This is a genomic window from Bacillota bacterium (assembly GCA_013177945.1).
Classification (GTDB): Bacteria; Bacillota; DSM-12270; order Thermacetogeniales; family Thermacetogeniaceae; genus Ch130.
On sequence record JABLXW010000032.1, the window covers coordinates 1 to 49,989 of the forward strand.

Here is a 49,989-nt window from a genome sequence, read left to right on the forward strand (position 1 = left end):
TGTTGTCCGTCGCACTGTTATCCGCGTGTTTTCTAAACATTTGCGCAAGGGAAAACAATAAAATCCCCCCAAGAAATGCCGGAATTGTCATAGAGATAAATCCCGGCCTTCCGAGGTTTACCGCAACAAGACCTGCTGCAATTGGAGCGATGCTAAACCCCGCATTACCCCCCAAAGCAAAGAGGGACATGCTTAAACCCGGCCGGGCGTTTCCAATGAGGTAAGTTTGCTTGGCGCCTTCCGAATGAGCGGCCGATAAACCAATGCCAGCTAAAATTACTCCCAAAAAGACTCCGCCAAGACTGCTGGAGATGCTCGTAAGGATGAGGCCAATTCCTGAAAGAAAACAACCAATCGGCAACAACAAGTTATTTGAAAGACGATCACTGATTGCACCAAGCACAACCGGAAAAACTGCCAACCCCAGGTCGTAAAGAAAAACAACAAGGCTTGCGGTAAAATAATCGAGATCCATCTCCTCCTTCAAGAGAGGAATGACGAGCCCCAACGATCCCTGGCAAAAATCACAGGCAAAATGACTGAAGGCAACTAAACTAACTAAAAGGAGCACCTTTTTGCTGAGCATTGCAGCCCTCCCTAATCCGATTACAAAGAAAGCCCTTGGAGCAATTGCACTTGCCAGCCAAGGGCTAGTTATATTATTTTTGATTCAATTGCCCTCCTGAAGTCTTATTGATTTGCTAAATTTATCCACCAACGCTCTTGTGCTCTTTGCACCGCCAATTCTAAATCCTGCTCCGATGACGGCAGATTTAGCAAACATTCCAACGCTTTAATGATCCTTTCTTCTGATAAGTGACAATAAGGGAGGAGAAACCCTTTTGCTTTTAACTTTAACAATTAGCGTATAGTTTTGACAAATTATCGTAGCGGGGGCTTCCAATCCGCAGGAGCCATACAGTCGGATAAATCAAAGTGTTCTAACCCCTCCTTATCTACTGCAAACTCGTCAGTAGTGTAAATTTTTTTAGGCACCTCTTCACCAATCGCGGCCTTAAATGCATATGTAACAGCCAATCGCGCCAGCTTAATCGGCTGGCAGGGTACTAAGCCTGTAATCCATCCTTCCCGCAGATACTTTAAGTTTTCCTCATGGATATCCACCGAGGCAATAACAACTTCACCCGGCTTAAATCCGGCCGCTTTCAGAGCATCCGCCGCTGCCATAGCAGCCACCGCGCCCCCGGCAAAAACACCGTTGATGTTTTTCCCGTGAGCCTGAATGAAATCTTCCATAACGCGTCTTGCCTCTACCATGTTCTGGGGATGCCACTGCTCGGCAATGATTTTTATGCCGGGGTACCGCGCGAACTCGTCATGAGCCCCCCGCGCCCTTTCCATAAAGAGGTCGGCGCCAGCAGGACCCTTTAACATTACTATGTTGCCTTTTCCATTTAATCTTCTCGCGATAAAATCTGCAACAGCCTGGCCAACATGATAGCTGTTTTCACTTATTTCAATTGTCGTCTTGGTTTTAACCAAAACATCATCATTCACAACAGGAATGCCTGCTTCCATTGCCCTGTCAATTACAGGCTTGAGCGCTTCCCGGTTGGTTGCCGTGATTACGATGGCATCAATTTTGCGCTCGATTGCATCTTCAATTTGGGAGATTTGCTTCTCAGAGTATTCGTAGCCTCCGGCGTCATACAGTTCAACATTGATCTCATAATCCGGATACCTGCTTTCCAGGATATTCTTGGCTTCGATATACCCGTACGACTTGTTTTGGAAATAAGGATCGCCGGCATTTGAAATAAATACACCAATGGTAACTTTTTTCTTAGACTTACCATCTGCTCCCGTTTCAGACGTTGACTGTCCACATCCAAATAAGGTAAACGTTAGCACCCCGCACAAAGCTAAATACGAGAGGCACCTGATTAAATGTTTTGCTCGACGTCCTAACATGTTTTCCCTCCTAAAAAATCTTTAGATAAATTGAGGTAGTAGAAAGCTACTTCTGCTCTCAAAAACTTGCGTTAACATCCCCCCTCCTTTTCTCTAAATATAATTACATCACGTTCCGCCGCGGTAAAATCACTCAATTTTTAATATTGGCGAGAACGAAGAATGCTAACCAGAACGGCAATGATGATCGTGATTCCGATAATGATCTGCTGAACAAAGCTCGAAATCCCCAATAGGTTGAGAGCATTATTAAGCACACCGATAAGGATAACACCGAACAAAGTTCCAATAATACTGCCTTGTCCACCAAAGAGAGATGTTCCACCAATACAGACAGCTGCAATAGCCTGGAGTTCAAGACCTGTACCGAGCAGTGGCTGGCCGGAGTTCACTCTTGCCGCTAATAGCACTCCTCCTAAGCCGGTTAAAAAGCCTCCGTAGGTATAAATCAAAACCTTATACTTGTCGACAGGAATCCCGGCCCAGTAAGCTGCCGTTTCATTCCCACCAATGGCATAAGTATAAACCCCAAATTTGGTGTACCTTAATATTACGTAAGTCACAACCAGACCGAGGAATGCAATAAGTATTATGACCGGAATACCAATTAGATTACCGCTTCCCAACCAGGCAAAAAATTTCGAATTAAGACCAAAAACCGGGACCCCTCCTGTATAGGTAAGTGCCGCACCACGCGCAATAGACATTGTTCCAAGTGTTACAACAAACGGTGGAAGTTTAACTTTAGCAATCAAGACGCCGTTGAGAAGTCCAAAAAGGGTCCCTATAACTAAGCCCGCCAAAATCCCAGCAGCAGCCCCGTTGCTTTTTATAACTGTAGCCGTGACTACGCTCACAAAAGCGACAACTGAACCTGCAGAAAGGTCGATGCCCGCGCTGATAATGATTAGAGTCATACCCCAAGCCACGAGAGCTAATGCTGCACTTTGCCGACCAACATTTGCAAGATTGTCGAAGGTCAAAAAATTAGGTGAAATGAAACTGAATATAATGCAGAGCAAAATTACAGCTATCGGTACGCCAAGCTCACCCCAGTCGATTCTTCGCAAAAAGGTAAAAGTGGGTGTATTTTGTACTTTTTGCAACGTGCTTTCCATAAAGAAACCAAACCTCCTAACTCGCTTTTGCTTGAATTCCAAAAGCAGCAGAAAGAATTTTTTGTTCATCAAAATCTTTGCGTTCAAATTCGCTCGTAATAGTCCCCTTATACATCACGATCACTCTGTCCGCCAAACCAACAATTTCCTTCATATCGGACGAAATTAGGATAATCGCGGCCCCCGCCTTGGCCAGTTCTCCGATAAAGCCGTAAATTTCGGCCTTGCTCCCAACGTCAATACCCTGGGTCGGCTCATCAAAGATAAATAGTTTGGATTGGGAACACAGCCAACGGGCAATCACGACTTTCTGCTGATTCCCCCCGCTCAGGTTAGCCAGTCTGGTAAAAATCGACGGCGTACGGATATTGAGCCTGCGCACGTACTCCCAAGCGGTATGGTCTAAATCCCGGTGTTTGAGAAACCAGGAGCGCAACGAAGGTGTCAAAATATTCTCCTTGACGGAGCGCTGTAAAATAACACTCAGGCTCCGGCGGTCCTCGGGAGCAAAAGCAATTCCCAAACCCTTGGCAACTATAGGGGAGGTGATCTCAACGGGATTGCCCATAAAAGAGATCTTCCCTGAGGTATAGCGTATCCCGCCGGCCAGTGTTTTTGCCAAAATAGATCTTCCGGCCCCTACCAGGCCCATCACAGCCAGAATTTCGCCCTCACGAACGCTGAAACTAATATCTTTTAAACGTTCACCCACACAAAGATTTTCGACCCTCAAAACCTCTTTACCAATCTGAATCTCTTCTTTGGGGAAGAGCACATCAAGCTCACGTCCGGTCATCATTTTGATCATTTCGTCCTGGGTAATCTCAGAAGCATTTCTAACTCCTACCTTTTTACCGTCGCGGAGTACTGTTACCCGATCCGCAATTAAAGGAATTTCCTCCAGCTTATGCGTAATGTAGATGATTCCCTTACCCTCGGCTTTCATGCGCTTCAGGAGATCGAATAAAAGCATTTCCTCTTCACTAAATAAGCGGTCAGTCGGCTCATCAAGGATAAGAATCGATGGCTCCTGAGAAAGGGCCTTAGCGATCTCAACAAACTGTTGTTGGGCGGCACTCAAGTTTGCAACCTTTTCCCTCGGATCAATCTTGGCACCAATGTATTCCAAATATCTGAGAGCCTCTTGATGCCTTTTTTTGTGGTCGAGAATTCCAAGATGCGAAAACTCGCTTCCTAAGAAAATGTTTTCTTCAACAGTCAAATCTCGAACCAAACTCAACTCCTGAAATACTGTTCCTATACCCATTTTTTTTGCAATTGAGGGACTAAACTGCTTAACTTCAGCGCCATTCACAAAAAGACTACCGGCGTCAGGTGTATATACCCCTGTAATGATCTTAATGAGAGTAGATTTTCCAGCTCCGTTTTCACCCACAAGGGCCATTACCTCGCCCGCTCTAAGTTCAAAATCAACATCCGTCAGTGCTTTTACACCGGGAAAAACTTTTGTGATACCACGGGCTTCAACCAAGTTACAAGCTTCGCCCACCATTAGAAACCTCCTAAAACTTAATCCAGAAGTTTTTCATCATAGCCAACCCGTGATAAGACAACAGGGCCTTCGGAGCTGATGTAAATCAAATCTTCGATTCTCACTCCGGCACCTCCGGGAATGTCAGGAATCCAGATGAGCGGTTCCATGGCAAGTACCATACCCTCTTCAAGCACCGTATCTTCGGCACCTGGCTGGGTTTCCCCGAGGAATGGCGGTTCGGCCGGAGCGCACCCTACACCATGGCCTATAAACAGGTCTATGAAGGAGTTCTCCAAGCCGTATTTGCCTGCAACCTTTTTAAAGATGTTTGCTACCTCCGAACACCTAGTTCCGGGGCGCATTACCTCAATTCCTTTCATTAAGGCCTCATAAACAGTCCGGTAAACCCGCTTTTGCTGGGGATGGGGCTTCCCGCAGATAACCGTCCTGCCGATATCGCTGAACATACCGTTCCAAAATGCCCCAATGTCAATGAAGACAATATCACCGTTTCGGATTAACTTGTCGGTGTTAAAACGGGTCGGTGGTGCCATGCGTTCGCCTGAGGCGACGAAAGGGACAGCGGTGTGGCCGAACTCTGCTCCAAGGCGGTACATTGTCCGCATCGCCTCACCTGCAACTTCACACTCTCTAACGCCGGGCCTAACGGCTTCAATAGCGGTCTGAGTAACGGCATCTGCAATGGCAGTGGCTTCGGCGATAATTGCCACTTCCTCCGGAAGTTTTTTCATTCTGGCGCGCTGGATAGGCATCTGTCCGTCCACCCATTCAACGTTGGGCAGAAATTTTTCAAAGGCCTTCCTCTGGGCAAATGTAAGGCAGTCAACCCCTACTCTTCCTTGTTCAATCCCATATTTTTTGAACAGGGGCACAACTTTGTCGACAACAACCCGTTCTACCAAGCCCTCTTCGTCCATAATGGGGATCGAGTAAAATTCCTCGATCCAGGGCATAACTTCTTTAGCCCTGACAACTTCGGCGCTGCTCATGAAAAGGATGGGACCCGCATCCTTTGTAATCAAAACGCCGTATGTTGTGGAAGAGCGAAACTGGAGCATCAGGACTCGTAAAGAGGTGAGATACCTGACGTTCTCGTCCCTCCAGAGGAAAAGGGCATCTATCCCTTCTTGCTCCATAACCTGGCGGACCTTTTCACAGCGTTTGGCGCGCATTTTGTTAAAATCGATGCGTTCCTCAAAATCGGCCTGCATGGGGCCTCTTGCCCAGATGTTCATCCCAATACCTCCCAATACCAACTGATAGCTTGAGCTGTTTCAACAAATCTGATTTTTTTGTGGTGAACTGCGCTTGACAGAAATAAGTTTCTTAAACAAGGCCGAGCCGTTCCGAGTTTCTGAATAAGATGGCCTCTTTCTCCTGTTCGGTTAACTCCGGGTTTTCTTTGACAAAACCCACAGGGTCGTCGAGGCCCATGTCAAAAGGATAATCGGAGCCGAGGGAGTACTTTGCCCACACCTAGCTTATTTTTAAGATAAACCAGTGCCTTTGGATCATGAGTGATGCAGTCACAATAAACATTGGTTCCGAGAAAGATGGAAGGACAGGCCTCAAGATCCGGGCCCGTTTCTTTTCGCACGCGGTACCCATGATCAATCCGCCCGATCCCGTAGGGTAAATACCCTCCCCCGTGTGCAGCTAGCACCTTGAGCTTCGGATACTTTTGAAAAACGCCCTCCAGAATCAACAAACCAATTGCAATGCTCGACTCAAGGGGGTTGCCGATCAGGTTTGTCAGGTAGTGACGCTCAAGGCCGGGACGGGGCCCCACAAAATACGGGTGAATGAAAATGACCGCGCCAAGGGCTTCTGCTGCCTCGAAAAAGGGCAAATATGACGGATCTGCAATTGGTGTGCCTTCGATGACTCCGCCGATTTCAACACCCACGAATCCCGGCCTTGACATCAGGTATTCCAACTCTGAAACTGCGCTCTTGCAGTCCTGCATGGGAACTGTCCCGAAGACTTTGAATTGGCCGGGTCTTGCCTGAACCCACTTCTCCAGGGCATCATTACAAAGCCGTGCTACTTCCCGGGCGGTCCCCAGATCGCTCCAGTAATAAAAGAGTGTTGGGGAAACGGATAATACCTCATGCGTCAGATTTCTTCTCTCCATCTCCAGGAGCCGGGCTTGCAGGTTATAAAACGGAGGTGTAACTTCATACACATACCCCTGATCGTGATGTAAAACAAAGCATCCTTCTTCTTTCTTTTCGGCGTTTATTTTAACTGTGAATTTGTTTGGGTTTTTGAGGGCGGTTTCAATAAAATCGATCGGTATAATATGAGTATGAAGATCTACTGCGTGCAGCATTTGATCACTCCTCGATAGCTTTAATGGCATGCACAGGGCAGGTATTGACACAGTATGTTTTTCCGTGACAGAGGTCGCACTTCACCGGGTAACCGTCCAGGCCAGTTTTAATTGCCTTAAAATTACATGCTCTTACGCAGTCGCCACAGCAGGTACATTTTGCTTTATCCAGACAAACGACACCCATCTCGTTCCTATATAAAGCCTCGCTTGGGCAGGCATCCACACACTTTGCATTCCTGCACTGGAGGCAAACAGCAATGCGCCACTTCGCCTGCCGCATATCTTTCCATTCGAACTGAACGGCGCTTTCCCCTTGCGAAATGAATCCAGCTTTAGCTAAACTGCATGTCACCTGACACGTCCTACATCCCACACAAGCCTTGCGGTCTATCCTCAGATATTTTCTCATCTGCTCCTCACTCTCCGGCATTTAGTTCTTTGTCAATTTTCAAACGAGCAAGTGTTTCAGCAGTAGGACGCCCTTCGTGATCCCAGCCGCGCAGCTCGTAATATTCCTGGATCATCATATTTAAGCCATCTTTTGTAATATACTTCCCCTTTGCGGCACCGGACTTCAGGCCCTCATTTAGAATGCGCTCAGGCAATGTATCGTCCACGCTGGTAAATCCTTCCCGGATGTTAAAAACACGGAACATGGCTTCAATGCGGTCTCCGAATTCGCTAAGCGTAAAATTCTCAATCTCACTGCCAACAACGTAGTAAAAATATTTCAGGTAATCTTCTACAGTCAGCGGAATAAATTTCGCAGGGAAATCGCAAACCAGCAACGAATGAAGGAAATTGTTTTCATCAAACATCTTTTTAACCAGTTCGGCCTTTCCCTCATAAGAAAACCTGTCAATTCCACCGATAATCTCAATTGCAGGCGGCCAGGCCCGGCGATGACAGGCGCCGCGCGGAGATACAGCATATGCAAGTCCGGCTCCAAATCCGGCACGTGGGTCGTAAGCAGGAAACTCCAAACCCTTGACATGCATTGCAAAATCAACCGACTTCGACCCGATGCATTCTGCCAGGTACCGAACACCTTCTGCTGCCTGGTTCCCGTAGCCGGTGCGATTTGCGATAGCGTTTAAAAATGGGATCAAATCCTTCTTTTTTCCGAAGCGAATTTCATACCCGACTTCATCTTCAGATAGATAACCCCGATCGATACACTCCATAATAAAACCTAAGACAGCACCGGCTGAGATAGTATCCATGCCCAAATCGTCACAAGCCAGGTTTAAATCGCCGACTGCAGATAAGTCTGAAATGCCCAAATTGCTGCCTATCATGCCAAGTGTTTCATACTCCGGGCCTTCCAGACACTTCTGTTCTGCGGCAGCCTGAAATTTGATAAATTTGCTGCAGGGGGTCATGCAGCAATAACATCCCCGGTCTTTAACAACCAGTTTTCGGACGGCCTCGGCATCTAAATTTCCGCGCGCTTCTTCCATAGTACCGTGCTGGAAATTCAATGTTGGGAGCATGCCCGAGGCGTTTGTTATGTCTAGTGTAAGGGGTGTTCCATACTTTTTTCTTGCCGTCGCTAGCCTGCTCTCAAACGCTCGCCGTACATCCTCAGAATATTTAGCAACTAGGTTTTTCCAATCCGCTACTTCGATGCGACCCGTTCCTCTTACAACGATTCCCTTCAGGTTTTTACTTCCAAAAACAGCACCACCTCCGCCACGTGCAGCCTGGCGGAAATAGTCGCTTCCAATCGAAGCATACTTGACCATGTTTTCCCCGGCAGGCCCAATCACTGCAACGCCAGCTTCAAAACCCACGTTCTGGCGCAGATAGGTCTCGCTCTCAAAACACCCTTTGCCTTTTAATTCCGGGACAGGGCGCACAGTGACACGATCATCTTCAATCCACAAAACGGAAAGTTCGGGGCACTTTCCCGTAATGACCAGAGCATCGTAACCAGCCAGCTTGAGCTGTACGGCAAGTTCCCCGCTTGAATAACTTTCCAAAACCCCACCCGTAAGAGGTGATTTTGAGAACACAACATACTTGCCTGTACAAGGCGCCAATGTGCCTGTTAAGGGTCCTGTTGCAAGTATCAAGACATTTTCTGGGGAAAGGGGATCGGTACCAGGTTTTAAATTATCTAAAAGCAACCTGATGCCCAATCCCCTGCCACCTATAAAAAGGGGTCCCCAGTCAGGAGGGACAGGTTCACTCCGGAAAGAACTGTCCGTTAAATTTACAAACAAGATTTTTCCTGCGTAACCCTTCATAAATTTCACCTTCACCTCAATTAAGGGCTAGATCGCCGTCCAGCCTCCATCTACAAGAAGAACGTGTCCGGTAATGTAATCAGCCAAGTCACTTGCCAGGAACATGATGGAGCCCACCACATCATCAACCTCGGCCAACCGCTTGATAGCAAGCTTTGAAAGCAGTCCCGCAACAAATTTATCATCGGAGAAAAGTTGTGCTCTTGCAGGGGTTCTGACCGCTGCAGGTGCTACCGCATTAACCGTAATCCCGTATTCCGCCCACTCCCAGGCAAGGGTCTTTGTGAGCAGAACCACTCCGCCCTTACTGGAACAATAGGCGCTGCGATACGGAAAGCCACCCACAGCAAACGTAGAAGCAATGTTAATGATTCGACCCTTCTTATTGTTTGCCATCGAGCGTGCTGCAGCCTGGCAACATAAAAAGGTTCCTTTGAGGTTCACGTCGTGAACAAAATCCCACTCTTCTGGAGTTATTTCTAAAGCTGGCTTGTGCAAATTTACACCTGCACAGTTAACTAAAATATTGACGCCTCCATACTTCTTATCAATATCGCTGAAAATTTCGGCAATCTGCTTCGCATCCGTAACATCTGCATGATATGTTACCAATTTGGAATCATAGGAGGCGGCAGTCTCTCGAAGTTGTGCAAGTAAGCCCCTGTCGCGATCCAAGGCAACTGCCCGGGCTTTCTGCTCAAGGAACGCCATAACTACTCCTTTACCTATCCCCTGGCCGGCGCCGGTCACAACAACGTTTTGATTTGAAAAATCAAATTTACTCACTATACCTGCCTGTTCTCTCACAGTCAAGTCCTCCTTAATCTACCTGCCGCCACACCAGCGCTCTTTGTGCGTAAAAGCAGCGAGATCTTTGCGGTTTTTTGTCCTGGCTTGAACATCTTGCCGTTTGCCAATGGGAAAAACTGCAATTACATCGTGTGTTTCCGGCACTCCTAACACTTCGGCAACCTTTTTAAGCTCCCCCCCGCATACCCAGCAAGTACCCAGGCCCATTTCCCAGGCAACAAGCACCATTTGCTGGAAGGCAATGCCCATATCTACAAGACTGTAGTCGATATTATCTTTTACAAAGCCAGCGCTTCGATCGCGGCACGCAACAAGAACTACCCCCGCTGAAAGAATCCCCTTTGCAGCTGGGTTGCCGGGAAAAGCACTTGCAATTTTTTGTTTCGTTTCTTGCTCCCGCACAACTACCACAGACCAGGGCTGACTATTCATTGCCGAAGGCGCAGCCTGAACGGCCTCCAGCAGCTGCTGAACCTGGGCTTCACTGATCTCGCACGGACTGTCAAAATCACGGACACTATACCTGCTTTTCACGGTTTCAAAAACGCTCATTAGTTTTTCCCCCTTTCTTTCTTTAAGATTCACTTTACGGAATCACAACTGCACGCCCGATAATTTTTTCTTCTTTCAAGATGCGCATGGCTTCATTTACCTCTTCGAGGGCAAAACGGCGCGTGACAAGAGGAGCAATCTTGCCCATTTCAATTAATTTCATAACAGCTTCCAGATCGTTTTTAGAGCAAGCCCGGGATCCGAGAATTTCAATCTCATCAAGTAAAGACATGAGGGGATCAACAGGAAAAGTGCTCCCGGGAAGATATCCAACGATACAGAGACGGCCGCCCGGACGGAGCAGCTTAATATTTCTTTCCATGGTGTCTGGGGTGCCGACCGTTTCAACAATCACAGCATAACCGTAACTTGATGCCGCTATTTCCCTCGCCTTATCAACATACGTATCTCTGTCATAAAGGATCGTATAATCGCATCCATGCTGCCGGGCAACCTCAAGCTTCTCTTCGTCAATATCGACACCGACAACCCGGCCGCCCAGTGCCTTTGCAACCTGAACAGTGTGCAACCCAACGCCGCCGACCCCCATAATCAGGACATAATCACCGGGTTCCATACGACCGCGGGTTTTAAGGGCATGATATGAAGTCCCAATGGCATCCCCCAACAATGAAGCTTCTTCAAAGTTTAAATTGTCGGGAAATTTCAGAAAGCTTGTTTCGGGCAGCCTCAGGTATTCCGCATAGCCTCCATCTACCTCAAAACCAACTCTCCCTATGAGGTCACGACAGATGCTTTCCCGGTTGCTTCTGCAATATTCGCATTTTCCGCAAGTAACATAAAAGTGAGCAATAACCTTATCTCCCTCTTTTAGTCTGGTAACACCGGGGCCGACCTCGCAAACAACTCCCGCAGGTTCATGACCCATCGTTACAGGCACTCTTGTCCCCGGAAGCTTTCCGGCTGCAATTTTTATGTCCGTACCGCACATGCCGCATGCTTCAACTTTAATGGTCACTTCGCCCCAACCCGGTTTTGGATAGGGCTTATCCCAAAGCACCAGAGGCTTTCCGTATTCCTCGAGCACCATGGCCCTCATTTTTTCTTCCCTCCTAATGCGGATTCTATAACTAACCTCCGATGGGTAAGACCGTTACAAGGATCTCGTCTCCATCACGGACAGTTTTTACTTCAAGCTGGGCATCAGTAACGGAATATCCAGACGCAAGGATGACAAACTGTCCTCCCTTAACCCCTTGAAGAATCTCAGAGTAACTTACACGATGACTCTCGCAAGCGCTCTTTAAGATAGTTGCGATGGAAACCTGTTCCTGTTTGCTCTTAAGCGGGTAAATATACTGAATCGGATTGCCAAAAACTCCAATTATATAGACCCTTATATTTCCTTCCAAATACCAACACTCGCTTTAAAATTTTTTAAAAATAAGGAGGGCACCAGTTGTGGACTCGAGGGGGGATATTCGGATGGACTTCACCAGTACCCTCCCATTTTTTATTAACTAAAGAATTCCTCCGGATGCGGGCAGCGTGTTAATAACTCTACGCCGTTATCTGTCACAACGAGATTTTCCTCGAGACGGACCGTCTGTTCAAGTCTCGGATGACCTGCGAATGTCTCAACCGCAAAGCACATATTCTGCTTAATTTCAGCAGGATATTCGAGGGAGTAAGCACGCGAAATCCACATACCCTCATACAGCGACAGACCAATACTATGGGCAAATTGCTGCAAGGTCACGGTCTTGTATTCATCATCGGCGTAATAAGGGAATTTCGCGGCAACTTCTGAAGTCGGCACTCCAGGCTTTATGGCTTCAATAGCAGCATACAGAGAGTCGTAACATTCTTTATAAAGATCCTTCTCAAGCTGGGTAGGCTTCCCCGCTACCTTGAAGCAGCGGACGAAGTCCACAAAGTATCCTTGAGGCCCAATTGCATTGATATCTATGATGACCAGGTCGCCCTGGCGAATTACTTTATCTGTATGCCATCTCCGGTACGGGCTGGTATGCCCCCCTGAAGCTACAATGGCATCATATACGAACTCAAATCCTTCTTCATAAAGGTATTCATTAATCTTGGCGCAGAGATAAGATTCTTTAACGCCTGGTTTGGCCCATTCGTACATAGCCCGCCACATTGCAGCATCTGCATATGCAGAAGAAATCTTCAAACACTCAATTTCATCCGGAGTTTTCACAACACGTGCTTCCGACATTGCCGGCCAGGCGTTGACCAGATTGAGGCCGAGGGCCCGCAGCGCTTCGATTGCAGTCATATCAGAGCTGTCAATTCCGATGCGCTCTTTCTCAACGCCAGCTTCTTTCAGCACGTCATAAATTCCTTGCGCCATCCTGCTTGCCATCCAAGCCTCGGCGCCTTCGGCCCATTTCCAGGTAATGGCGGGCCGGATACGACCTTCTAACCAGGGTGCATCGATTTTTGCATTTTCCAGGTCGGAACCGGCCGTCTCAAAAAGGATTGGCTCACCGCCGCGCGGCAGGACACAGTACCTGATGAAGATGTTGTTCTTCCAGTATCCCTGCCAGACCCCTGTGACATATCTGACGTTTTCGCCTACAAAAAGTACAAGTGCACCCAGGTCGTGTTTTTCCATCATCGCCTTGGCACGGGCCAGCCGGGCCTTTCTCATTCTTTCAAAATTGATTCGCTCCTGCCAATCGGTAGCGGTGATCGGATATACCCTTCGCACTAGGTATTCATGCGGCCTTCCGATGAAGCTCAGGTCCATCTTTCTATCAAGACTCGGAAACTCGCCACACACTGCTTTTTCAGTCCCCTTTCAGCCCAAGATGTCTTATGCTTGCAAAATGTTAAAGCTATGCAAAATTTCCACAAATTCTTCGAATGAAATAAGTTTCTTTGTTTGAATGCTGCGCTCCTTGACTTCCATTAAAATTTCTAAAATCTTATCGTCATCGAGCTTCTCTGCAAGATCAGCCCGCCCCATCTTTTGGAGATACACACGGATCGAATCGAGACCGCTCTTCTTTCCGAGTACGACCCGTGGCTCATTCTGACCAACCACATCCCAGTGGAAGGGAACAACCTCTAAGGGATCTACCTTTTTGCTGTTTTCCCACCAGCTCGTAATGATGCCTGATTCAATGTTGTACAGCCTGGGACCGACCACCGGCTGGTTTCCCCGCATAGGGATGCCCGCTAACCCGTATACCAGCTCGGCAAGGGAACATAATTTAGAATAGTCGATCGGCAGTTCCTGCCCGTACAGCGCCAGGAGCCCTAACACGAGTTCCTCGAGATTGCAGTTTCCGGCTCTTTCTCCGATTCCGCCTACTGTCACGTGCGCAACATCTACCCCTGCAGCCAAAGCGACCAGTGTATTTGCCACTGCCAGTCCAAAATCGTTATGAAAGTGCGCCTCGAGAGGCTTGTCAATTCTACTTTTAACACCGCGAACAAATTCGGCAATCCCGTGGGGGGAACAGACGCCAAAAGTATCTACAAGCACCAGAGCGTCCATGTGGCCTTCGCGCGCCACCCTTGTAACAATTTCAAGGAACCAGTCAAGGCTGCTCCGGGTTCCATCAATTGGAAAGAAAACGGTATAGAGGCCAAGTTCTTTTGCGTATGCAGTTGCCTCGATAGATAGATCGATAGCCTTTTCAAGCGGCCACTGGTAGGCAACTTTAATAACGTGTTCGCTGGCGGGTATCTCGACCACTATGCCTTTGACTCCACAGTCCGCCGCTCTCTTGACATCCTGCTTCATGCACCGCGCAAATGCAAAAATCTCGGCATCGGGGTGGCGCTTAACTATTTCCGTAATCGCTTCTGCATCGTAGCGAGAAACAGCCGGCATACCTGCTTCAATGCGCTTGATTCCGGCCTCAACTAAAGCATCTGCAATCCTGATCTTCTCGTCCTTTTTAAAACATACCCCCGCCTGCTGCTCTCCGTCACGTAAGGTAACATCATGCAAGACGATATTTTCTGCAAAATTGAAAGATGAGGTCGCCTCCGGGCTAAAGTTCCAGTCACTAACAAACCATTTCCCACTTCGATAAGACTTTTTGTTGCAGCTTTTGGTAACGCAACTCATCTCAATAAGGCTCCTTTCCTAAAATTTCACTTACAACTTTTACGGGAGCATAAAACCTCCGGGTTCACAAGAGATCGCTGCGGTTCATTCTTGAGAGCGTAAATTACCTCTTCTGTTGCCCTGATCTGAAGTTCTTGAACTGCTTCCTCGGAGTAAAACGCGCTGTGAGGGGTACAGATGACGTTGGGCAAGCCAATCAGTTCACGGCTTTTATCTTTTTCGTCTACTACCACATCGAGTGCAGCACCGGCTATCCGCCCGTTTTTCAACGCCTCCACCAAAGCTTCTTCATCGATGACACCGCCCCGCGCGGTGTTAACGATATACACACCCGGCTTCATCAGTTTGATCGTTTCTGCATTGATCAGCTTTGCGGTACCTACTGTGAGCGGGCAATGAATCGAAATAAAATCGGACTCTTTCAGCAGTACATCCAGTGGTACAAGTTCGTCAGCTCCATTGTTTTTGTTTGCGGCATACGGGTCGTAGGCAAGAATCCTGAGCCCAAAAACCTTTGCCTTTTTTGCGACATTTCTTCCGATTTTTCCATAGCCAATTACTCCCAGAACCTTTCCGCATAAACGGGGCATTGGAATAAAGCTGCGGTAGTCCCAGTTACCTTGTTTGACGCAATTGTTGAGTTGAGGGATCTTTCGTATGGCCGCGAGAAGAAGGGCTATGCTGTGGTCTGCAACTTCGTCAATGCAGTAGTCGGGTACATTTGTTACCTTAATGCCTTTCAAGGTCGCTTCTGCAATGTCGATATTGTCAACACCAATACCATAACGGGAAATAATCTTGCACTTGGTGAGCGCAGAAATCACTTTTTTAGTTATAGGCGCATATGTAACCATGATCGCATCCGCATCTTTTGCGTTTTCAATAATTGTATCTTCACTGACATCTTTTAAAAATACAGGGAAAGCTCCGACTTTGCCCAGCATGTTGATCTCAATTTCTTCTGTAGGAAACGGGTGATCTGTAATAACAACTTTATATTTTTTTTTATTGCAACAACTACACTCCATTGACATTCAAATCCACCTCCTTCTTGACTAGCGTTATCCGTCAAATTTAGAATACAACTTCACCATTCCCGGCTGCATCGTTTGAGAAGTACAAATCTAAGATTTATTTACTGTGAATAAAAGACAAAAAGATATTTAGCCTTGCTGACGGGTTCCCCGCAAAAAGTTACAAAAACAGGCTCTCCAGCCAAAAAAGAAGCCGCCAGTAGATGTTATTATAAGGGAGGACCTGGCAGCTTCGGGGGCCTCGATGTTTAAATAGTCGCAGCCGATGATAAACTGATCCAGGATGGCCGAAATGAAATTGACCCACCCCCGGCGAATTAGACCTCCGGAGAGACCCAGTTCCGGAGGTGCTACAGAGCTTGTTAAAGGGGTGGCAGATCATGGATATCTTCGAGCTAAAAGCGCAAGGTTACAGCATCCGGAAGATTGCCGCGATGACCGGCCATTCCAGGAACACCATCAGGAAATACCTCCGCGCGGAGGAAATACCGAAACGTAAGCCCGCTCCGCCGCGGCCCTCGAAGTTGGACCCCTACGCGGCCCTGATCAAGCACCTGGTCTTGGAAAAGGGCATCGATAACTGAGCAGTGCTTTTGCGAGCAGGGCTACACCTGTGGCAAGAGCATCCTGAAGAACTACGTGCGGAGCTTGCGGCTGCCCAAAGAACCGCCGCCTGTCTGCGCTCTTGATGCCCGCCCGGTGACCTGGCTCAGGTGAACTTTGGGGTCTGCAAGTACCAGGACGCCACGGGCGCCGTCAAGCACGAATTCCACGTACAGGTCCCGGGAGTACTTGATGCCCGATTCGACCTTGCCCTTGGTTTCGGCCCGGTAGGGCCGGCACACTGCGGGCAGAAAGCCCAGTACCTTGGCCAGGTCCAGGAGCACCGGATGCCATATGGGACGGCCGGCGCAGACGTTCGCCCATCAAGCGCAGGCTTTGCGGCCCGGCCGGGAATTTGTTGACCTGGAGGACCTCAACCGCCAGGCCTGGCTTGGTGCCGGGAGGTGGGCCAGAGGCTCCACGGTATCACTGGGCAGTGGCCCTGCGACCTGCGTCAAGAAGAGCAGCTGCAGCCCCTGCCGGAGCCGGCCCGCCTGGCCCCCTTCTTGGTGGCGCGGCGCCGGGTGCAGCGAGATGGGTTCGTGGCTTACGAGGGCGTAGCTACAGCGTGCCCTGAAACCTGGCCGGCCGCGAGGTGGAAATCCGACCCGTCGGAGGCCTACCTGGAGTTCTCCTACCGCGGCCAAGTGGTGGCCTCCCATCGTCGGGTGACGGGCCCGGCCACGGTGCCCCTGGCGGGCCAGTGGGCGGGGCTTACCAAAACCGCACCCCGGCGGCCAAAAGGCCCTATGGCCTACCAGGTGGCCGCGCCCGCGGTCCAGGTGCGGCCCCTGGAGGAATACGACGCGCTGGTAGGAGAATGGCCGGTGTGAACGCGGCCGAACTGAAAAAGTCTCTGGAACAGCTCGGGCTGCCGGCCGCCGCGGCGGCCCTTGAGCGGCACCCTGAGACGGCGGTCAGGCAGCAAGTGACCTACTTGGAGTTCTTGAGCAACCTGCTTGCGAGCGAGCAGGCCGAGCAATGGATAGCGGTATCTCGCCACCCGCATCAGGCTGGCCAACCTCCCTTGCAATGTGACCCTGACCGACTTTGATTTCGGCTTTCAGCCCTCCATAGATGAGCGCCAGATCCGGGAACTGGCCACCCTGGGCTTTGTCCACCAGGCGGCCAACGTGCTGTTCTGGGGCCGCCGGGCGTGGGCAAGACCCACCTGGCCGTGGCCCTGGGACTGGCCGCCCTGGAGCAGGGGTACTCGGTGTATTTCACCTCGGCCCACCGCATGATCCAGCCCTGACCGCAACCTACCAGGAGAACCGGCTACGCCGGCGCCTGCGGCTGTATCTGGCTCCAAAGGTACTGATCATCGACGAGATCGGTTACGAAGCCTTTCCGCCTGCGGCCGCCACCCTGTTCTTTAAGGTGGTGAGCGCCCGTTACGAGAAGGCCAGTATCATTCTCGCTCTAACAAGTCCTTCAGCAAGTGGGGCGACATCCTGGGCGATCCGGTGGTGGCGACGGCCATCCTGGACCGGCTCCTCCACCACGCCCATGTGGTCAACAATCCGCGGCGAGAGCTACCGTTTGAGGGAGCGCAAGGCCTCCGGGCTCTACCTGGGTCCCGGCTTGCGGGTGCCTTCTCCAGGCCTGCAAACTCCTCCGCTTGGTGAACACAAGATGGTCCTAATCGGGAGGCGATCAACATCAAACTAACACCACTACCATACCCCAAGATCGTAGGGGGTGGATCAAAAATAAATCGGCCGAAATGGATCACTTTTACGTCGGCCTTGACAAAAATACGATGTTTAAATACATTAAATTGTTATTTAGCCTTCGTAATTTCTGAACACAGTTTAATCTGAACATAAATCGCAATCAATATTGAAAACATATAGGTAAATCCGTTAAAGTTGTATTTTTTCCACAAAAATCGCGCTGGACGGTTTAAAAAGAAAACCCTTAAGCAGACCTGTGTGCCACGGGTTACTTGTCCGGTTGACAATTTTTAAAAAGTTCTAATCATTTTTAAGGTTTATCCACCGCCTCGCTTCGGCCGATCTCTGTGCCGCTTCGATGATCTTATCCACCCTTAATCCGTCTCTAAAGGGAGCGTCGGTCTCTTTACGCTCCAGAACGGCTTTTGCAAATTCATACATTTGTATTAAATAACTTTCCTTTAACCCAATTCCCATTCCGGTCTTCAAATAAAAATGTTCTCCGTAGGGATGCGCTTCACCGATAAGGATTGTTTTAAATCCTCTAGTTAAAGAATGTTCCGCTGCGCAAAAGTTGATTTCATTTAGACGCTCGCTATTAAAGTTAATTGCTCCCTTGCTCCCGCTAATCTCAAATTGGATGTGGACGCGCCTTCCAAGAGCCATCCAACAGGTTTCAATATACCCTCCGAAACCCTCGCTGAATCTGACGAGAATCCTTGTAGCATCATCTACCTCTACGGTATCAAGTTTACCATCCGGCCATTTTCTTTCTTTAACGATTGTTTCAACATCAGCGCATAGCTCCTCGATATCACCTACCAGCCAGCAAGCCAGGTCAATAATATGCGACCCCATCGTTACCAGGCTTCCGCCACCAGCAGTTGCCTTTTTGAATCTCCACGTCATAGGAGAATTGGGATCGAAATAAAAATCTTGCAGGAAAATACCATGAAAACGATAGATTTCTCCTAATTCACCAGCGTCAAGCATTTGCTTAACGTATTGCAACGCTGGAATGCGACGATAATTGAAACCTACCATGTTGATGACGTTGTTCTTTTCAACCGCGGCAACCATTTCTTTGTCTTCCTGAGAGTTAAGCCCCAGGGGCTTTTCGCATAAAATGTCTTTTCCTGCCTCTGCGGCTGCTAAAACAATCTCCTTATGTAGAAAATTAGGAACGCAAACATCGATAATGTCTATTTCTTTGTTTTCTACCGCGTCCTGCCACCTAGTTGTCCAGTTTTTGTAGCCGCATTTCCTGGCAAGATTTTTGGCTGAGTCGGGGTTAACGTCAACAATGGTATGCAGGATTAACTGACAATCCAATTCAGGAAACGTACTTGGGACGCGTAAAAAAGCCTCGCTGTGAACGAACCCCATCCAGCCGGCACCGATAACTGCGATATTTAATGTGCGTTTCATTACCTTCAAATCACCCTTCCTTCTTGATAATCGAATTAGGAGGGGGCCGACTTACCCCCGTCCTCTCGCACCACCATACGTACCGTTCAGTATACCGACGGTTCATAAAGCACTAACGAAGATTGCAGTCTCCTGCTACCTTCGTCACTCGGGACTCATAACCCTAAGTCCTGACAACTTCGGCACTGCTCATGAAAAGGATGGAACCCGCATCCTTTGTAATCAAAACGCCGTATGTTGTGGAAGAGCGAAACTGGAGCATCAGGACTCGTATAAAGAGGTGAGATACCTGACGTTCTCGTCCCTCCAGAGGAAAAGGGCATCTATCCCTTCTTGCTCCATAACCTGGCGGACCTTTTCACAGAGCTTGGCGCGCATTTTGTTAAAATCGATGCATTCTTCAAAATCGGCCTGCATGGGGCCTCTGGCCCAGACGTTCAATTCTTGTCCTCCTCCTTGCAAAAAAATTTCTACTTTCCCCTAGACGGAACCGTAATGATAAGGTATACCGCCCGTTCGGATTCCTCATTTTTTGTCGCGTGAAGTTCACCAACACCAATATAAACAGCCTGCCCCGCGGGGACCTGAACGGTACCGTCGGAACCAGTCACGGAAAGCTTTCCTTCAAGAACAAAGATCAGGTGTTCACCATCATGTTTATGGGCTTCCGCCCCACCGCCCGGTTCCATGTATCCAATTGCGGCTGTAAAACTACCGAGGGTCTTTCCAACAACCTCACGAAGGTGCATATTAAAATGCAACTCCGGTGTATATGGGGAGGCTTCCTGAGGGTTGATAACTTTCATTTTCTAACTCACCACCAAATCAACTATTTGCTTGCTCCAGACGTCCACCAGTCCCTTTGAACAGATCTTGAGCGTACCGATAATTACAGGCAGACACATAAAACCAAGCATGGTAAAAGGACCCCGGAACTGGCACCCCAAGCTCTTCACAGCACCGCGCAACTTCTCAAACTCGTCCAATACTTCTTCTAGATTTTTATCTGAAAGCAAGCCGAAGAGTGGCAACGGGACCTCGCCAATAACAGCACCTCCCCTGACGGCAACAAACCCTCCTCCTAGTTCGACGACCCGGTTTACCGCTACTGCCATGTCAGCGTCATTGGTTCCCACGACAACTAGGTCTTCTTTATGGGGGTTAAAAGTGCTCGCTATTGCGCCATCCTGCAACATAAAACCCTGAATAAATCCCTTTCCAACCTCAACAACATTGCTGTGCCGATCAAATACAGCGATCTTCAGAACATCTTGAGCAACATCCGCTTCCAAATATCCGTTAACAGCCTTTAAAACCGCTCTCCGCTCGGAAGTAATCAAATCCCCTTCGGTTGCACCAATGACCCGTACAGTAAATTGCCCGTCTTCAGCGGGAGCAGCGATTTTAAAGTCATCCGGACTCACCCGTCGCGGCAAGCGCACCGTCTGATACATAAAAGGTTGATTGTCGGGACACTTGATGTTGCAAACAAACCGTCTATTTTCAACAACTATCTCGCCGTTAGCAATAACCGAGTCAATAGTAAAATTGGCTATGTCGTCCACCAGTAGAACGTCAGCTATCTTCCCGGGAACAATACTCCCCAATTCGTGACTTATCTGGTAACACTCAGCGGCATTGATTGTTGCCATCTGGATTGCAGTAATTGGATTCACGCCAGCACGAACGGCGAGGCGAATTTTATGATCAATATGGCCTATTTTAACAAGTCTTTCCGGGTCCTCTTCATCGGTGCAAAATGCAAACATCCGGGGGTCCGCTTTGTACTCCGTAATTGCTCTAATGACACGCTGAACATCGGAGGCAGCAGAACCCTCGCGCAGTAAAATCCTGATCCCCAAGCGGCTCTTTTCAAGGGCCTCTTCAGCGCTCACGCACTCATGATCATTTGTGGTTCCAACAAAGGCAAGCCATGCCTGAAGCTCCCGTCCCTTAATTTCCGAGGCGTGACCGACGATTACCTTTCCTTTTTTCCGCGTAAGGTTAATCAATTCCAGTATCTCGGGGATTTGCTGCAGTACCTCAGGTGCAAAAGCTTCGTTGAGACCGAAGCACTCGGGCCACTCTAGCATTTGCTTCATATCGTCAAAGGTAAGCGCCCCTGTGTGTCCAAACTCCCCATTCTGTAAAAAGGCGGGCATGGGAATAACAAAAAATACTTTAAGCGGAGTGGCTTTAAGCTGATCTAAACACGCGCGGATTCCCTTAACTCCTGCTACCGAACCTATTTCATAAAAATCGGTCGCAATTGATGTAGTACCGTGGGAAAGGGCGGCACGTGCAAACTCACGCATGCTCAAGTGAGAGCCAGCTACATGCTGGTGCGTTTCAATCAGGCCCGGCGTGATATATTTCCCTGTCGCATCAATTATCTTTGTTTCAGGGCCGATGGACTTACCTACATCCCCAACAGCAGCAATTCGTGAACCTTTGATCGCGACATCTGCCTCGTAAATTTCCTCCGTGTGGACATTTACTAATTTACCACCTTTGATTACTAAATCCGCCGCTTCCTGACCAAGCGTAACATCAATCAATTCAGATCTCTTCATCTTTTCCGCCTCCTCCCAATGCCACCTAAGTTATTAAACAAAAAGATCCACAAATTGCCGTTTATCAACATCAAAAAGGCCCTCATGACCTATCTTCAACGTACCTATTTCACCGCAGACAGCCATGAAAGCCAGGGAATGGAAAGGACTCTTGAGAGGACATCCTAATTCGCGCACGACATCGTAGACTTTTCTCATCTTTTGAATAGCAACATCAAGGGATTCATCAGAAAGTAAACCGCAAAGCGGGAGAGGAAGTTCCCCTAATACAGAACCGTTTTGGACAACCACAAAGCCACCGCCCAGTTCTACAATTCTATTCGCAGCTATAAGCATATCCTCGTCATTTGTACCGACAACAATAATGTTTTCGTAGAGTGGGTTATATGTTGAAGCAAGGGCACCCGATTTTAACCCTACACCATGAATAAAGCCTAAACCAACTTTATCGAACCGGGCATACCTGTCGATCATCGCGATTTTGAGCACATCTTGAGTTAAATCGGGATTAACCAGTCCATCGGTTACTTTAAGCGTGAAATGCTTCTCGTCAGAAAGCAGGCTACCGTCTTTGAGATTAATAACTCGCACCTTTACTTCTTGCCTTCCATCGGGAGCTTTGATTGCAAAATCCTCTCGTACGAGGGGCCGGAAAAGACGAACAGTACCGTACATATAATCTGGATACTGTGGACGTTTCAGATCAATGCAAAACTGACCTTTCTCAACAACGACTTTACCGCTTGCAATAACTGCAGAAATACTGAATTCTCTCAGATCATCCACAATCACAACATCTGCGTATTTGCCGGGCACAACACTGCCAACTTCGTGACTTACGCGGAGAAGCTCGGCGGCATTGATCGTTGCAATTCTAATTGCATCAACCGGATTAACTCCGCCGCTAATTGCCAACCTGATGTTATAATCAAGATGACCTTTTTCATAAAGACGCAAAAATTCAACTTCATCCCCGCAAAATGTAAAACACCTGGCAGGTATTTTTAGTTCTGTATTCGCCCTCATTACTTGGGCAACGTCCGATGCCCCCGAACCCTCGCGCGCTGAAATTGACATTCCTAGGCGAGCTTTTTCACGCACTTCCACGGGATCTACACATTCATGATCCGATGCCGCTCCCGCAAGCACATACGCCTGAAGCTCTTTTCCAAGACAACCGCAGGCATGACCTGTAATCACCTGGCCGCGTTTCATGGCCCGTTCAAAAAGTTCTAGGAAAAAGGGATCTTTTTCTACAATCGGTACGTATGGAGGTTCCTCAATTCCGTAGCATTCCGGCCAGTCCAGAACTTTTAACATCTCCTCTGCGCTTGGCGTATTGGGTGCTACAGGAAGACCGAGTTCTCTGTTTTGGAGGTAAGCTAAAACCGGAACTAAAAAAGCAACCTTCACAGGAGTAGCTAGAAGTTCTTGCAGACAAAAACGAACAGCTCTAAGTCCCGCCACAAGCGCCATACCGTAGAAGGCTTCACTAACCAAGGTAGTTCCATGTAAGAGGAGTACCTTCGCATACTCGGTCATATTTATATGTGCTTCGTAACTATGCTGGTGAGTATCGATAAAACCGGGCACTAGGTATTTATCACTGGCATCAATTACTATTGTGCGAGGCCCTACGGTGTAACTAACATCACCGGTACACGCGATTCTAGAACCCTTAATCGCAACACCAGCAGGGCGTATTTCTCCGGTGTGTACGTCTACAAGTTTACCACCGTGAATCACCAGATCCGCCGGTGTATTACCAAGTGCTACCTCGGCCAGCACCTTCTGTTCAGCCAGATTCACCTTTGGCACTCCTTCCTTCTTTTTACATTTGCTAACCAGTCTCAATTAAATTAAAGGAGAGCACCTGTTTGTGGACTCGAGGGGGGAGATTCGGTAGGATTCCGCCAGTACTGTCCCATTTGTTATTAACTGAACTAATGGATTCCTCTTGATGTGGACATCGTTTTAATATAGCTCTACGCCGTTATCTGTCACACGAGACTTTCCTCAAGACCTACTGTACCTACTAGTCTGTTCAAATCTACCTCCTTCTTGACTAGCGTTATCCGTCAAATTTAGAATACAACTTCACCATTCCCGGCTACATCGTTTGAGAAGTACAAATCTAAGATTTATTTACTGTGAATAAAAGACAAAAAGATATTTTAGCCTTGCTGACGGGTTCCGCAAAAAAGTTAAAAAAAAAGGCTCTCTAGCAGACCGTGTTAGTAATAAGGTTTATTGAGCAAGCAAAAAGCTCTTTGACAACCGGAAATGGCGGAAACTGCCGGTGGTCAGGGGAGAGGCTCTTTTCAGGGCATCGGCAGACACTTCCTTTGGGCGGCAGCCGGTATTTTGTTCCACCTGGTCGAGCACGGGCACCAGGTGGGGTGCATCGGCAGCCTGGTTGGAGAGTTCGGCCGGCCACGGCGATCTGGGTTTCGGCGTCAACGGCAAGCTGGGCGTTGTAGGCCTGGATGAAGGCCCTTTCGGAGCTCAGCATGATCCGGGAGTCGGGGTCGGTGAAGTTGTACTGGGCCTTTCCCGGGGGAGTTTCTTCAGCCCTTTTTCTTCTTCCTTTAACTTGCCCCTGGTTTTCTTTCTTCTGCTCTTTTGCCGCCGCCTTCCTCTTTGCTTCCGCTTCCAGCTCCGCCTTGGCCCGCCGGATGGCCTCCAGGCGCCTCTTGGGATCTCTTAAGTGCTCAGGGAGTTCATCCCCTAAGGCGTGGTAGTGCCTGCGCCGGAAGGCAGCAATGGTCCAGGAGTCAGGCTGCTGGTTGGCAGAGAGGACCCTGAAGCCCACATCTTCATAGAGCGCCCTCTCCAGCTTCCTTGAGGAGCGGATACCCCGCCAGTAACCGTAGAGCAGGACCTTCACCATCATGACCGGGTTGTAGGGGGTTGCCCCTTTGGTTCCTTGTAATCGTTCAGGATGGCGGAAAGGTCGAGTTGGTTCACCACCTCATCAATGAAGTAAACGGGGTGATCCGGGGGAAGCCAGTCTCCCGGCGATGGGGGAAACAGAAACATTTGGTCTGGTTGGTAATCTTTAAACTTTTTCATACTTTAAGTATTCGCCATCCTGGTTGACTTTTCCTGGGCGAAGAAAAAATTTTATACAGGATTATTCACACGGGCTGCTAGCCAAAAAAAGAAGCCGCCAGTAGATGTTATTATAAGGGAGGACCTGGCGGCTTCGGGGGCCTCGATGTTGTTACTTAGCCTTGGTCATTTCTTGAAAGACAGTTTAATCCGAACATAAGCTACAATCAATATTGAAAACATATAAGGTAAACCCGTTAAAGTTGTGCTTTCTCTACAAAAAGCTCCCCTGGACAGCACAACTTTGCGATTAGCACTGAGCCGTTTCTCCTTTTCGGTTCAAGCCCTCTGCTTTCTGTTGCCTGTTTATGAGCAGTGCTACTGCCAGCAACATCAAAAACATCCCGAACAGCTGGAGCGCTTCAAGTCTTTCCTGGAACAAAAAGTAAGAAAAGATTCCGGCAATTGCCGGCTCTAATACTGTAATCACACTTGCATGAATAGCTTCGCAATTTTCTAAAGCCTTAATATATAAAAAATAAGCTAACAGACTGGGTACGAGGCCCAAATAAATAAGATAGATCCAGGTAAGAGGACTCGTTAACGGTAAAATTGGAAAGGAGGGATTGAAGAAAGTGATAAAAAGCGAACCAAAACCGGTTGAATAAAGCACAACAGTAAGTGGGTGATACCTTTTGACAACAATTTTTCCCAAAACAGTGTACAAGGCATAAAAGAAACCTGAGCCAAACCCCATTAAAATACCTGGAAGGTTAACTTTTAAAAGGGAAAGTTCATAACCTCGCACCACCAAAAAACATCCGCCGATAGCTGCAAGAAGACAACATAATTTGATGAAATTTATCTTTTCTTTAAAAACAAATATTGAAAATACAGTCACAAAAATCGGCGACGTATAAAGAAGTGTGGTCGCAATAGTAACACCTGCTAAGTTGATGCAACTAAAAAAACAAAAATAGAGCATCGCAATTCCAACCAGACCGTAGAGCATAAAAAATATTAAGTCTCTTCTTGCCACCTGAAGTAATTGTTTGGATCTTATAAATAGGTATACAAAAGGAAGAAAAAAACATATAAAAGCGCGGAACCAGGCGACGGTAAGAGGCTCCAAACCTAAATTCATAAGTAAATTACCTGCAATTCCAGAAGTAGCCCAAAAACATACCGCAACAAAGACTAGAAGGTAGGTTAAACTTCTGGGCAAATTAATCTCCCCTTTTTCCATGCCCAACCGGGAGCTGCATCAATTTTTTCTGCCGTCCTATCAATTTAATTACCTCACTTTAGGAACATCTATGGAAACAAAAAAAGAAGGAGGATTATCTCCTGCTTGAGATTGCAGCCGAAAGCAACAAATTGTGTTATGAAAAAACATTCATGAGCTTTGCAAAAGAATCAGCCGGTTGCTCCGCCCGCTGCTGAAGCTTATTCTGATCGAAACTGTAAAGAAGCAGGGCAATTTTTAATTCAAATTGAACCTCTGGGTTTTTCAGATCGATCCCTAAAATTTCTTCTACTTTATTGAGACGGTAATTTAATGTGTTGACGTGGATAAACAGTTTCTTCGCGGCACGGATCCGGTTGCAACCGCATAACAACCAGCAATTAAGGGTCTCAATCAGATCTGTGCCTTTGCCTGTGTTATCATTTAGCAAGGGTCCGAGATATTCCAGGTAAAACTTGCGCGCCTCATGAGTGTTTCTCAGCGGGAACAACAACCGCAACAAACCGAGTTCTTCATAACAAACAACCTGCCACTCACTCTTAATATTACAAGAAATCGACTTTGCGATGATTACCTCCTGGTGAGCCTCCTTCACCCCGGCCAAGCCTTCTTGAACGGTACTTACCCCTACTATACCTGTTTTGATGTTATACTGTGCTGCCAGTTTTCTTGTAGCTTCGCGAGCCAGATCTTTTATTTTATGAAGGGGGAGCGCTTGGGGCATCCCGGGCGACGCGTAGATAAACACAAAAATATCATCGTTCTGAGGCAAAATTATGCATCCGCAACCGTATTTTTCAACCGTTTCCTTGAACATACGGTGCATTGGGTGATCGAAAAGTCTGGCCAGCGGCTGAGCACTCGGTTCGAAACTCGAAAACACAATCGCTCTAAAAGGACGCTTGACATCCAGGCCGATGAGGGCTACTTTAAGACGCGCCTCTTCTTCGGTAGTATACTTGTTCTCCAAAATGTGATGGAACACATCGACCCGCGCCCTAATCACCGACTCCAGTTCCGTATGCTGTCTTAAAAGTTCAACCGCAAGGACAAGGGTAGAGCGCTCCATTAAGCGAACAATCCTGACGGGAAGTTTATCCTCCACAAAAACTCCGATATATCCGAGAGTAACACCGCCTCCCAGTACGGGCAAAGCCACACCCTCAATTTCAGGTTTGTTTCTCCGCATCTTTATTCGGATAGGTTCGATTCTCGATTTTTCACTGAGTTTAAAGCCGCCATCTACTTTTGCAACCTGAATCTTTCCAGCCTGTAAAGCATCGAACAGATTCCATTTATCAGGGTGAATGCCTAACTCGTCGATGACCTTCTGGTATTCCGGCGGGTACTCGATGAACAAGAGATTCCCTCGCGAATCTGTCACAAAAAACGGGTAAGGAATTTCGCGGGAAATCGCTTTAATAATATCCTGGAAATGCTTTCCTTCCGCAAGCAAACTCAGAAGGCGGTGCTGCAACTCTCTCTCTTGACTCAGAATCCGGCTGTGCCGCTCGAGAATGACCCCCATTACCTGCTCAATAACAACGGGCCACCGGATCGGAAGCGGTATTTTTATTAAGGGTACTGCCATTCTGTTTGCTTCTTCATATACTGCACCAGGCAGGCCTCCCAAAAAGCGTTCTGGTTTGAGCGCCAAAGCAGAGGCCCCCGCATTTGCCATTGCCCGAACCCATTCGACAAGCACCTCAGGATTATCCTTCAAGTGATAGCAAGTCGAACAAACCAGCTCCCCACCTTGCAACCACTCCGCATTATCAGGGACTTCGGCAATTGTAACCCTTTTCACGATCCGGGAAATGCCGCATGCGCCGGCAAGAAGTTCTGAATCCTCAAAAACGGGAAGCTCAAGCATTTCTCGCACCGTAATGCCAAGTTCGCTTGAATCCATCCCCTGACCCCCCTCCAGAATCAAACAAAAACAATGCCATAACGATGTACATTCCCTGTTTTAATTAAGCATGTTAACATAAGACAACCAGTTAAGCAATTGGCACTTTCTTACTGTTCCAACCTTCTCTTAAATATGGCTAAGGAGATCAAGATGATGATCCCTTTAATCGCCTGTTGATAATAAGCGGAAATATTTAGCAAATTCATAATATTACTGATCAGGCCGATTACAAGGGCGCCAGCAACTGTACGCCCAATACCGCCAAAGCCACCTTCTAGCTGGGTGCCGCCAAGCGCAACTGCCGCGATACAATCAAGTGTATAATAAAACACCAGCCCCGGGTCGGCCTCGCGCAGCCTGCCCGCTAAAAGGATTCCTGCCACTCCTGCCAAGAGACCGGCAACTGTGTAAATACCCAACTTCACCCTAGCTACATTGTGGCCTGCGTACATCACGGCAGTTTCATTAATCCCTAAACCATACGTATTACGTCCAAAGCGGGTATACTGCAGAACAGCCCAGCAAAAAATCGCCATCCCAAGGAAAATTAGAACAGGCACAGGAATCCATGAGGCAATCATGCCGCTACCAAGCGTCCACCAGGCTCTTTCAGAGATGACAACCCTGATTCCCGTCGAAACTACATAGGCAATACCCCCAAAAGCGCTCATTGTAGCGAAGGTGGCAATAAAGGGAGGAAATCTAAGATAGGCAACAAAAACACCATTAATGGCACCACAAACAGCAGATATTAAAAGCACTGCGGGTATGCTTATGAACATCGGCAGGTGCTGGAACAGGCCCACGAACATTGTACAAAGAACCATCACGGGGCCAACTGAAAGGTCAATCCCGCTTGTTAATATAACAAAAGTTGCACCTAACGCGGCGGTACCAATAATGCTTATCTGGCGCAACACATTGATCAGGTTGTCGGATGTTAAGAATTTGTCGCTGCTAGCGCTTCCAATGACAACCAGAAAGAGCACTACGATCAAACAGTCGTACTTCCCAAGCCCGTGCAAAATAGAATTTAAATTGAACCTGAAGCAAACTCTATTCTGTACAACATTGTTTGTTTCCAAGCACTAACACCTCCATTCCTATACCGCTTCAGCAAAGCCCTCTTTCGGTTGGGATGCTCTCAGCGCAGCGCGGGAAATTAAGATTGCCGCTAACAAAATAACTCCTTTTGTGAATATCTGCCAGTAATAAACTACACCCATGAGATTTAATACGTTATTTATAATTGCTACAATCAGTGTTCCAATAGCACTTTCAACGATGCCGCCGTAGCCACCCTCAATACGAGTTCCTCCGATTACAGTTGCAGCAATGATATCGAAACTTAAATTCATTCCAATAGAGGGGTCCCCGGTGCAACTCCGGCTGCTGGCAATAATGGCCGCAACTCCCGCAAAAAAACCTGCAATGACATATGACCATTGACGAACTGACTTCACATTAACCCCATATGTGAACAGTGCATCCTCGTTCGTGCCCAGTCCGTATAAATGTTTTGCATAGACGCTGTGTTTTAAAAAGAAATGGGTGCATACAATCAACACAAAGTAAATCAAGAACGCAATCGGGATGCCCAGTACTTCGCCGTCTCCCATGATGCTGTAATCACTTCTGTTAATAAAAAGGGGCCACCCACCGCTTAAGCCCAGGGATAAACCCATGGCAATACTGCCCATACCAAACGTACCGATGAATGAAGGAAGTTTCACTCTGGCTATTGCAAACCCGTTAAGGAGCCCAAAGACAACCCCTGTAAAGAGTACAATCAGAAAGATTAAAGGCATTTTAAACCCTTGTGTTAACGCGGCCACAACCGTACAAAGCGAAATAACAGGGCCAACTGAGAGATCAATTCCTGCGCCGAGCACCACGAAAGTGGCACCCAATGCTGCAATTCCGACTACGACAAATTGCTTCAAAATATTCTTCAAATTGATAACTGTTCCAAACTCCGGGCAAATCAAGAGTGCTACAATAATTAAACAAAGAAGTGGGATGAGCATCGGGTACCTTTTTAACAACCCTGAAGCAGTGTATCCTATTCTTCCCCGGCCAGAGGCGAGCACCTGCAACCCTCCTAATATTCCTTAATAGCTCGAAAATTGGTGGCGGTGAGCCAGTTCCCGCCCACCACCACCACCAGCAGCAGCATTTAAAGAGCGATTACATCTTTTTCTTGAGTTCCATCCATTCCTTTTTTGTATATACTTTTGACTTGCTGATCAGATCTTCAAGAGACCATTTACCCTCTTCCCACATCACGTTATCAATTGAGAATTTGCCTTCAACGTAATAGTCTCGCGCGTTTTCTTTGGTGATGAGGGTACTGGCCATCTGCAGAACCTCGGGGTAATCCTGCTTGTTAAGGATGCGCCAGGCAATTTCTGCTGCCACATTAGCACAGTTCGAATATGTCACAGTAGACGCGAGTGTGCCGTCAAGAATTGCTTTAATTTCACCCATTTCACCGTCTACGCTACAAATTACAACAGAACCGGGATCGATGCCTGCATTTTCAAGAGCAATCGCCGCGCCGAGGGCCATATTTGCAGAAGGGGCGTATACTCCTTTAATTCTTTTTCCGTATGCAGAAATAAAGTTTTCCATCACAGCGGTAGAGTCGGTCTTCGAGTAGTTTCCAGGCTGGCTTGCAATAATTTTAATTCCTGGGTATTTTTTTGTAATTACTTCCTCAAAACCTTTTTTCCGCTCGATCGCCGTCGTGGTCCCCGGCAGGCCCTCTATCTGGACAATTTCACCTTTTCCTTTAAGAGCCTGTCCCATAAACTCAGCCGTCATCCTGCCTATGGCCACGTTATCTCCCCGCACTGCGGCTGTCCACTGATCGCCCTCGACCATTCTGTCTACTAATACAACGTGAATGCCTTTTTTATAAGCCTTGGCCAATACCCCCTGTAAAGCCTTTTCATCTCGCGGGCTGACCATAATCAGATCGACTTGCCTTGCAATCAAGTCTTCAATGTCAGCTATCTGCTTTGCCGCCTGGCCCTGAGCATCGGTAACTATGACTTCAATCTCCGGGTGCTTCTCTAAAGCAGCTTTGCCGCATTCCATCTGATTGCGTTTCCAGGGATCAGCCGTATTATCGACGGACCAGCCAACCTTCCATTTCTTTCCCCCCGGAGTGGCAGCGGGGCCCTCTTTTTCCTCCGACTTCTTGCAGCCCACTACAGCAGCAGCTAACGTAAGGAGCAGGAAGAAACAGACAACAGCGCTCAAAAACCTCCACTTTTTAAAATTCATATAAATTGAACCCCTCCCAAGATTTAAAATATCAAAAATATTACATGTTACATGGCATTCCAGCCACCATCGACAACAAGAGTCTGCCCTGTCATGTAACGCGATTCGTCGCTTGACAGGAAAACAGCGGCGTACGCAATATCCTCAGGCTCACCCAGAAATTCACCATCGGGGCGAATCAACGGTGTCTGCATTTTCCATTGAGCAATAACATCTTCACGTGCTCTAAATTCCCTGTTAATTTCAGTTTTGGTAGCACCCGGGCAAAGGGCATTGACTCGTACATTGTAGCCGCCCACTTCAAGTGCAAGCGCCTGGGTAAGCCCAATTACCCCCGCTTTCGATGCACAATAGGGTACCATTTCGCGGGTGCCCACAAGCCCCAGGTTGGATGCAACATTTACAATAGAACCGGATTTTCGCTCAATCATATAAGGAAGAACGCTCGTACAGCAAATAAAAGTTCCCTTCAGGTTGACGCCTATGATAAAATCGAACTCCTCATCGGAAAAATCAAGCGCTTTTTTAAAGATGTTAACTCCTGCAACATTAACGATAGTATCAATTTTGCCCAGTTTTTTTACAACATCCTCAACCGCGTCTTTTACCTGCTGGCGATTCGAGACATCCACCTGATAAAAAGCACAGAAACCGTTATTCTGTTTAATGATGGTTTCGACGTCAGGCCCGCCCTCACGGGGCGTCCTGTTCAGGTCGAAAACTGCGACGCTTGCACCTTCCCGCGCGAACATTATGGCAACAGCTTTACCTATACCTGAGCTGCCTCCTGTAACAATTGCCACTTTATCTTTCAACCGCATCGTAACACCTCCCATTTTTAATTTCGCTGGCCGTTCAGGGGTGACAAGGATTCCCAATCTCTTTACTTGCTCGCCAATTTGGTTTATAATAGTCTTTGACTTTGCCAGAGACCCTCTCATACGTACCCACACACGCGTGGCAAAAGCGTGCCACGTATTGCCACGCGTGTGTGTTTAGAGGTTATGGTTTTGCTTTCATGCAATGCTTTCCATTAAAGAAGTCTTCTTTGGGCATTTATTTTGTTTAGTCTTCTTCGGGTTCGGTCCACTCACCAGTAGGAAGAAGCCTTCTCTTTGAATAGAGTGCCCCTCCCCAAGACCAGCGGTTGCGCGGCAGATCAAAGAAGATGACATGGGTGTTCTGTTTTGGAATATTGCAAATCTTTTCCAAATCCTCTGTAAAAGCTTTTGCAATCTTGGCGTATTCTTCTTCTTCACGAGGAAAAATGTAAACGTGGATGCAAGGCATTTGATGATCCCCCTTCGGAAATTTTTATTTTTTTTCTGCAATACATTCAATTTCAACTAAATATTCGGGCAATGCCAGGCTGCTGCACACTACAAAAGTACTGGCCGGCGGGTTGGCGCCGAGATATTTGTCGCGCACTTTTAAAACTGCTTCTTTATAGGAATAGTCGGTGATAAAAATAGTAACCTTGATAATATCATCAAGCGTGCATCCTGCATCTCTTAGACAGGCCTCGATGTTTTTGAAAATTTGCTCTGTTTGGGCGCCCGGATCTCCTGCTCCAACAATTTCCCCGGTCGCGTTCCTCCCCACCTGACCGGATAGAAATACCAGGTTGCCAACCTCTACCAGATGCGTGTAACCTGCGGGTGCGTGTACAGTATTTGGATTACTTTTACGCATTCTTTTCACTCCTTTTTCAACGCTTATTAATTAATTGCAGCCCGCTCTGAACCCATTAAAATATACCAGTCAATATCCTCTTTGCGAGTCTCAGGCGTTACTTTGATTGTTCCTGAAGCATACCCCCCTCTCAAAACGATGATGCGGTCGCACATAGCAACGAGATCCTCCGGATCCGTTGAGATAACTAATATTCCAGTGCCCACCTCCTTTGCCAAATGTCTAACCAGTTCGTGAATCTGTCTCCTGGTGCCAACATCTACTCCAACAGTTGGTTCATCTAGAATCAAAACCTTTAAATTTCGCAAGAGCCAGCGTGCCAATACGACTTTTTGCTGGTTCCCCCCGCTCAGTGACTTAACCAACTGGCATAAAGCGTTATACTTAATTTTATATTTTGCAACAGCCTCAAGACTTACTTTTTCCTCTTGTTTTACCCTCCGAATCCCTCCTACATCCAAATTGTCAGTAAAAGCTAAAATAATATTTTCAACAATACTTTGATCGAGGAGGAGCCCCTGCCGCTTGCGATCTTCGGGCACCAAGCCCACACCTGCTTTCAATGCTTCTTTGGGGTGCCGCGGTTCGTAAGACTTGCCTCCGAGCCGAATTGTTCCCTTTTGCTTTTTCTGCAAACCGAATAAAACGCGCGCAATCGTCGACCTTCCGGAGCCAACCATTCCTGCTAAACCCACAATCTCGCCCTGTCTGATCTCAAACGAAATATCCCTGATAATTCCCGCACTCAGGTTTTCGATTTGCAATACGACATCAGAATCTTCTCTGCCCTCCGTCTCTTTTCGGACCTCTGCTGGAGGAGTTACTCTAGAGCCAACCATATATTCGACAAGCTTATCTTTGGTTAAATCCCCCGTGTTATAAGTTCCTACCAATTTACCCTCCCTGAGCACTGTCACACGATCCGTGAGGGAGAAAACTTCGTCCAGCCGGTGGGTTATGTAGATTATGCTGCACCCTCCCGACCTGAGCTGGCGGATAATTTTAAACAGCTCCTCCACTTCCTTTGCGGATAAAGACGCAGTTACCTCATCCAGCACAAGAACACGGGCGGATAATGCAAGAGCGCGGGCTATTTCAACCATCCTCTGTTGGGCGGGATTTAACTCTTCAATAGACTGTTCCGGGGAAATGTTTGAAATTCCTATTGAATTCAGAATTTGTCGGGTTTTCTGGTAAAGAGTGACGCGGTCTTCCAGGAGAGAAAAACGCTTACTTCGTGGGAGTTCGTTCAAGAATATATTGTGTGCAACATCTAAGTTTGGAAAGATCAGTTTTTCCTGGTGAACAACACGAATCCCGTAGTTTTCCGAATCGCGGGGTGAAGTGATATGCACTTTTTCGCCATCTATCCAGATTTCGCCACCATCGGCATGAACAATACCTGTTAAAATCTTAATTAACGTACTTTTTCCTGCACCATTATGGCCGAGCAAAGCATGAATCTCACCCGGCAAAACACTAAAATCAACGTTGCACAGCACCGGAACGCCCGAGTATTTTTTCTGTATACCTGCCATCACAACACGGGCTTTCGCATCCTTTTCCACTAACTTTAACCCCCCGTTCCCAGAGAAAATGCCACCTTCCCTAGTGCAATGTTAACAAAATTTTAATTCTCCCTCATTGTTCAGAGACAACAAAATCGAAACACAAAAATAAGAGCCTGTTGACAAATACCTCTTCAAACTTTTCTGTCGCGCAAGGGCCAGTTTGCCGCAAAAACCCAGAAGCCGCCGGAACATGGATTTGAGCAGGATTGAAGTAAGTTAAAGGAGACAAAACGAACAGAAAATAACATCACAATAAATAAAAAGGCTGCCAAAAACCGGTTCTCACCAGTCGGCAGCTTTAAGGGTTTCAACGCCTCCGTTAAGGCAGCAAATGAGACATCCCGGCATCCGGGCAAGTTACTTGCCTTTGAATTCTGGTTTTCTTTTTTCGAGAAATGCCGCCAGCCCCTCTTTATGGTCTTCGGTCTGCAACGCAATTCCCATGTAATCGGCTTCGAGATCGAAGTAGGCTTCCAGCGAGAGCTCGCTCAACCGGTTGGCAAGCTGCTTGATAAACCCGATTGCAATCGGAGCCTTCTCCGCGAGCTGCCGGGCAAAGGCCATTGCCTCGTCGTACAACTGATCCGAGGGAACCACCTTCAAGACCATCCCGTAGCGCGCCGCCTCTTCTGCATCAATGAGGCGGCCGGTCATGGCAAGCTCCTTGGCGCGCATGATTCCCGTCAGCCTCGCCAGGGTCCAGAGGCCGCCCGTATCCGGCACCAGACCAATATTGACGAAGGCCTGGCCAAACCGGGCCCTTTCGGAAGCAAAAACAAAATCGCAGGATAGGGCAAGGTTTGCACCGCCTCCTGCAGCAGCCCCATCAACCGCCGCAATCCACGGCTTGCCCATGTTGTATATTTTTGCAATTGTATTCCCAAGGGACCTGATCGCGGCCCGGGCCCTCGCAGGAGCATCGAGCATCTTCAAAAGTTCAAAATCACCTCCCGCACTGAAAACCCTGCCGTTTGCCTTTAAAACAACAACCCTGACTTCGGGGTCCTCCGCTACCGCCGTTACGACTTCGTCGTATTCTTTGAGGAACTGGGGGGTCATGGTGTTCATCTGATCCGGGCGGTTTAACGTGATCACCCCGATCCCGTCAACCTTCTCAAACAACAGTGTTTCCCAGGCCATGAAACCACTCCTTTTTTCTTAAATTTTTATTTCGCCGGCATGGCAGGCTGAGCCGCATACCCACGAAGCACCCTGACGAGCAGACCGCGGCCATCAATCAGTGAAACCCCCTCCTCTTAAAATCTTTGGAAGCACTATCAGGAGGCCGCAAGAAGCGTGCTGACTGCAGGTGCTGAAAGCTGTTGCAAAATGTCACATTTTCTTGCGCAAAAACGCAAGTTCTGCCGCCCCGGAAGCTGGGGAGGCAAATTTCACAGGAAAGGAAAAAAGAAGCCGCCGGAAACCGGCCCCCAGGGACCGGTCGGGAGGTTTACGGCGGCTTCGGGGGCCTCTTGGTTTTTTCACACTTTCACTGTTCTGGCTTCTTTTTGCTCTTGAGCCAAAGCCATCTTTTCAAAGACCCGTGTTTCAATATAAGGCGGAACAAGGTGTCCGATGTTTCCACCAAAGGCGGCGATTTCTTTTACCATTTCTGAAGTATAAAAGAGTTCGGGCCGGCAGGTAATAAAGAGCGTCTCAATTTCGGGCACAAGCTCTTTGTTTAATTTGGCCCGCTCGAATTCCATTTCAAAGTCGCTGAAACTCCGCAATCCCCTGATAATAACCCGCGCCCGGTATTTCCGGGCAAAATCCAGAACGGGTTCACAGCACGGCAGCACGATAACGCTGGAAAGTTCACGGGTCAGATGCTCCAGCATTTTAATGCGCTCGTTCAGGCTAAAAAGCAGATTCTCTTCCGGGGCCGGCCTTACTCCTACAATGACCCGGTCAAACAAAAAATTTGCCCGGGTGATGACATCCAGGTGACCATATGTGACAGGATCGAAGCGTCCCGGAAGAACAGCAACTACCACCCGCTTCCCCTCCCGAAAAGTTCTCCACAACAGGATAAAACTTCTGGCGCGGGCTGCCCCCGGTCCTGTATGTGGGGGGAAAAGTAATTGACAGGCTGATTCTTGTTGGGGGCATCCCGCACTTTGTACCTTTTAGTACAAGCAAAAAGCGTGCCAGACAAGAGGCAGGAGTCTTTAGCGCTCACTTCAGGGCAAAAAAGAACCCGCAAAGTAAAAAAACAGGGTATATTAAGCGTCAGGTTTTTGTACAGCAACTGACAGCATCTCAGACACAATTAAAAAGCCCCTCCCGGGGGCCTAAACAGGACTCTCACAGGTGATTAAACGTTGATATTTAATGATTTGATTTTATAATACAGCGTACTGCGGGGTATGTTAAGCGCCCTGGCGGCACGGGATTTGTTGTACTGGTGCTGCTTTAAGACGCTAAGGATTGCTTCCCTCTCCTTCGCCGCAAGCATTTCTTCAAGACAGTAAACACCTTCTGGTCCGGAATCAGGCGGTCCGCTCTCTTTTTCCCCGCAGTCTTTAATCAGGTCTTCCCTAATTACATCTGAAAGATGTTCAATTTTGATGCACCCGTTTTCTGAAAGAAGAACAAGTCTTTCTGCAACGTTCCGGAGCTCCCGGTAGTTTCCCGGCCAGGAGTAATTTCGCAGAGCTGAAATTACGCCTTCTTCAATGCTGCTAATGGGAATATCATAGAATTTGCTGAACTGTTCGATAAACTCTTTAACCAGCCCCGGAAGCTCTTCACCTCTTTCGCGCAGGCTGGGCAGTTCCAGGGTAACGACGTTCAATCTGTAGAAGAGGTCCTCCCTGAAATTACCCTCTTTGACCATCTGCTCCAGATCCCGGTTGGTGGCGGCAATGAAACGGAGGTCAACCCGGACCGGTTTCACTCCCCCGACGCGGTAAAATTCCCTCTCCTGAATGACGCGCAGCAGTTTCGCCTGCATTTCGAGAGGAAGTTCACCGATTTCGTCGAGAAAAAGGGTTCCTCCGTCGGCAATTTCTAGCTTCCCCTTCTTGCCAGTCCTGGAAGCACCTGTAAAAGCGCCAGGCTCATATCCGAAAAGTTCGCTTTCGAAAAGGGTCTCGGGGATGGCACTGCAGTCCACTACGACAAACGGTTTATTTTTCCGGGGTCCTGCGAGGTGAAGCGACCTTGCCATCAATTCTTTCCCGGTTCCGGTCTCCCCTCGAATCAGGACGGTAGCGTCGACCCGCGCAGCTTTTTTAGCCAGAGCAATCAGCTTCTCAAAGCGCTTCCCTCTCCCCGAAAAAGCCTCAAAGCAAGGAGGTTCGGGAGCAACCTGATTCCCTCTCTTCTCCCCTTTACCCAGGCCCTGGATCAGCTCCGCCTTTTCGTTCCTGCTCTCAACCTTGTTCATCAGGTTGACAACCTTGGTGACATCTTCTACTGTACAGACGGCCCCGATTACTTCCCCAAGCTTAATGATCGGGCTGATATTTTTTACCAGATGCCGGCCCTCCCTGACTTCGTATATATTTTTAATTGCTTTTCCTGTTGCAAGAACATTTTTGATCAGCTCCTGGCTGGCAATTTCGTTGGACCGTACTCCCGGTTTTATGCTGTTCTTGCACAGCCTCCTGGCACTGTTATTCCAGTAAATCAGGCGGCAGTATTTATTGAAAACAAAGGCGGCTTCGGTGATGGAATCGAGCACTGCCTGGAGGTGTCCGCCCACTTCCTCCAGTTTATCGGAAAAGCCGTTGCAAATAGCAACAGCGGTAACGAGACCGATTAATCTGCCCGAATCACTGACCACCGGAACCCGGCCGATTTTGTGCTCCCTCATAATTTCCCGGACCTGATAAACATCGTCGTTCCCTTTAACCGCGATTACGGGCTGCTGCATCACTTCTCTTACAGGAGCCCGCAGATCCAGCCCCTCGTTGATCTTTCGCAGCAGAGCCTTGCGGGTGATAATTCCGGTAACATGCTGATCCTGATCGAGAACAACCACTTCCTCCTTATCGCTGCAGATAAGCTGGTTGATTAACTGGCAGACCTGCGCCTCCGGCGGCGCGGTAAGGACTTCACTCTGCATAATCTCCTTGGCCTTTAAATTGGTCAGGTCGATCTGACACAAGTCCATCCGGCCTTCCACCCCCCTAAACAGACGGTACCACAGGGCCCCATATCTTTTGAATACAGATTTCGACAAAGGCAAAGAGAAACCCTTTTTTCGCCGGCCTCCATTAAAACTTAAAAAATCAGCAGAACGGCTCCGGAGACCAAAGTTAAGGCTGGCCCCGGGGGAGCCAGCCTCCTCTGGTCCTGTTAAATTCGGGCGCTAGAACTCCGCAAGGTAGATCTTGTTGGGGTCCACCTTGGCAAGGGCAGCAAGCTCTGCATCGGTAGGCGGTGGGGTAACGGGCGCTTCTGTTTGGGTAATTTCCCAGCCGGTGTTCTTCCTGACCTCTTCCAGCGTTGTGTACGGGTGGACGCTTTCTACCTCCAGCTCCCCATTCCTCATGACAAAGGTGCAGAGAGGAGTGATCACCTTGTAGACGTTGCCCTTGGTGGTGCAGAAATCTACCTTCTCCACCAGAGAGCGGGGGTCGTGGGCGGTACGCCAGATCAGAACCTGCTTCACCGTGGGCGTAAGGGTTGCGCTTCCCGCCCCGCCGGGCAGACGCACCTTCGGCTTTTCGTACTCACCCCCGACGTAGGACATGTTAATTTCGCCTTTCCTGCTCAACTGGATAAAGCTCAGGAAAGCGTAGTCCAGTCTTCCGCTGCAGGCCAGGTCGAAAACCTCTTCCAGCGAGAAGTAGCTCACCACCCCTTTTAAAAGCCTTTCCTGGTCCAGCGTGGAAGGGGTGATCGCCGGTTCGGGCTGGGGATCGATCCCTCCCGCGATGGTAATCCAGGTGCAGCTCGGTGCATGGAGGGCACGCGCCAGCTTCATGGCGGTTACCGGAACGGGGGATGCCAGACCGGTAAAGTACTTTTTGCCATTTTGAACCTCCCGCGCCAGGGCCACAACCATCATTTCAGCGGGGCCATATTCCATCTCTTCTTCCTCCTTTCGTAGATCTAGAGCCATTCACTTACGGCATCGTTTTTCACGGCGCCCAGATAGGCCTTCATCCCGTCACGATCCGGCAGCGGGTAGTCGGGCCAGCAGGGACCGGGGGCCGCTCCCTTCGGTGCTTCGACCACCGCTTCCACGAAGATATAGGGAATTGTTGTCAGTTCGGGTTTCTCGCGGAACGTCTCCGTTGGGACAATCCTTTCCGCAGTAATAATCGTTCTTTTGGCGGCCCGGGTTAAGAGGACATCCTGGAAGGTGTTGCCGTAAATCCGGGCATTCCCCATTTCGTCTGCTTCGTGGACGTGCACCAGGGCCCAGTCGGGCTGGAGCGATTTGACACAAACCACTTCTTTTCCGTCAAAGGGGCTCTTCATCACCTGGTACATTTCGGGACGGATCTTCAGGAGGTCGCTCCCCCACATTCCGCCTACCGGCATGAACGGAACGCCGTATGCTCCCCCACGGAGAGCGTGAATGATCGCCGTTCAGGAGCCCTCCATTGCCTTGATCTTCCCGCTTTGAACCCCTTTCCGCATTCCGGGAGCCAGCCCAAACTCGTTTTCAAAACCGAAGAAACCAAACCAGATTTCCTTTACGCAGCCTGCTGCGCAAAGGATATCGGCGGCCAAACCAGGAGCAGCACCGACCACGGTTAACCCTTCGGGCCTGCGCCTGGCAAGGGCGCGGCAGAGGGCAACCGGGTTCCGGTGGAGGGCGTTTCCACCTACGGCCACAATCTGGTCGTTGCCGATAAGTTGAGCCGCCTGTTCGAGGGAAACCAACCTGGACATAGTTGTACCTCCTTGCTTGAATTTGTTTATTTTAAGAGAAAAATTGAAACTCGATCAAAACTGTGGCTTTTCTTTAAATGTGGAGTAGAGCAGGAGCGCCAGGGCCATGCCTGCAATCAAGAAGGCAAAAGCCGCCTGGTAAGCTGCAGCCGGGTAAATTCCGTTGACTGCAGGGTAGCGCTGGATGATCAGTCCCATCACCTGCTGGTGAACAGCACCGCCTACAAAGATGTACAGGTTGACAGCGCCGGTAGACGTTCCGGCCAGCTCCACCGGGAAACACTCCTTGGAATTGGCAAAGCAGACCACGAAGCTGCCTGCCGTGAGCCCCCAGTAGAAAAAGAGGGCCGCGATCATGGTTGGAGTTAAGGTAGCGATTTTCAAAACAATGGGAATGTACGAGAGTGTATAGAGAATGCCGCCGTATAAAAGCACCTTCTTCCTGGATTTTAGCACCTTATCGGAAAGGATTCCCGACAGGGGGCAGCCGAAGACAAGCCCTACCGCCATCAACATCAGGTAGTTGGCAGCCTGAGTTGGTTCCATTCCGTACACGTGGCGGAGCCAGGGGCCCGCCCAAAGCCCCTGGAATCCCATCATCCCGCCGTAGAAGAAGAACAGGAGAATCCCGATCTTGTTAAACTGCCAGTTGGAGAAGATCAGCTTCAGGCTTTCGCCAATGCCGATCTTCTTCCCCCCCTGGCCCGTCGGCGCGGCAATCCCCTCGATCTCCTGGATGCTGGGCCACCCCTTGTCCTGCGGTTTGTTCACCATGAAGAGGAAGAAGAGGATTACGGCAAGGAAGGTCACGGCACCGATCACGTAAAAAGAGCTGCGCCAGCCGATGGCCGCCATCATTAGGGCAAGGGGGCCTGCCGAAGAAAGAGACCCCATGTTCCCGATGGCCAGCAGGACGCCGGACATGGTCGCAAACTCCTGCTTCCGGAACCAGTCCGCCAGCAGCCGCATGGCAGGCACATAGACAAAGCCCACGCCCAGGCCAACCAGGAACCTCCCCACCACGGCAGTGGCAAAGTTTGGAGCGGCACCGAAGAGGATTGCTCCTGCAGCCGCAATCAGGAGAAAAAGGGAAACCGTCTTTTTAGGGCCCCAGTTATCGGCCAGAATCCCGGCCGGTAATTGACCTGCCGCGTAGGGGTAGAAGTACATCGAGCCCAAAAGGCCCAGGGCCGCCGGGGTCACCCCAAAAGCGTCCACAAGCGCCTTTGCAACAACCGCCGTCGAAGTCCTGTGGAAATATACAAGAAAGTAAGGAATTGCAATCAGGGCAAAGATAAAGTAGCGATAGGTCAGCACTTTTTGGACAAGTGCACTGTTTAACACAGAACCGTTCTTCTTTTCCACTTGAGGGGCGGATATCGCCACCTTAAAACCTCCTCTCTTCATTCGTTCTTTTCCTGCCCTTAACTTCCATGTCCGCTAATAACCGCTTTCTGAAGACCGGCCGGTTCCAGCACCCCCTTCCTTCAGGCCTTGCGCAGAGGACCTAAATTATTCCTTTTTCCTGCAGGGCAGGGAAGGGATCGACCAGCAGGCGCTTCAGGCCCAGCACCCGGGGAGCGAAACCCATCGCCAGTCCAAGCAGTTGCGTGACGTAGAGAACGGGCAGATGCAACTCCTCACCCAGCTCCCTTGCGACGGCTTCCTGGCGTGCATCCAGGTTCATCTGGCAGAGGGGGCAGGCAACGGCGATGACATCTGCCCCGGAGCGCTTTGCCGCCTGCAGGATCTCTCCCGCAAGCCTGAGCACCACCTGAGGCTCAGGCAGGACAAAACCGGCGCCACAGCATTCCGTTTTATAGGTCCAGGGTACGGGTTCCGCCCCCGCCGCAGCGAGAACTGCTTCCAGCAAGGTCGGGTCTTCAGGATCGGGCTGTCCCGTAACAGCAGCCGGCCTTACCAGGAAACATCCGTAGTAACAGGCAACCCGCAACCCGTTCAACGGCCTCACGATGCCGGCCTTCAGGCGGTCCCGCAGCTCGCGGAGGCAAAGGAGATCCAGGAGGCTGAGCACCTCCATTTCTTGCACTCCATCCAGGTCCGGCAACCGGGAAGCTATTTCTTGATAAAGCCGGGCCTCGGTTTGAAGTCGGTGGCGGGAGGTGAGAAGGCGGCTGTAGCAGGCAGCACAGGGAGCAAGCACCTTGCCGGAAACCATTTTTTTTGCCAGACTTAAATTGCGCGCCGCAAGCAAAATGCTCAGTTTTTCGTCGATGCTGTGGGCAGAGGTTGCCCCGCAGCAGTTCCAATCAGGCACTTCCGTGAGTTCAATGCCCAGGTTCTGGAGGCAGAGTTTTAAACTGGCATCGTACTCCCGGGCGGCCGCGTGCAGCGAGCAGCCGGGGTAATATGCGATCTTCATTCCGGCAGCACCCCCCTTGGGCCCGCTTCCCTGAAAAAGGACCTGATCTCCTTCTGGCCGGAAATGCGCTCCGGAAAGAGCTTTATCTTGCCTTTCAGGAACATCTTTCTGCCCAGACCCAGGTCCCGGAAATAATCCTTTGTCCGAAAATTAAACTGGAGGGCCAGGAGGGCCTCCGGAGCCCTGCCGTACCTGGCAAGCTGGGCAAGGAAGAGTCTGTGGAAGAGGAGCACCCTTTCCCCGTTCACCGCGTATTTTTCCTTCAAGCACAACTCGCGGCAGGCATCCATGACCCGGGAAAGGCCGATCCCGCCGGGACAGCGTTCTTCACAGGTGTAGCACCCCAGGCAATACCAGATGCTCCTGCTCTCCAGTACCCTTTTTTTCTCGCCGCGCCTGATCAGGGCGATAAGTTCGCGGGGGCTGTAATCGTAAAAGGAAATGTTGGGGCAGCTTCCCGTACAGGTGCCGCAGCCCAGGCACCCGTCCAGGTTCTGGCCGCTTCTTGCTTCCACTTCTCTCTGGAAATCGCCAGAAACAGCGGTTAATGAAGTCAGCACTTAAATCCTCTCCCGCATTCTGAGATCGCAAACCGCCTGGAGGGCCGCAGCCTGGGCCTGGACCAGGGTTTCCGCCACACTTTTTGGAAACTCGCAGGCGCCGGCATGGTAGACACCTTCTCCTGCCTTCAGGGACCCGGCAGCGGCTGACGACCGGAGGAAGCCGTGGGGATCCCGTGCCAGTTGCAGGCTTTCCACAAGCCGGACCGTCTCCGGAAGGGGCTCCTGGGCCGCGGCAAGAACGACCAGATCTACCTCCAGTTCCAGGGGAACACCCATCAGCGTATCCTCGGCGCGGATCAGCAGGCTGCCGTTTCCGGGAAACACCTTGGCCGGACGACCCCGCAGGTAGTGTACCCGGTATCTTTCCATGGTTTCCCGCACAAACTCCTCATAGCCTTTTCCTGCAGCGCGTACATCCATATAGAAGACATAGCACTCTACATCAGGAAGAAGATCCTTAAGTTCCCGCGCCTGCTTCGCAGTATACATGCAGCAGATCTTCGAGCAGTAGGGCCGGCCCCGGACTCCCAGACCCGTCCTCATCCGCGAGCCCACGCACTGGAAAAATGCCACCTTTCGAGGGGGGGCTCCGGTTCCAGAGAGGCGGAACTCACCCGCAGCCCTGGCCTCCTTTAAGGCTCTTTCAAGGTCGAGACTGGTAAGAACACCCTGGTAACGCCCGTAGCCGTATTCGCTGCACTTTTCCGCCTGAAAATAGGCGGCACCGGTGGCCAGAATCAGCGCTTCCACCCTTTCCACGTAGCTCTTTCCGTCCCGCCCCAGGGTAACCACAAAGCCGCCCCCTGCCCTCTGGACGTCTTCCAGAGATGTATTGAGCCAGACGTCAACGCCGGGAGACCCGGCAATCTTTTCCCTTAAAGCACCCAGCAGGGCGGCGGCATCTTCCATATCGGGGTACAGCCGTCCCAGCTGGAGCAGCCGCCCCCCCAACTCCCTTTCCCTTTCCACCAGCAAAACCGGATGGCCGCACCGCGAGACCCAGGCCGCCGCTTCCATTCCCGCGGCCCCCCCGCCGAGCACCAGAACCTTCTCCTTTTCCCCTGTCACGCTACTTTCTCCCTTCTTTCCGGATCACCACAGGAACCGTGTTCATCTCGAAGCCGAGCAGCTCCTCGGGAACGCCCAGCGTCCAGGCGATCAACTGCGAGAGATCGATGACCGGAAGGGCAAAATCCCCCATACCCCGCTCCTTCATCACCGCCTGGGAACGGTCAAGCTGAACGTTGCAGCCCGGGCAGACGGTGAGCAGCAGTTCAGCCCCTTCTTCCCGCGCCGACCGGATTTTACGGTAAGACTGGGCAAGGGCAAGCTCGTCGTGGGTAAACATTACTCCCACCGCCGCTCCACAACACTCCCTCCTGGCCTGGTAGAAAACAGGTTGACCGCCCAGCATTTCCACGATCTCTTCGATGAAAGTGGGATATTCGGGATCATCGATCACACCGTACTTCTTGGCCAGGTAGTGACAACCGTAATGAACGCCGACGGGCAACCCCGCGAGGGAAAAGACCTGTTTCGCCCGGATCCGGTCGCGCAGCCGGTACCAGAGTTCTTGAAAGTGGTAAATTTTTGCCGTCCCCTTGTAGCAGCGGTTAATTAAACCCAGCACCTGGTCTACTTTCTGTCTGGCATTCCGGTCGTGGTCCAGGATGTGCTTGAACTCCGTCATCCAGCCGTAACAGCCGTTGCAGTTTGTAAAGAGATCGAGCCCTTCCCCTTCGGCAATGCTCAGGTTTCTCGCCGCAGCCGCCAGGGAGGTTAAAGGCTCAAAGCCCTGGCAGGTCATCAGGTACCCCGTACAGCAGGTTTGCTCCCTGGATTCCACCAGTTCTATCCCGAGGATTTTTGTGATCTCCCTGATGGACTTCTCAAGGCCCGGATACTCCATGCTTCCGGTGCAACTGCGGAAGAAAAAGACCCTTTCAGAAAGCGGAATCTCTTCAACCTGCCTGTGGTTAATAAGGCCCCGTCCGGTCATCCGGCAGTTCTTCCCTTCGCATAGGCAAGTTCAAGGGGGCGATCTTCCCTGGCATCCAGGCCGGAGATCCATTCCTTCGCTCCGGTGGCCTCAAAGATCACCCGCAGTTCCTCGAGAGCCTTTTCCTCCAGGACGAGGGGCGGGAGGTCGAGCTTTTCCCTGCCCTCCCTGATCCGCTCCATCCTTTTTTCTCCCGGTACAAAGCTCAATCCATACTGGTAAAGTCTCTCTGCAAAACGTTTGAAACCCGCCGCATACCTGGCTCCGTAACCCCTTGCCAGAGCCTGAAAGCGCAGGGCGAGAATGAGCATCGCAGGATCCACATCATGGGGGCAGGAAACATAGCATGTCTTGCACCAGAAGCACTGCCAGATTTCCTCGCCGGAAAGAAGCCGGGCCGCGTTTCCGAAAAGAACGTCGCGGATAATCCGGCGTGAATTGTACGTTTCTGTAAGGGCGGCCGCAGGACAGCCTCCCACACACTTGCCACAGGCCATGCATTTTTCCAAATCCTTGACGAGCCCGGTCGCTTCCAGTTTTTCATAAAAATCTGAAATCCACTCTTGACCCCGTTCCTTCTGCACGCAGATCGTCTCCTTGAGTTGGGGATTAAACCAGGGGAGAAGGGACCTCCACCCCGGAGGCCCCGCTCATCTTGTTAAACCTGGTACTCTTTCAAGTCCGCGGCAACGGTAAAACTGGCTTCGGTGATGGCACGGATATCGTCGACGGTGAGACCGGGCCAGATTTCTTTGAGCACGTAACCTTTGTCGGTCAGCTCAAAGACCGCCTTTTCGGTAATCACCATGTGGGCGCACCTGGGCGCAGTAATGGGGTACTTGCACTTCTTAACAAGCTTGGGGGCGCCTTTTGCGGTATGGGTCATGGCAATGATGACCTTTTTTGCCATGAACATCAGGTCCATACCCCCGCCCATTCCCGGCTGGTACTTGTTGGCCCCGGGATAAATGGGGAGCGCCCAGTTGGCCGCATTCCCCTCTTCATCCACCTCCAGACAGCCGAGGATGGTGACATCCACGTGCCCGCCCCGGATTAACTGGAAGGAATAGCTCAGGTCGAAAATGGACATACCGGGCAGCCTGGTAATGGGGCCGGCACCGGCATTGGCCAATCCGCAGTCGGCTTCCTCGTAGGTGGGAGTTCCTCCAAACCCCAAACCCCCGTTTTCGGTTTGAAGCCAGACGTGGACGCCCTCGGGAATAAAATCAGCGACACCCAGCGGCATTCCAAAGCCGAGATTCACAACCATTCCGTCGCGCAATTCCTTCGCGGCACGGCGGCAAATAATTTCACGCTCATCCATCAGGTTTAACCTCCTTCATGCCAGTTTCTAAAGAAAGATGCCCGGTGCTCAGCCTGCTGCCCGGAGCCGCTTTCTTTCCTTCCAAAGGTCACGGTAGATCCGCTGTTCTTCCTCAAAGGTATAGCCCTGGACAAGGACATCAACCAGCGGGGCAACGATGTGGATCAGGTCGGGGTCGATTTCATCTACGAATTCATTAACTTCACAGACCACATAATCTGCCGCAAAGGCCATAATCGGATTTGTATTCCTCTGAAGATAGCGGCACCTGACATTTCCGAACCGGTCGGCCTGGTACCCCTTCAGGAAAGCAATGTCGGCCCTTAATGGCTTCTCGATCAGGTAATCCTTCCCGTCGATGGTCACCTTCTGCTTTCCTTCTTCCACCAGTGTTCCTATTCCCACCGGCGTGAGGACACCACCCAGGCCGCTTCCCCCCGCCCGGATCTTCTCAATCCAGGTTCCCATGGGGTAGAATTCGACTTCCAGCTTTCCTTCTTTATAAGCATTGAGGTGCTCAGGGGCAACGCCGACGTGGCTCGTGATGTATTTCTTGATCTTTCCCTGGGCGAAAAGGTACGCCGTACCAAAGCCGCCTCCGACCATGGACCCGCAGGTGTTGATCAGGGTCAGATCCTTGACATCGATCTCGCGGAGTTTTTCCACGATCTTGAGGGGAATTCCCACGTCCAGAAAACCACCGATCATGATCGTCATTCCATCTCGAAGCCGTGCTACCGCTTCCTCCAGCGTGCCAACCTTACCCATCCACATACCCACCTTTCTAAAGAAAATTGAGAAAAAACCTTATGGATAAAACCGGCCGACCTCCCTTTGGACATCCCTCCCATTTAAGCGATTTTTGATCAAAACTTCACATTTTCCGCCGGATCTGAATTCGCAAAGAGCATGCCAGAAAAGAAAAAGCCCGAAAACAGGCTTTTTGCCGGGTTAACAGGAGGTATTTTTGTCAACGTCCTGACACCCAGGTGTCGAAAAACAGACATCGTTCAAGATCTCTCTTTCACTATTCCGGATAGTGAAGATTGTGTATTCTTTCACAATCCCTTGTGCAGGAATGCACAAACGGCTCCGGTCGGGACCTGGGCGCAAGGCGGCTTTCTATTGGCATGTTTTTTGCATATAGATTTCAATGAAATGAAAAAGGCATAGGCCCTTGCAACTTGAAAAAGTTGCCCTCTCCCCCCGGGGCTCTATGCCTTTTCATTTTTGTTTTCGCGACCACAGGAGCCAGAAACCACTCAGTAGGCCGCGAAAAAAGGTGTTCGTTCCCAAGGTAAACACGATGCAAACCGGCAGCCCGGGCCGCCTCCCCGGCCTGCCGGGCATGGCGCGCTGAAGTCGGAGGCAGGTCCCCCAGGTGAAACTGGGGGGCAAAACCAAGCAAAAAGTAAGGAATCCGGGGATCGCAACCGGCAATAAACCTTGCAATCCGGTAAACCTCATCTGCATCCACATACCCGGGCACCAGAAGGGTGCTGGCGACAAGAAGCGGCGGTTCGGGACGCTCCGGAAAATAGGATGCCGCCAGGCGAAAGTTCTCCAGGGTCCGCCGATTTCCGACACCTGTCAGCGCCAGGTGCAGGTAAGGATCCCATGCCTTGAGATCGAATTTAACACACCCCCCGGAAGCAAGAGAGAGCCTGACAGCCTGCTCTAAAAGCCGGGGGTGCATTGCTCCGTTTGTCTCCCAGCAGACGCGAACCCCCTTTGCCGCGAGGCGCCGGCCGGCGGCCAGGGCATGGGGCATCTGCGAGCTGGGGTCTCCCCCGAAAAAGCAGATACATGCCGTTTCCGTATCGGCAACCCGGGCAAGTTCCGCCGCACTGGTGGTGCTCCGCTGCCCCTTCATCTTCCGGTAATGCCAGTTCTGGCAGAACAGGCAGTTGAAGGAGCAGCTTCCATAAAAAACGGCAAGGTTCTTGCGTCCTGAACCGTTCCGCTCGGGACAAACCAGACCCGCCACGCAGTTTGTTGGAATCGGGTCAAAGTACCATTGCAGCAGGCCCCGTCCCGGAATCCCCGCGTGGACAACCAGCTTTCCGCCCTGATTTTCCCGCAAACCGCAGTAACCCTGTTCCCCCTCCGGGATGAGGCACTCGTGGAAGCACAGGGTGCACCTGATTCCCGGGGTTCCTCGAGGAGCTTCTCCAGGAAGCCCGTATCCTTCCCGGGCGAGCCGGTGGGCGGCTGCCACATATGGCCATGCTTCTCCCGGGAACCTCTTCAGGCACACCGGACAAACCTGCAAGGCGCGGGCCAGCAAAGGCACCTGGCGGCGGCAGACAAGGCACTGACCCCCGTAAAGAAAAGCCGCGTCAAACATTTCCCTCCCCCCTTGGCTAAAATTTCTCTTTTTTCTCAGAAAAATCCTTGTTGCTGCCGATCGGGAAGCAGAATCTAGTACGCATACCCTCCCGAGAGCAGGCTTCCTGAAAAGGGCAGTTACCAGAGCAGCTGCAGTGATGACGACACTTGCGGCAACCAGGATGATCTCTGCATTCCTGGTGCAAAAGCCCCAAAAAATTTCTGAAAGTCAATTTGTCCAGAAGGAATTTTTCCCATGGGGTAGAATTATAAAACAGTGAAAAGTATAACAAACACTTAAATATTTATCTCCGAGTCCCCGTTCTAAAGCGCCAGCCATGAACGGCGGACCGATAGGGTAAATCGGGAAACTGATTTGCCTCCCAGTGCGGAAAGGAGAAAATATATATGATTGTACAGCCGGGTCTTGTGCATCCTTTCTGCATTGGCCCGGCTTTTTAGGTTGTTCATAGCCCTTGCTGCTCCGAGCCTGCCCACCTAAGACACCGGCTACGGCGGCAGGGCGCAGCCTTTTCTGTGATGTTTGACGTGCAGATTGCCGATATCGGTTCTGCAGAGGGGGCCTTTAGATCACATGCGAGGGAGATTCAGGGGCCTGAAAGCGGGCCTTGCCTGCACCCCTCAAGACAATTCGATGAACGCGGTTTATGGCAGCTGTTCCGGCGGTAATGAACTTTTTCGGCACGAATTTTGCATGGAGTTTTCCTGCAAAAGCGAGGGATAGCCAGGAGAATAAATTTTGGCGGCAGGCAGCTCGCCTGTTCCTGGGGGCCGCCCGACCCCAGTTCCGGTGGTTTGTCATTACACCTCTGCCGAGCAAAAAACCGGCGGGCCGCCTGCCGCTTTTCTCTTCCAGTTTCCAAGAGATG

General features: G+C 49.9%; 48 protein-coding genes, 1 pseudogene and 1 riboswitch. Of the genes and pseudogenes, 3 read left to right on the forward strand and 46 right to left on the reverse strand.

What is annotated here, in order from left to right; all coding sequences use genetic code 11:
- The 15 genes from HPY58_13210 to HPY58_13280 form a co-directional block, all read right to left on the reverse strand.
- Positions 1-586: MFS transporter (locus HPY58_13210; GenBank protein NPV30576.1), on the reverse strand; the 586-nt coding region annotated here is incomplete at its 3' end.
- Between the two features lie 296 nt (positions 587-882).
- On the reverse strand, positions 883-1,872 hold the full coding sequence (locus tag HPY58_13215; protein ID NPV30577.1) for a sugar ABC transporter substrate-binding protein: 990 nt from the start codon (positions 1,870-1,872) through the stop codon (positions 883-885).
- 200 nt (positions 1,873-2,072) lie between these two features.
- Entirely contained in the window at positions 2,073-3,050 is a 978-nt protein-coding gene (locus tag HPY58_13220; GenBank protein ID NPV30578.1) for an ABC transporter permease, read from the reverse strand.
- A gap of 16 nt (positions 3,051-3,066) precedes the next feature.
- The gene (locus tag HPY58_13225) at positions 3,067-4,563 is read right to left on the reverse strand and encodes a sugar ABC transporter ATP-binding protein (protein NPV30579.1); all 1,497 of its coding nucleotides are present in this window, start codon (positions 4,561-4,563) and stop codon (positions 3,067-3,069) included.
- A 17-nt stretch (positions 4,564-4,580) separates the two neighbouring features.
- The gene (locus HPY58_13230) at positions 4,581-5,801 is read right to left on the reverse strand and encodes an aminopeptidase P family protein (GenBank protein NPV30580.1); all 1,221 of its coding nucleotides are present in this window, start codon (positions 5,799-5,801) and stop codon (positions 4,581-4,583) included.
- Positions 5,802-6,001: 200 nt separating this feature from the next.
- Positions 6,002-6,898: an amidohydrolase family protein gene (locus tag HPY58_13235; protein NPV30581.1), complete on the reverse strand. Its 897-nt coding sequence runs from the start codon at positions 6,896-6,898 to the stop codon at positions 6,002-6,004.
- A gap of 4 nt (positions 6,899-6,902) precedes the next feature.
- A complete protein-coding gene (locus tag HPY58_13240) occupies positions 6,903-7,331 on the reverse strand; it encodes a hypothetical protein (GenBank protein ID NPV30582.1) in 429 nt (142 codons plus the stop codon).
- Positions 7,318-9,150 (reverse strand): aldehyde ferredoxin oxidoreductase family protein, encoded by a 1,833-nt coding sequence (locus HPY58_13245; protein NPV30583.1) that lies wholly within the window; start codon positions 9,148-9,150, stop codon positions 7,318-7,320. Before HPY58_13245 ends, HPY58_13240 begins: the two co-directional genes overlap by 14 nt.
- A gap of 27 nt (positions 9,151-9,177) precedes the next feature.
- On the reverse strand, positions 9,178-9,957 hold the full coding sequence (locus HPY58_13250; GenBank protein ID NPV30584.1) for an SDR family oxidoreductase: 780 nt from the start codon (positions 9,955-9,957) through the stop codon (positions 9,178-9,180).
- Positions 9,958-9,975: 18 nt separating this feature from the next.
- Positions 9,976-10,512 (reverse strand): hypothetical protein, encoded by a 537-nt coding sequence (locus HPY58_13255; protein NPV30585.1) that lies wholly within the window; start codon positions 10,510-10,512, stop codon positions 9,976-9,978.
- A gap of 34 nt (positions 10,513-10,546) precedes the next feature.
- On the reverse strand, positions 10,547-11,572 hold the full coding sequence (locus HPY58_13260; GenBank protein NPV30586.1) for an alcohol dehydrogenase catalytic domain-containing protein: 1,026 nt from the start codon (positions 11,570-11,572) through the stop codon (positions 10,547-10,549).
- 31 nt (positions 11,573-11,603) lie between these two features.
- A complete protein-coding gene (locus HPY58_13265; GenBank protein NPV30587.1) occupies positions 11,604-11,885 on the reverse strand; it encodes a hypothetical protein in 282 nt (93 codons plus the stop codon).
- A 104-nt stretch (positions 11,886-11,989) separates the two neighbouring features.
- Positions 11,990-13,246 (reverse strand): aminopeptidase P family protein, encoded by a 1,257-nt coding sequence (locus HPY58_13270; protein ID NPV30588.1) that lies wholly within the window; start codon positions 13,244-13,246, stop codon positions 11,990-11,992.
- Between the two features lie 66 nt (positions 13,247-13,312).
- Positions 13,313-14,578 carry a pyruvate carboxyltransferase gene (locus HPY58_13275; GenBank protein NPV30589.1) on the reverse strand — a complete coding sequence of 422 codons (1,266 nt, stop codon included), beginning with the start codon at positions 14,576-14,578 and terminating at the stop codon, positions 13,313-13,315.
- Between the two features lie 26 nt (positions 14,579-14,604).
- Entirely contained in the window at positions 14,605-15,606 is a 1,002-nt protein-coding gene (locus tag HPY58_13280) for a C-terminal binding protein (protein NPV30590.1), read from the reverse strand.
- 365 nt (positions 15,607-15,971) lie between these two features.
- Between HPY58_13280 and HPY58_13285 the strand changes: the two genes are divergently transcribed.
- Positions 15,972-16,196, forward strand: coding sequence for a helix-turn-helix domain-containing protein (locus HPY58_13285; protein NPV30591.1), 225 nt, complete (start codon positions 15,972-15,974; stop codon positions 16,194-16,196).
- A 51-nt stretch (positions 16,197-16,247) separates the two neighbouring features.
- Here the strand turns inward: HPY58_13285 and HPY58_13290 are convergent, their stop codons facing one another.
- A complete protein-coding gene (locus tag HPY58_13290; GenBank protein NPV30592.1) occupies positions 16,248-16,499 on the reverse strand; it encodes a hypothetical protein in 252 nt (83 codons plus the stop codon).
- Between the two features lie 120 nt (positions 16,500-16,619).
- On the opposite strand from HPY58_13290, the gene HPY58_13295 reads away from it, so the two are divergent.
- Both HPY58_13295 and HPY58_13300 read left to right on the forward strand, forming a co-directional pair.
- Positions 16,620-17,048 carry a hypothetical protein gene (locus HPY58_13295; GenBank protein NPV30593.1) on the forward strand — a complete coding sequence of 143 codons (429 nt, stop codon included), beginning with the start codon at positions 16,620-16,622 and terminating at the stop codon, positions 17,046-17,048.
- Positions 17,036-17,769: pseudogene (locus tag HPY58_13300) on the forward strand (ATP-binding protein). The gene HPY58_13295 and the pseudogene HPY58_13300 overlap by 13 nt, the downstream one beginning before the upstream one ends.
- Positions 17,770-18,191: 422 nt before the next feature.
- Here HPY58_13300 and HPY58_13305 read toward each other — a convergent pair.
- From HPY58_13305 to HPY58_13450, 30 genes are all read right to left on the reverse strand, one after another.
- Positions 18,192-19,328, reverse strand: a complete 1,137-nt coding sequence (locus tag HPY58_13305) for a Gfo/Idh/MocA family oxidoreductase (GenBank protein ID NPV30594.1) — start codon at positions 19,326-19,328, stop codon at positions 18,192-18,194.
- A gap of 252 nt (positions 19,329-19,580) precedes the next feature.
- Positions 19,581-19,760 carry a hypothetical protein gene (locus tag HPY58_13310; protein NPV30595.1) on the reverse strand — a complete coding sequence of 60 codons (180 nt, stop codon included), beginning with the start codon at positions 19,758-19,760 and terminating at the stop codon, positions 19,581-19,583.
- 29 nt (positions 19,761-19,789) lie between these two features.
- On the reverse strand, positions 19,790-20,125 hold the full coding sequence (locus tag HPY58_13315; GenBank protein ID NPV30596.1) for a cupin domain-containing protein: 336 nt from the start codon (positions 20,123-20,125) through the stop codon (positions 19,790-19,792).
- Between the two features lie 3 nt (positions 20,126-20,128).
- A complete protein-coding gene (locus HPY58_13320) occupies positions 20,129-21,892 on the reverse strand; it encodes an adenine deaminase (protein ID NPV30597.1) in 1,764 nt (587 codons plus the stop codon).
- A gap of 33 nt (positions 21,893-21,925) precedes the next feature.
- Entirely contained in the window at positions 21,926-23,701 is a 1,776-nt protein-coding gene (locus HPY58_13325; protein NPV30598.1) for an adenine deaminase, read from the reverse strand.
- Positions 23,702-24,113: 412 nt separating this feature from the next.
- Positions 24,114-24,785, reverse strand: coding sequence for a transposase (locus HPY58_13330; protein ID NPV30599.1), 672 nt, complete (start codon positions 24,783-24,785; stop codon positions 24,114-24,116).
- 468 nt (positions 24,786-25,253) lie between these two features.
- Positions 25,254-26,195, reverse strand: coding sequence for an EamA family transporter (locus HPY58_13335; protein ID NPV30600.1), 942 nt, complete (start codon positions 26,193-26,195; stop codon positions 25,254-25,256).
- Between the two features lie 130 nt (positions 26,196-26,325).
- Positions 26,326-28,098: a hypothetical protein gene (locus HPY58_13340; GenBank protein NPV30601.1), complete on the reverse strand. Its 1,773-nt coding sequence runs from the start codon at positions 28,096-28,098 to the stop codon at positions 26,326-26,328.
- Positions 28,099-28,208: 110 nt separating this feature from the next.
- Entirely contained in the window at positions 28,209-29,099 is an 891-nt protein-coding gene (locus HPY58_13345) for an ABC transporter permease (protein NPV30602.1), read from the reverse strand.
- Positions 29,100-29,204: 105 nt separating this feature from the next.
- Positions 29,205-30,191 (reverse strand): ABC transporter permease, encoded by a 987-nt coding sequence (locus HPY58_13350; GenBank protein NPV30603.1) that lies wholly within the window; start codon positions 30,189-30,191, stop codon positions 29,205-29,207.
- Between the two features lie 97 nt (positions 30,192-30,288).
- On the reverse strand, positions 30,289-31,389 hold the full coding sequence (locus HPY58_13355; GenBank protein ID NPV30604.1) for a substrate-binding domain-containing protein: 1,101 nt from the start codon (positions 31,387-31,389) through the stop codon (positions 30,289-30,291).
- Positions 31,390-31,436: 47 nt separating this feature from the next.
- The gene (locus HPY58_13360) at positions 31,437-32,210 is read right to left on the reverse strand and encodes an SDR family oxidoreductase (protein ID NPV30605.1); all 774 of its coding nucleotides are present in this window, start codon (positions 32,208-32,210) and stop codon (positions 31,437-31,439) included.
- A 244-nt stretch (positions 32,211-32,454) separates the two neighbouring features.
- A complete protein-coding gene (locus tag HPY58_13365; protein ID NPV30606.1) occupies positions 32,455-32,679 on the reverse strand; it encodes a hypothetical protein in 225 nt (74 codons plus the stop codon).
- Between the two features lie 24 nt (positions 32,680-32,703).
- Positions 32,704-33,081 (reverse strand): RidA family protein, encoded by a 378-nt coding sequence (locus HPY58_13370; GenBank protein NPV30607.1) that lies wholly within the window; start codon positions 33,079-33,081, stop codon positions 32,704-32,706.
- Between the two features lie 26 nt (positions 33,082-33,107).
- Positions 33,108-34,649 (reverse strand): sugar ABC transporter ATP-binding protein, encoded by a 1,542-nt coding sequence (locus tag HPY58_13375; protein NPV30608.1) that lies wholly within the window; start codon positions 34,647-34,649, stop codon positions 33,108-33,110.
- A gap of 360 nt (positions 34,650-35,009) precedes the next feature.
- A complete protein-coding gene (locus HPY58_13380) occupies positions 35,010-35,792 on the reverse strand; it encodes an enoyl-CoA hydratase/isomerase family protein (protein NPV30609.1) in 783 nt (260 codons plus the stop codon).
- A 341-nt stretch (positions 35,793-36,133) separates the two neighbouring features.
- Positions 36,134-36,676 (reverse strand): pantetheine-phosphate adenylyltransferase, encoded by a 543-nt coding sequence (gene coaD / locus HPY58_13385; GenBank protein ID NPV30610.1) that lies wholly within the window; start codon positions 36,674-36,676, stop codon positions 36,134-36,136.
- A gap of 290 nt (positions 36,677-36,966) precedes the next feature.
- The gene (locus tag HPY58_13390) at positions 36,967-38,769 is read right to left on the reverse strand and encodes a sigma 54-interacting transcriptional regulator (GenBank protein ID NPV30611.1); all 1,803 of its coding nucleotides are present in this window, start codon (positions 38,767-38,769) and stop codon (positions 36,967-36,969) included.
- 198 nt (positions 38,770-38,967) lie between these two features.
- Positions 38,968-39,690 carry a CoA-transferase gene (locus tag HPY58_13395; protein ID NPV30612.1) on the reverse strand — a complete coding sequence of 241 codons (723 nt, stop codon included), beginning with the start codon at positions 39,688-39,690 and terminating at the stop codon, positions 38,968-38,970.
- 23 nt (positions 39,691-39,713) lie between these two features.
- Positions 39,714-40,148 (reverse strand): hypothetical protein, encoded by a 435-nt coding sequence (locus HPY58_13400; protein NPV30613.1) that lies wholly within the window; start codon positions 40,146-40,148, stop codon positions 39,714-39,716.
- Between the two features lie 48 nt (positions 40,149-40,196).
- Positions 40,197-40,502, reverse strand: a complete 306-nt coding sequence (locus HPY58_13405; protein ID NPV30614.1) for a hypothetical protein — start codon at positions 40,500-40,502, stop codon at positions 40,197-40,199.
- Between the two features lie 54 nt (positions 40,503-40,556).
- Entirely contained in the window at positions 40,557-41,888 is a 1,332-nt protein-coding gene (locus tag HPY58_13410; protein NPV30615.1) for an MFS transporter, read from the reverse strand.
- A 121-nt stretch (positions 41,889-42,009) separates the two neighbouring features.
- Positions 42,010-42,885 (reverse strand): CoB--CoM heterodisulfide reductase iron-sulfur subunit B family protein, encoded by an 876-nt coding sequence (locus HPY58_13415; GenBank protein NPV30616.1) that lies wholly within the window; start codon positions 42,883-42,885, stop codon positions 42,010-42,012.
- Entirely contained in the window at positions 42,882-43,445 is a 564-nt protein-coding gene (locus tag HPY58_13420; GenBank protein ID NPV30617.1) for a 4Fe-4S dicluster domain-containing protein, read from the reverse strand. Before HPY58_13420 ends, HPY58_13415 begins: the two co-directional genes overlap by 4 nt.
- Entirely contained in the window at positions 43,446-44,516 is a 1,071-nt protein-coding gene (locus HPY58_13425; protein NPV30618.1) for a CoB--CoM heterodisulfide reductase iron-sulfur subunit A family protein, read from the reverse strand.
- 1 nt (position 44,517) lies between these two features.
- Positions 44,518-45,447: a CoB--CoM heterodisulfide reductase iron-sulfur subunit B family protein gene (locus HPY58_13430; GenBank protein NPV30619.1), complete on the reverse strand. Its 930-nt coding sequence runs from the start codon at positions 45,445-45,447 to the stop codon at positions 44,518-44,520.
- Positions 45,444-46,031, reverse strand: coding sequence for a 4Fe-4S binding protein (locus tag HPY58_13435; GenBank protein NPV30620.1), 588 nt, complete (start codon positions 46,029-46,031; stop codon positions 45,444-45,446). The genes HPY58_13430 and HPY58_13435 overlap by 4 nt, the downstream gene beginning before the upstream one ends.
- A gap of 74 nt (positions 46,032-46,105) precedes the next feature.
- Positions 46,106-46,771, reverse strand: a complete 666-nt coding sequence (locus HPY58_13440) for a 3-oxoacid CoA-transferase subunit B (protein ID NPV30621.1) — start codon at positions 46,769-46,771, stop codon at positions 46,106-46,108.
- A 48-nt stretch (positions 46,772-46,819) separates the two neighbouring features.
- Positions 46,820-47,539, reverse strand: a complete 720-nt coding sequence (locus HPY58_13445) for a CoA transferase subunit A (GenBank protein ID NPV30622.1) — start codon at positions 47,537-47,539, stop codon at positions 46,820-46,822.
- A gap of 382 nt (positions 47,540-47,921) precedes the next feature.
- Complete coding sequence (locus tag HPY58_13450; GenBank protein ID NPV30623.1) at positions 47,922-49,118, reverse strand: radical SAM protein; 1,197 nt, start codon at positions 49,116-49,118, stop codon at positions 47,922-47,924.
- A 278-nt stretch (positions 49,119-49,396) separates the two neighbouring features.
- A riboswitch (molybdenum cofactor riboswitch) is annotated at positions 49,397-49,514 on the forward strand.
- The last annotated feature ends 475 nt before the right edge of the window (positions 49,515-49,989 follow it).

What these genes read in the sequence shown, in the direction of transcription:
- HPY58_13220 (NPV30578.1), bottom strand. Translation starts at nt 3,050, where the DNA reads ATGGAAAGCACGTTGCAAAAAGTACAAAATACACCCACTTTTACCTTT.
- HPY58_13225 (NPV30579.1), bottom strand. Translation starts at nt 4,563, where the DNA reads ATGGTGGGCGAAGCTTGTAACTTGGTTGAAGCCCGTGGTATCACAAAA.
- HPY58_13230 (NPV30580.1), bottom strand. Translation starts at nt 5,801, where the DNA reads ATGAACATCTGGGCAAGAGGCCCCATGCAGGCCGATTTTGAGGAACGC.
- HPY58_13235 (NPV30581.1), bottom strand. Translation starts at nt 6,898, where the DNA reads ATGCTGCACGCAGTAGATCTTCATACTCATATTATACCGATCGATTTT.
- HPY58_13240 (NPV30582.1), bottom strand. Translation starts at nt 7,331, where the DNA reads ATGCCGGAGAGTGAGGAGCAGATGAGAAAATATCTGAGGATAGACCGC.
- HPY58_13245 (NPV30583.1), bottom strand. Translation starts at nt 9,150, where the DNA reads ATGAAGGGTTACGCAGGAAAAATCTTGTTTGTAAATTTAACGGACAGT.
- HPY58_13255 (NPV30585.1), bottom strand. Translation starts at nt 10,512, where the DNA reads ATGAGCGTTTTTGAAACCGTGAAAAGCAGGTATAGTGTCCGTGATTTT.
- HPY58_13260 (NPV30586.1), bottom strand. Translation starts at nt 11,572, where the DNA reads ATGAGGGCCATGGTGCTCGAGGAATACGGAAAGCCTCTGGTGCTTTGG.
- HPY58_13270 (NPV30588.1), bottom strand. Translation starts at nt 13,246, where the DNA reads ATGGACCTGAGCTTCATCGGAAGGCCGCATGAATACCTAGTGCGAAGG.
- HPY58_13275 (NPV30589.1), bottom strand. Translation starts at nt 14,578, where the DNA reads ATGAGTTGCGTTACCAAAAGCTGCAACAAAAAGTCTTATCGAAGTGGG.
- HPY58_13280 (NPV30590.1), bottom strand. Translation starts at nt 15,606, where the DNA reads ATGGAGTGTAGTTGTTGCAATAAAAAAAAATATAAAGTTGTTATTACA.
- HPY58_13315 (NPV30596.1), bottom strand. Translation starts at nt 20,125, where the DNA reads ATGAAAGTTATCAACCCTCAGGAAGCCTCCCCATATACACCGGAGTTG.
- HPY58_13320 (NPV30597.1), bottom strand. Translation starts at nt 21,892, where the DNA reads ATGAAGAGATCTGAATTGATTGATGTTACGCTTGGTCAGGAAGCGGCG.
- HPY58_13330 (NPV30599.1), bottom strand. Translation starts at nt 24,785, where the DNA reads ATGATGGTGAAGGTCCTGCTCTACGGTTACTGGCGGGGTATCCGCTCC.
- HPY58_13340 (NPV30601.1), bottom strand. Translation starts at nt 28,098, where the DNA reads ATGGATTCAAGCGAACTTGGCATTACGGTGCGAGAAATGCTTGAGCTT.
- HPY58_13355 (NPV30604.1), bottom strand. Translation starts at nt 31,389, where the DNA reads ATGAATTTTAAAAAGTGGAGGTTTTTGAGCGCTGTTGTCTGTTTCTTC.
- HPY58_13360 (NPV30605.1), bottom strand. Translation starts at nt 32,210, where the DNA reads ATGCGGTTGAAAGATAAAGTGGCAATTGTTACAGGAGGCAGCTCAGGT.
- HPY58_13365 (NPV30606.1), bottom strand. Translation starts at nt 32,679, where the DNA reads ATGCCTTGCATCCACGTTTACATTTTTCCTCGTGAAGAAGAAGAATAC.
- HPY58_13370 (NPV30607.1), bottom strand. Translation starts at nt 33,081, where the DNA reads ATGCGTAAAAGTAATCCAAATACTGTACACGCACCCGCAGGTTACACG.
- HPY58_13380 (NPV30609.1), bottom strand. Translation starts at nt 35,792, where the DNA reads ATGGCCTGGGAAACACTGTTGTTTGAGAAGGTTGACGGGATCGGGGTG.
- HPY58_13390 (NPV30611.1), bottom strand. Translation starts at nt 38,769, where the DNA reads ATGGACTTGTGTCAGATCGACCTGACCAATTTAAAGGCCAAGGAGATT.
- HPY58_13395 (NPV30612.1), bottom strand. Translation starts at nt 39,690, where the DNA reads ATGGAATATGGCCCCGCTGAAATGATGGTTGTGGCCCTGGCGCGGGAG.
- HPY58_13400 (NPV30613.1), bottom strand. Translation starts at nt 40,148, where the DNA reads ATGCCGGTAGGCGGAATGTGGGGGAGCGACCTCCTGAAGATCCGTCCC.
- HPY58_13405 (NPV30614.1), bottom strand. Translation starts at nt 40,502, where the DNA reads ATGTCCAGGTTGGTTTCCCTCGAACAGGCGGCTCAACTTATCGGCAAC.
- HPY58_13415 (NPV30616.1), bottom strand. Translation starts at nt 42,885, where the DNA reads ATGAAGATCGCATATTACCCCGGCTGCTCGCTGCACGCGGCCGCCCGG.
- HPY58_13430 (NPV30619.1), bottom strand. Translation starts at nt 45,447, where the DNA reads ATGACCGGACGGGGCCTTATTAACCACAGGCAGGTTGAAGAGATTCCG.
- HPY58_13440 (NPV30621.1), bottom strand. Translation starts at nt 46,771, where the DNA reads ATGGATGAGCGTGAAATTATTTGCCGCCGTGCCGCGAAGGAATTGCGC.
- HPY58_13445 (NPV30622.1), bottom strand. Translation starts at nt 47,539, where the DNA reads ATGGGTAAGGTTGGCACGCTGGAGGAAGCGGTAGCACGGCTTCGAGAT.
- HPY58_13450 (NPV30623.1), bottom strand. Translation starts at nt 49,118, where the DNA reads ATGTTTGACGCGGCTTTTCTTTACGGGGGTCAGTGCCTTGTCTGCCGC.